Raw genomic sequence first — 40,633 nt, 5'->3', positions numbered from 1 at the left:
CCGAAGCTCCGCGATCCCTCGCGGCCGGGCCGTCGGCTCCCGCGGTCATCCGGCACCCGCCGCGCTCCCGACCCGCCCCTGGCCGTCGGGTCCGCCGGGACGTGCCGTCACCACAGCATTCTTCCCAGAGGAGCACCCATGACCACCGCCACCACCATCGACCCGGGCACCACCGACCCGAGCACCACCGAAGCCCTGGACGGCCTGCTGAAGGCCGACCTCCACCACCTCGCCTCCGCCCTCGGCATCCCGGGCAACTCCCGGCTGCGCAAGGGCGAACTCGTCGAGGCGATCACCGCCAAGCGCGCCGCCGCGGCCGCGCCCGCTGCACCCGCTGCACCCGCCGCGCCCGCCACGCCCGCCACGGTCCGGCCGCCGGCCCAGGTCCCCGCACAGCCGCCCGAGCCCGACCGCGACGGTCTGCTCCCGGCCGCCGGCGTGCTGGACCTCCGCGACGGCAAGGCGTTCCTGCGCACCTCCGGCTACCTGCCCGGTCCCACCGACCTGCACGTCTCTCCCGGCCAGGTCCGGGCCCTCGGCCTGCGCCGCGGCGACGTCCTGACCGGGGCCACCCAGCAGCCCGCCGGCCCGGCCCAGCCTCGCAACGGCTCCAACCGTCACCCGGCCGGCGGCGAGCGCCGTCCGCTGCTGGCGCGGATCGACACGGTCAACGGCCGCCGCACCGAGGACGGACCCCAGCACCGGCCCGCCTTCCACGACTTGACGCCGCTGTACCCGCAGGAGCAGCTGCGCCTGGAGACCGGCCCGCGCGAACTCACCGGCCGGGTCGTCGACTTGGTGGCCCCGATCGGCAAGGGCCAGCGCGGTCTGATCGTCGCGCCGCCGAAGGCCGGCAAGACCATGGTCGTCCAGTCCGTCGCGGACGCCATCGCCCGCAACCACCCCGAGGCGCACCTGATGGTCGTCCTGGTGGACGAACGCCCGGAGGAGGTCACCGAGATGCGGCGTACCGTCCGCGGCGAGGTCATCGCCTCCACCTTCGACCGTCCCGCCCGCGAGCACATCGCCCTCGCCGACCTCGCGATCGAGCGCGCCAAGCGGCTGGTCGAACTCGGCCACGACGTGGTCGTCCTGCTCGACTCCATCACCCGGCTCGCCCGCGCCCACAACACCGCCGCGCCCTCCAACGGCCGCACCCTCAGCGGCGGCCTGGACGCCGGCGCCCTCCAGGAGCCCAAGCGGCTCTTCGGCGCGGCCCGCAACACCGAGAACGGCGGCTCGCTCACCATCCTCGCCACCGCCCTGGTCGACACCGGTTCCCGGCTGGACGACCAGGTCTTCGAGGAGTTCAAGAGCACCGGCAACATGGAGCTCCGCCTCGACCGCCGCCTCGCCGACAAGCGCGTCTTCCCCGCCCTCGACGTCCGCGCCTCCGGCACCCGCCGCGAGGAACTCCTCCTCGGCCCGGCCCGCACCTCCGCCGCCTGGACCCTGCGCCGCGTCCTCAACGCCCAGGACACCCAGCAGGCCACCGAACTCCTCCTCGAGCGCCTCAAGCGCACCCCCACCAACGACGACTTCCTCCGCCAGGTGGCCACCAACTCCCCGGCGGCCGCGACGGCCTGACCGGTGAGCCTGGGCCCCGGGCCGGGGGTGCCCGTATATCCGGCGACAGCGGGGCGGTCCGTGGCGGAGGATGAGCGCCGTTCGTGGACGTGACGAAGGGGCTGTGCGCGTGGGGATGACGGTGGCTGCGGAACTTCGGGGCAGGTTGGACGAGGTGGCCTGGGACGCGCTGGATCAGGGGGACCACTCCATCACCGTCGCGGAGTTCCGGCAGGCCGTGCAGCGCCTGGTGTCGGCGGGTTCGCTGGCCACCAAGGCGGACTGCGTACCGCTCTACCGCCTGGTGACCCTGGACGGCGGCCTGTCGCCCCTGGCCGAAGCGGTCCTGCCGCTACTCGTCCAGCTGGCCGCGCATCAGGAGTTCGGCCCCCGGACGGAGCTGATCCGGGTACTCGCGCACGTGGGAGGGCCCGACCTGCCGACGGAGAAGTGGGACCGGGCCCGGGAGTTGATGGCGGACCCGGTGCCGGCGGTCCGGCGGGAGGCCATCGCGTTGGCGGGTGGGATCACCCGCATGGTGGAGCGGTGGCGTGTCGAGACGGATCCGACGGTGCGGATGGCGCTTCTGCTGGCCATCGGTGACGAGGCTGCTTCCGAAGGCGGCTCGATGGCCGATCGCGCACGTGAGGTGATCGAGGAGGTGCTGGCGGGGAGCGACCCGGTGTTCTGGGTGGCGGGGGTCTACGCAGCGCTGCGGGTGGACGGTGAGCTGCCGGAGCGTCGGATGTCCCGCCTGGTGGACGCGCTCTCCGATCCCGAGGTCCGGCCGCGGTTCGGAACGGTCTGGTGCCGGGTCGACTGCGACGGTTCGCTGGAGCGGGAGGAGGTGATCTCGTGGTTCTTCTGGTCGCTCAAGACCGACCGGGTGGCGCAGTCGGAGTTCGTTCGACGTCTGGCGCAGTCGGCACGTCAGCGGCCGGAAGCGCTGCTGTGGCGGGCAGTTCTCGACCTGGGGTGGCGGATCCTCACCGACCGGCGGTCGTTCGATGCCGAACTGCTGCCCTTGGCGGGTGAGTTGCTCGACTTCCCGGACGCGAGCGTGAGGTTGCGTGCGGCGAACATCCTCGCCGTGCTGGGACGGCGGGCGGCGCCGTACACGGACGGGCTGGCTGAGCTGCTGGAGGATCGGTCGACCGACGAGGAGTTCGACGGGCGGGTGGGCGACTTCGCTCGGTGGGCACTGATGCGCATCGGTGACGCGCGGGCCCTGCCCGGTCTGGTGGAGCAACTCCGGTTCCGGGAGGAGGATTGGGAGAGCCATGTGATCGGGGACCCGCGACGGCCGGATCTGGTGGACGTCCTGGGGCCGTTGCGGGCGCAGGCGAGCCTGTTGCTGCCGGAGGTCCGTGAGGTCCTCCGGCACGCGGAGCCGAGGGATCGCGTGACACGTCCCTTCCTGGACGGGTTGGCACTCTGGGGCGAGGACGCCCTGCCGGCGCTTCCCGAGGTCGTCCCCTTCTTGGCCGACAGCTTCACGTCGGCCCACGCGATGGGAGTCCTGGACGCGATCGGGCCGGCGGCGGCCTCTGCCGTCCCCAGCCTGCTGGCGTGCGAGGTCATGGACTGCGAGGGGAACCACCGCGCGGTCGCCGCACTGGCTGCCCGCCTCAGCGGAGCGGACCCCGGCCCGGTCGGGCGGTCCGGCCACGGTGACGACCGCGCTGCCCTGGAGCAGTGCGTGCTGGCGATCGCGGGCGGCGGTGACGGGTTCTGGCGGTTCCGGGACGCTCTCGGCAACCTGGTCCGGCTCGGAGGGATCAGTCCGGCGGTCCGGGAGGCGCTGGTGACGATCCGTCGGTCGGACCGCAGGCTGTGGGGTGAGCGCTCGGAGGAGGGCGGCTACCAGGTGGTGTTGCGGGATCAGGAGCTGCGGGAACTGATGGATCGTGTCCTTGCCCTCCCTGACGTAGCCGCCTGAGCGTGGGCCTGTCGCCGGTGGTGGTCCGCCCGGGGCGGGGGTGCGTGCCCCGGGCGGTCGCGTGTTGGGGTCGGGTCGTCAGTTCAGGGTCCAGACCTGCAGAGGAGAAGAGGAGTTGGTCTGCTGGGTGACGAGGGCGCCGTCGGCCGCGGAGGCGGTGGTGAGCAGGAGGCCGCTCTTGGCGGAGGTCACGGTGTGGCCGCCGGTCACCGAAGTGACGGTCCAGCGTTGGTTGGTGGTGCCGGAGCAGGTCCACTGGATGATCGCGGCGCCGGGGGAGGTGGAGCCGGCGTTGACGTCGGCGCAGAGGCCGGAGGCCTGGTTGACCAGGGTGTAGGTGCCGTCGGACTGGCGGGTGAACTTCCACTGCTGGTTGGTGCCGCCGTGGGTGGTCCAGGTGACCAGCTGGGTGCCGGTGCTGGTCGAACTGCCGGGCACGTCCAGGGACTTGCCGCCGATGGTGAGGGTGTGGACGCCGTCCAGGGTGCCGGGCGTGGTGGGCCAGGTGAGGTCGGGGGCGGCGTAGTAGCCGATCCCGGCGGCGGTCCAGCGCGGGCCCTGGGTGGTGAGGCGGTCGCGGAAGGACGCCCAGTCGTGGGTGGACTTCGGGGACCAGCCGATCTCGGCGATGGCGGGCAGGCGGGGGAAGGTCATGTACTCGGCGTAGACCGAGGGCGCCGGGAACTGGCTGGTGGAGGTCGGCAGGCTGGTGGAGCCGCGGTAGGCGCGGTCGGCCCAGAGGGCGGCCTCGACGCCGAGCACGTCGGCGGCCGCGACGACGGGGGAGGTGCCGTCGGTCTTGGCGGTGACGGTGGACGGGTCCCAGTCGTAGGCCTTCTGGGCGTTCACGTAGCCGGACCAACTCAGGCCGTACGGAACGGTGCTGTCGTACTTCATGTCGAGGTACGCGTGGTCGCTGGGCGACATCACGAACTTGGCGCCCTGGGCGACGGCGTGGCGCAGCTGCTTGATGCCGGTGGACTCGGCGGCCGTGCCGACGCTCGCCCGGTCGCTCGCGTCGCCCCAGAACTGCAGGACGCTGCCGGCGGGGAGGGCGGACTGCCCGAGCTGGTGCCAGCCCATCACGGTCTTGCCGCGTGAACTGGCCGCCTGGGTGGCGGCGTTGGCGTAGGCGTCGTACTCGGCGGTGGTGGCCTGCGGGGTCTCGTCCCCGCCGAGGTGGACGTAGGGGCCGGGGGTGAGCTGGGCGACGGCGTCGATGACGGTGGTGAGGAAGGCGGAGACGTTGGCGATGTGCTGGGTGTCCTTGAGGCAGTACAGGCTGATGCCGACCTCGAAGCCCGCATAGGGCGCCTTGGCCTGGTTGTTGCAGTTGAGGCCGGGCACGGAGGCGAGCGCGGCGGTGGTGTGGCCGGGCCCGTCGATCTCGGGGACGACCGTCATGAAGCGGGACTTCGCGTACGCCACGATGTCCTGGTACTGGGCGGTGGTGTAGTACCAGGAGGTGCCGCCGGTGAATCCGCTCTGGGTGGAGGCGCCGGTGGTGGTCAGGGCGGGGAGCGCGCCGACGGCGATGCGCCAGCCCTGGTCGTCCGTCAGGTGCAGGTGGAGCGTGTTGATCTTGTACGCGGCGGACTGGTCGATGGAGCGCTTGACGTCCTCGACGGAGAAGAAGCGGCGCGCCACGTCGAGCATCACGCCCCGGTAGGCGTAGCGCGGCGCGTCGGATATCTGCACCGGCGAGACGGTCCACGGGCCGGGGCGGACGGTGGTGGACTCCACGGCGGCGGGCAGGAGTTGACGCAGCGTCTGGACGCCGCGGAACAGGCCCTCGGCGGAGTGCGCCGTCACGGTGGCGCCGGTGGCGGAGGAGGAGAGCGTGTAGCCCTCCTGGCCGAGCGCGGCAGGGCCCGTGGGGTCGAGGACCAGCGCTCCGGAGGCCGGGGCACTGGCGGCGCTGGAGACCGGGAGGGCGTAGCCGGTGGCGGGGGCCAGCAGGGCGGAGAGGTAGCTGCCGACGCCGAGGGCGTCCGGGGCGGTGGAGACGACCGCGATCGGGGTCTGCGCGGTGAGGGTGAAGCCGCCGCCGGCCACGGCCGTCTCGCTGACGGGCTGCGGCACCACCGGGGGGAGGGTGGCCGCGGCGGCGGTCTGCGGAGCGAGGGCGAGGGAGAGGGCGGACGGCAGCAGCGCGAGGCTGAGGAGGACGGAGCCGAACCGCGCGGAGCGTCGGCGTCGCGGGGGAGGGCTCTGAGGGCGGCGGGCGGAGGCGCTCACGGGGGCTCCAAGGTCGGCCGGTTCGACGAGGGCGTGCCGGGTCGTCACCCGGAACGGGGCCGCCGCTGCAGTCCTCGGTGATTAATGTTGCTCGGAACAGGGTTGTTCGTCGCACGTGTGAGCAAAGATGGCGGAGGTGTCGAGCCGCCGTCAAGCGTCGTCCGGGGTGTGGTGCGGGTCACATGCGATTCCTGTCAGCAATCGGGCCGCTGCTCCGCTCAAGTCCGCGAGAGCCAAGCGAACCGACAGGAGCAGGACATGAAGCACCGCATCGTCGTTCTCGGCGCCGGGTATGCCGGGGCCTATGTGGCCGGGAGCCTGGCCCGCCGCCTGTCCCCGGTGGACGCCGAGATCACCGTGGTCAACGCCGAACCGGACTTCGTCCAGCGGCTGCGGCTCCACCAGCTCGCGGCCGGCCAGGAGATCGAGGCCCCGGAGCTGGCCGAGGTCTTCGCGGACACCGGGGTACTACTCCGCCTGGCCCGCGTCACCGCCGTCCACCCCGAGCGCCGGGCCGTCGCGCTGGCGGCCGCCGACTCCGACTCCGACACCGGCACCGACGGCGGCGAGCTCGGCTACGACACGCTCGTCTACGCACTGGGCAGCCACGCCGCCGACCGCGGCGTCCCCGGGGTGGCCGAGCACGCCTTCCACGTCACCAGCCGCCCGGCGGCGCTGCGTCTGCGCGAGCACCTGGACCGCCTGGAGGAGCGGCGCGGAGGAGGGAGCGTGCTGGTGGTCGGCGACGGGTTGACCGGCATCGAGACCGCCACCGAGATCGCCGAGTCCCGGCCCGGCCTGTCGGTGACGCTGCTCGCCCGCGGCGAGTTGGGCGCCCCGCTCTCCGACGGAGCCCGCGTCCACCTGCGCCGGGCCTGCGAGCGGCTGGGCGTCACCGTCCTGGAGCACACCGGCGTCGAAGCCGTCGAAGCGACGCGGGTGCTGTGCGCCGACGGCACCGCACTGGCCTGCGACGCGACGGTGTGGACGGCCGGATTCGCCGTCAGTTCCCTTGCCGCCGCGGCCGGGTTGGAGGTCGACGAGGACGGCCGGATCGTCGTCGACCGCACCATGCGCTCACGCTCGCACCCCGAGGTCTACGCGGTCGGCGACAGCGCCCACGCCACCGGCGACAACGGCCGGCCGCTGCCGATGTCCTGCGCCTCGGCCGGCTACACCGGCATGCAGGCCACGAACGCGATCGTGGGGTGCCTGACCGGCCGCGAGATCGCGAACACCAAGCTGGAGTACCTGGGCAACCACATCAGCCTCGGGCGGCGGGACGGGATCCTGCAGCTGGTCGACGACGAGGCGCGGGCCAAGCCGAAGTTCCTGGGCGGCCGCAAGGCGGCCCGGATCAAGTCGGCCATCCTCGGGCTGTCGCTGTGGACCACCTCGCACCCCACCTTCGGCCTGCCCCGGCGCAGGCACCGCCTGGCCGCCGTGCCGCACCCGTCCACCCGGACGAAGACCGTCCACCCGGCGAAGACCGTCGCGTAGCCGCCTCGCTAGGGTGACCATCGTGGACAGCACCGTCACCGACGCCTTCGACACCAGCCGGTTCGAGGCCAGCCGGAACCGGCTGGCCTCGCTGGCGTACCGGATGCTGGGCTCCGCCGCCGACGCCCAGGACACCGTGCAGGACGCGTACTTGCACTGGCAGGCCGCCGACCGCCGGCGGATCGAGGTGCCGGAGGCCTGGCTGACCAAGGTCGTCACCAACCTGTGCCTGGACCGGCTCCGCTCGGCCCGGGTGCGCCGCGAGCGCGCCGTCGGGGCCTGGCTGCCCGAGCCGCTCCTCGACGGCGACCCGATGCTCGGCCCGGCCGACACCTTCGAGCAGCGCGAATCGGTCTCCCTGGCCGTACTCACCCTCATGGAACGCCTCTCGCCCCTCGAGCGGGCGGTCTACGTCCTGCGCGAGGCGTTCTCCTACGGCCACGCCGAGATGGCCGAGATCCTCGACATCACCGAGTCCGCGAGCCAGCAGCACCTCCACCGGGCCAGGCAGCACCTCACCACCGCCCGCCGCGCCGGTGGCGAGGTCGACCCGGCGACCGCCCGCAGGATCGTCGAGGAGTTCCTCGCCGCGGCCTCCTCCGGCCGCACCGACCGCCTGGTGGCGCTGCTCACCGGCGACGCGACCGCGGTCTCCGACTCCAACGCCGCCGGCCTGGCCACGACACTGCTGCGCTACGACACCCCGGAGCGCGTCGCCGCGATGGTGCGGGCCGCTTGGCGGCCCACCCCCGCGAAGCGGCGGCTGGCAGGCGGCACTCCCGCCGTCCACTACGCACCCGTCAACGGCGCTCCCGCCGTCCTCTTCGTGGTCGACGGCCGGATCATCGGCGCCGTGACCTTCGACGTCACCGACCGAGGAATCGCCACCGTGCGCGGCATCGGCGCCCCCGCCCGCCTCACCCGTCTCACCGAGGCCTGGCAGCAGCACTCCCCGGACGCACCGCTCGTCGCCGAATGGTGACCCGGCCGCGGCGCCGGCCGGCCGCGGCCTGACCAGCCGTCAGGCGGTCGGGGCCGGGCCGGTGGTGGAGCGGATGACCAGCTCGGGGTCGAAGAGGAGTTCGCCGGTCGGGACCTCGCGGCCGCCGACCAGGTCGAGGAGGCTGCGGGAGACGCCGTGGGCCAGGCGCTCGGTCGGCTGGCGGACGGTGGTGAGCGGGGGGTCGGTGAACTCGGTGATCAGGGTGCCGTCGTAGCCGACCACCGAGACGTCGTCGGGGACGGAGCGCCCGAGCCGCCGCAGGCCGCGGATCACGCCGAGCGCCATGAAGTCGCTGGCCGCCACGATCGCGGTGGCCCCCAGGCCCAGCAGCACGCCGGCCGCGGCCTGCCCGCCCTCGACGGTGTAGGACTGACGGACCACCAGCCGTTCGGCGTCCGGCAGGCCGTGACGGGCCATCGCGTCCACGAAGCCGCGCACCCGCTGGTCGGCCGGGCGGTTGCCGTTCGGGCCCGAGACCATGCCGATGGCGCGGTGGCCGAGGCGGTGCAGGTGCTCGACGGCCAGCGCGGCCGCCTGGCGGTCGTCGGTGGAGAAGACCGGCGCCGGCACCGCGTCGGCGAACTCGCCGTTCACCCCGACGTACGGGATGCGCCGGGTGCGGAGGATCTCGTAGACCTCGGTGTCCGCGTCGTCGAGCGTGTTGGAGGCGGAGAGGAAGACCACGGCGGCGATGCCCTTGTCGATGATCGCCGAGATGTAGTCGCGCTCCTGGACCCCACCGGGGAAGACGGGGCAGAGCACGGTCTTCAGCCCGTGCGGGGCGAGCGCCGACTCGATCCGCTCGGCGACGTCGGTGAAGAACGGGTTGGACACGTGCTCGGTGAAAACCGCCACCAACTGCCCCTGGACGGGCCGCTCGTAGCCCAGCTCGGCCATCGCCCGCTCGACGGCGTCGCGGGTCTTCTCCGCCACCCCCTGGCGACGGTTGATCACCCGGCTGACCGTCGCCTCGCTGACGCCCGCGCGCTCGGCGATCTCGGTGATCCCGACCTTCATGGGTGGTGCCCCTTCCGGGCCGGGGCCGCCGTGGACGGGGCGGCCGAGATGACTCACGACCTGCAGTACTACCACGGAAGGCGGGCCGGGCGGAGCGGGCGGGCGGCAGCGGAGCGCGGGGGCGGAGTCAGCCGCGGCCGGCCGGCGCCGGCTCCCACGGCTGGAACCAGGGGGCGGGCCACCGCTCGGCCGCCGCCAGGAGCGGGTACTGGGTGGCGCCGTCGATGCTCTCGCGGATGATGTCGGCGTGGCCGCCGTGCCGGGCGATCTCCTCGATCAGGTGCAGCAGGACCCAGCGCACGGACCACTCCTCGACCTCGGCGGGGATCCACCGGGTGCCGCGCGGCGCCGGGACGGCCTGCCCGAGGTCGGGGACCGCGGCGATCACGGCGTCGGTCCGCGCGGCCGCCCGCGCGTGCTCGGCCAGCACCCCGGCCAGCGTCTCCTCGGGGGCGAGCCGGAACTCCTCCGACTCGTCCGCGGTCCGGTCCGGCTCCGGCTCCCGCAGGACCAGGCGCATCCAGCCCTCCTCGCACCGGGCGGCGTGCTTGATCAGCCCACCGATCGTCAGCTCGCTGGCGGTGGCCGCCGTGCGGGCCTGATCCTCGGTCAGACCGTGGGCAGTGACGCGCAGCAGGCGCCGCTGGTGGGCCAGATAGGTCATCAGTGCCGTGCGCTCGTCGGCTACGGGTGGGGCGATGCCCGACATGGCAGGGTCCTCTCGGTGATGAAAAGTCTTGCAGCAACTTGCAGAAGACCAGCAGACCCTACTGTCCGCACCCCGCCGGGCGGAACGGGGGCCGGGATTTCCGCAGGCCGGGATCTCCGCGGGCCGGGACGCCGCCAGGTGTGGGCGAATCGGCGTAGCGGTCGCGCGGATCCGGGCGGGCCGGCCGTAGCCTGAGGTCTTCTGGCGGATTCGTACCGTTTTGGTCCTGGGTGTCGGAGGTGCCGCATGGCCGTGTTCCCCGCCCGCGTGGTGTTCGGCGAGAGCGACCGCGCGGCCGTCGCGGCGGCGGTGACCGAGAGCCTCACCACCGGGGCGCTCACCCTCGGCCCGCACACCGCGCGCTTCGAGTCCGCCTTCGCCGCCGCCCACGAGGCCTCGCACGCGGTCGCGGTGGCCAGCGGCACCGCCGCGCTGGAGATCGTGCTGCGCTGCGTCGGCGTGGCGGACCGGGAGGTGGTGGTCCCGGCCAACACCTTCTACGCGACCGCCGCCGCCGTGGTCCACGCCGGGGGCACGCCCGTCTTCGCCGACGTCGAGGCCGCCACCTTCGCGCTGGACCCCGAGAGCGTCGAAGCGGCCCTCTCCCCGGACACCGCCGCCGTGGTGCTGGTGCACATCGGCGGTCTGATCACCCCTCGGGTGGACGAGCTGCGGCGGCTCTGCGACGAGCGCGGCATCCCGCTGGTGGAGGACGCGGCGCACGCGCACGGCTGCAGCTACCGGGGCCGGCCCGCCGGGTCCTTCGGGGTGGCCGGCGCGTTCTCCTTCTACCCGACCAAGGTGGTCACCAGCGGCGAGGGCGGAATGATCCTCACCGAGTCGGAGGAGCTGCGCGACGAGGCGCGGATCCACCGCGACCAGGGCAAGGGCACCTTCGGTGCCAACCTGCACGTCCGCAACGGCGCCTCCTGGCGGCTGAGCGAGCCGAACGCCGCCATCGGCGAGGTGCACCTGCGCCGGCTCAAGGAGTTCATCGAGGTCCGCCGCTCCGTGGCGCGGCGCTACACCGACGCGCTCGCCCCGCTCGACGGGCTGGAGCCGCTGGCCGAACCGCCCGGCTGCCGGAGCAACTTCTACAAGTACGTCCTCCTGCTGCCGCCCGGGGTCGACCGGGCCCGATTCAAGACCGCGCTGCGCGAGCGCTTCGACGTCCGGGCGGCCGGCGAGGTCTACGAGCTGCCGCTGCACCGCCAGCCGATCTTCGCCGGCCTGGCGCACGGACCGCTGCCGGTCGCCGAGGACGTCTGCGCGCGGCACGTCTGCCTGCCGGTGCACTCCGACATGACCGACGACGAGGTCGACCAGGTGATCACCGCCGTCACGGCGGTCCACGCCGAGCTGGTGGGGTGAGGGAGCGTCATGCGGGTAGCGGTCACCGGGGGCTGCGGCTTCATCGGCTCGCACGTGGTGGAGCGGCTGCTGGCGGCCGGTCACCAGGTCCTGGTGGTGGACACGGTGACCCGGGGCCTGCACCCCGCCGCCGACCACGCCCGGGTCGACATCCTGGACCCGGACGGCCTGGCGGCGGCCTTCGAGGGCAGCGAGGTGGTCTTCCACCTCGCCGCGATGGCCGACGTCGGGCAGGTCGAGGCCGACCCGGTGCGCTCGGTGCGGCTCAACGTCGAGGGCACCACCTGCGTCCTGGAGGCCGCCCGCCGCAGCGGCCTGGCCCGCACCGTGCTGGCCAGCACGGTCTGGGTCTACGGCGCGGCGGCCGGTGAACGGAGCTCCTCGGCACCGGAGTTGGAGGAGGACACCGCCTTCGACCTCAGTCGCAGCGGGCACCTCTACGTGGCCGGCAAGCTGGCCGCCGAGCTGGTCGCCCACAGCTACCGCGAACTCTACGGCCAGCACTTCACCGTGCTGCGCTACGGCATCCCCTACGGCCCGCGGATGCGCGACGAGCTGGTGATCGCCCGCTTCGTCCAGGAGGCGCTGGCCGGCCGACCGATCACCATCGCCGGGACGGGTGCCCAGACGCGCAACTTCGTCTACGTCGAGGACCTCGCCGACGCCCACGTCCGGGCCCTCGATCCCGCCGCCCAGGACCAGACCATCGCCCTGGAGGGCAGCACCCCGATCTCGATCCGGGAGATCGCCGACACCGTGGACCGCCTGCTCGGCCCGGTCACCGTTGAGCACGTCCCGGCCCGGGCCGCCGACTACGCCTCGCGTCGGATCTCCAACGCCAAGGCCGCGCGCCTGCTGGGCTGGAAGCCCGGCACGCCCTTCGCCGAGGGAGTGCGCCGCTACGTGGACTGGTACCGCGACAACGCTCCTGCCCGGACCGAATGACCTTCTTCCGCAAGGGAGTTCACCGTTGCCGCACGCCCTGCTGATCTCCGGCTCGCTCGGCCAGGGCCACGACGTGATGGCCCAGGCCTGCGCCGACTCGTTGCACCGACGCGGCTGGACCACCCGCACGGTCGATGCGATGGCCCTGCTCGGCCGCCACGGCTCGGCCGTCGGCGAGCGGGTCTTCCGCCGGTTGCTGGACCTGCCCGGCGCCTACGACGCCTTCCACTTCGCGGCCCTGCGCCCGGGCACCCGGATCGCCCTGCTGGCCGAGTCGGCGGCCCGCGCCCGGCTGGTGCCGCGGCTGCGCGAGCTGCTGGCCGAGCAGCCCGCCGAGCTGGTGGTCTCGGTCTTCGCGACCGCCACCGCGGCCGTCAACGAGCTGCGCCCGAGCCTGCCCGGCACCGTCCACCTGGTGCTCTGCACCGACGTGACGCCGCACCGCCTCTGGGTGCAGGAGGGCACCGACCTGTTCCTGGTCACCTCGGAGGTGGCCGCCTGCGCCGTCCGCCGCTACCGGCCGCAGGCCGCCGTCGCGGTGGTGGCCGCGCCGCTGCGCCCGGGCTTCTACGCCCCGCCCGGGCGGGACGAGGCCCGGGCCGAGCTGGGCGTGCCGGCCGGGGCGCGGTGCGTGCTGCTGATGTCCGGGGCCTGGGGGCTCGGCCCGATCGCGCGCACCGCCCGGGCGCTCGCCGAGGCCGGGCCGCACGTGCTCGCGGTGGCCGGCCGCAACCGGGAGCTGGAGGCCCGGCTGCGCTCGCTGGCCCGGCGGCAGCCCCGGCTGCACGCCTTCGGGCACACCGACCGGATCCCGGCGCTGATGGCCGCCGCCGACCTGGTGGTCACCAGCTCCGGCGACACCTGCAGCGAGGCCCGGGCGATCGGCCGCCGCCTGCTGCTGCTCGACGTGGTGCAGGGGCACGGCCGCGACAACCTCCAGCACGAACTGGAGCTGGGCCACGCCGACGTCACCTCGGCCGGCCCCGAGGAGGTGGTCCGCAACGCCCTCGCGGCGCTCGGCCGCCCGCTGCCCCCGCCCTCCGCCGGGGCCGATCCCGGGGTGTGGGAGAAGGGGTTCGCCGAGGCCCTCGCGCGGGTCGGACTCACCGACTCCGCTCAGTCGTACGGGTAGTGACGCCTCGTCAGTTCGTGGTCGCGCAGCGGGCCGATCTCCAGTCCGAGCCGCGAGCAGTGCTCCGCCACCAGCGGGAGGGCGTCCAGGGCCGAGCGCCAGGAGCCCGGCGCGGAGGTGCAGTCGGAGTCGTGCAGCAGCACGGTGGCCCCGCCGTGCAGGCCGGGGTGGAGCGTGCGGTAGACCGAGGCGGGGGTCGCCCCGGCGCTCCAGTCCCGGCCCCAGGCCGTCCAGAGCACCGGGTGGAGCTTCAACTGCCGTGCGGCGAGCAGCAGTCCGGTGGTGAGCACGCCGTAGGGCGGCCGGTACCAGAGCGGGCGGTGGCCGCAGAGCTCGGTCACCGCCTCGACGGTGCGCCGCAGTTCGCGCGCGTCCCGGGCGGGGGAGGGCCCCCACTGCGGGCGGTGGGTCCAGCCGTGCACGGCGACCTCGTGGCCTCGGTCGGTCAACTCCCGTCCCAGGTACGGGTACTGCTCCAGCATGGTGCCGAGGAGGAAGAAGGTGGCGGAGACCCCGAGCGCGTCCAGACGGTCCAGGAAGAGCGGGGTGGAGGCCGGGTCGGGGCCGTCGTCGAAAGTGAGCGCCACGTGCCCGGCGGCCCCGTGCCCGGCCAGGCGGCGGAAGAGCAGCCCGCGCACCGGGGCGAGCCGGACGGCCGCCGGTGCCAGGTGTACGGCCTCGGCGGAGGTGGCGGCCAGCAGGGCGGCCCGGCCGGCGCCCATCAGCCGAACCGCGAGTTCAGCCGCTGGAACAGGTGCGGCGCCGTCCCGTGCACCCGCCCCGGCACCCGGAACCAGCCGGGGACGAACAGCTCGTCGCGCCGTCCGACCACCGCGCGGTAGACGGTTTCCGCCACCCGCTCGGGCGGGCTCGGCTTTGGGTGCTCGCGCTGGTACGGGGTGCCCCGGCGGGCGAAGAACGGCGTGTCCACCGGCCCGGGCACCACCACCCGCACGGCCACCCCGCTGCCGCGCAGCTCGTACCGCAGGCTCTCCGCGAACAGGCCGAGGGCGGCCTTGGTGGCGGAGTAGACCGCCTCGTCGCGGACCCCGACCGCGCCCGCGATCGAACCGACCAGCACGATCCGGCCCCGTCCGCGCTCCAGCATGCCGGGCAGCAGCAGGCGGGAGAGGCGGAGCGGGGCCAGCAGGTTGAGCTCGACCATGTCGGCCAGCACGTCCATCGGCATCCGGGAGAAGGGGCCGCGCCAGCCGATGCCGGCGTTGGCGACCAGGACGTCCACCCGGCCGTCCACCGCGAGGGCACGCGCGGCCAGCTGCTCGGGCCCGCCCGGAGCGGTGAGGTCGGCGGGGATCGCCAGACCGCCGGTGGCGTCGGCGACGGCGCCGAGGCGGGGGCGGTCGCGGCCGGAGAGCAGCAGGCGCCAGCCGGCCGCCGCGAGGCGGGTGGCCGTGGCGGCGCCGAGGCCGCTGGAGGCGCCGGTCACCAGCGCGACGGCCGGAGCGGGGTGCGGGGTGTCAGCCATGGATCACCGTCCACCGTGTCGGCGGTGCGGCGGCGGTGGCCGCCGTGCCGGAACTCCCACCGTCTCACCGGACCGGCGGGCGCGCCCTTCCGCGGGTTCGCCGCGAGCCCGCCTCCGGCGGGGTGGGGTTGGAGGCGGAGGCCGTGTCGGACGTGGTGCCGGGGGAGGCGGAGGTGAGGTTCGGAGCCGGGGCGGACGTCGAGTCGGACGTGGTGCCTGGCGTGGTGGGGACGAAGGGCGGGGTGACGGCAGGGCCCGCAGTGGGGGCTGACGTGGTGCTGGGGCCGGTGGGCGGGGCGTCGGTGCCGACCTCGCCGAAGCGGGCCAGGGCCAGGACTCCGCCGACGGAGACCAGGAATCCCACGGCCGCGAGCCAACCGAGGCCGGGGCGGGCGTGGTCGCCGAGGGCGAGGACGCCCACCACCCCGGGGCCGACGGTCTCCGAGACCCCGGAGGCGGCGGTGGCCGCGGTCACCGAACCGCGTTGCAGTGCGAGGGCGTACGCCAGGTAGCCGCCGAGGCCGCCGAGGGCGAGTGCGTAGGCCGCGGGGTCGGTGAGCACCGAGAGCGGCCCGGAGACCTCCAGGACCCGGACGGCCAGGCTGGTCACGCCGAAGCCGACCCCCGCCAGCAGCCCGAGGCCCACGGCCACCCCGTCGCCCTCCCACCGGGCCAGCAACGCGGTGAGCAGCAGCATCGCGAAGGTGGCCAGCAGCAGGGCCAGGTGGAACGCGGGCCCGGCCCGGTCGCGGCCGGTGGCGCCGGAGGCGGCGGCGAGCAGGACAAGCCCGGCCACCACGGCACCGATGGCCGCCAGGTCGTGCGGCCGGAGCCGGACGCCGAGGTAGCGGACGGCGGCCGCCGCCGTGACGGCGAGGCTGGCGTTGGTCAGTGCCTGGACCAGGAAGAGCGGCAGGGTGCGCAGCGCGACGATGCTGAGCGCGAAGCCTCCGACGTCGAGCGCGGTGCCGAGCACGAACGGGCCGTTGCGCGCCAGCCGGGCCGCCAGCCCGGCCCGTAGGACGGACTCGCGGGGGCACGGCCCGGGCGCCGCGCGCCTGGAGGACGGACGCGAAGCCGAAGCAGACGGTCGCGGCCAGTGCGGTGGAGAGCCCGAGGATCATCCCCACCAGTCTCCGGCCGCGCCCCGCCGCACGCAGGGCGGACGCGGCCGGACGGCCGGACGGCCGGCTCGGGCGGTGGGGAGCAGGGGCCTGATGCCCCGTCGGCCGCGACGCCGGGAGTCCGGCGCGCGCGGCGGTCAGGCGTCGGCGGTGCGGTCCGGCGCGCAGCCGCGGAGGACGAAGGCGACCACGTCGTCCAGGGCGGCGGCCGCCTCCTCGGGCGGGAGGAGGCCGCTGGCGGCGAGGTCGGCGAAGCCGTGGACGGCGGCCAGGGTCGGGAGGCAGAGCTGTTCGGCGGGGCCGGGGCGGACCTCGCCGGTGCGCTGACCGTCCGTCAGCAGCTCGGCGGCCCGGAGCAGGCCCCGGTGGGCGGCGGAGGTCAGGGCCTCGGTGGCCTGCGGGTCGTGCTTCACCGCGTACATCAGGTCGAGCAGCTGGGGGTGGGCGGTGGCGAAGCCGACGTAGGCGCGGACCAGGGCGCCGAGGCGGGCGGCGAAGGAGCCGGGCTCGGAGCCGGGTGCGGGGTCGGCGGTGGCCAGGGCGGTGTCGAGGCGTTCGAAGCCGGCCAGGGCGAGGGCGTCGAGCAGGGCCTGCTTCTCCTTGAAGTGGCGGCTCGGAGCGGCGTGGCTGACCCCGAGGTCGCGGGCCAGCTCGCGCAGCGAGAGGGCGGCCGGGCCCTTCTCCCGCAGGACCTGCTCGGCGCGCTCCAGCAGGGCGGCTCGGAGGTCTCCGTGGTGGTAGCGGCGGGGGTGCATGAGCGCACTCTACCCGCTATGTGATCACTGGCTACATTGTTGTCATTGACAGCATTGTTGTCGATGCCTACATTCGGACCATGGCCAACACAGCGAAGTGGAACACCGCCGACATCCCCGACCAGTCCGGCCGTCGGGTGGTGGTGACCGGCGCCAACAGCGGCCTCGGCATCGCCACCGTCGACGCGCTCGCCCGGGCCGGGGCGCACGTCGTCCTCGCGGTGCGGGACGTCCGGCGCGGCGAGGCCGCCGCCGCGGGCGTCAAGGGCGCGCGCGGCAGCGTGGAGGTCCGGCGGCTGGACCTGGCCGACCTGGCCTCGGTGCGGGAGTTCGCCGAGGGCTGGGAGGGCGGGCTGGACGTCCTGGTCAACAACGCGGGCGTGATGAACGTCCCCGAGGGCGCGACCAAGGACGGCTTCGAGACGCAGTTCGGCACCAACCACCTCGGGCACTTCGCCCTGACCAACCTGCTGCTGCCGCACCTCACGGACCGCGTGGTCACGGTGGCCTCCGGCATGCACAAGTACCCGGGCAACCGGATCCACTTCGAGAACCTGAACCTCAAGGGCGAGTACCACGCGATCCGGGCCTACGCCCAGTCCAAGCTGGCCAACCTGCTCTTCACGCTGGAGCTCCAGCGGCGCCTGACGGCCTCCGGCTCGCAGGTCCGCGCCTTCGCGGCCCACCCCGGGTACGCGGCCACCAACCTGCAGAGCCACGACGGCAGCGCGGTGCGCCGCGCCCTGATGGCGGTCGGGAACCGGATCATCGCCCAGGACAGCCGGGCCGGCGCCCTGCCCTCGCTCTTCGCCGCCACGATGGACCTGCCCGGCGCCGCCTACGTCGGCCCGGACGGCTTCGCCGAGAACCGCGGCCACCCCACCCTGGTCGGCCGCACCGCCGCCGCCAGCGACCCGGTCAGTGCCGCTCGGCTCTGGACGGAGTCCGAGCGGCTGACCGGGACGGGCTTCGCGGGCGAAGCACGTCAGTGACGGTGCGTCAGGACGACACCGTCCAGCGCTGGTTGGCGTTGGCGGTGCAGGTCCAGACGATCAACGCGGTGCCGTCGGCGGTGCCTCCGCCGGAGGCGTCCAGGCAGAGACCGGACTTGAGGTTGCGCAGGGTCCGGTCGGCGGCGCGGTAGGTCCAGGACTGGGCGGGGGTGCCGTTGCAGCCGTACAGCTGGACCACGGTGCCCGGGGTGACGGCGCCGTTGCGGACGTCCATGCACTTGCCCTTGGCGCGCAGGGTGCCGTCGCCGGGGACGGCCCAGGTCTGGGCGGCGGTGCCGTTGCAGGTGTAGAGCTGCAGGGCGGTGCCGTCGGCGGAGTTGCCCCCGGTGACGTCCACGCACTTGCCGCTGCTGCCGGTGACCGGCCCGGCGGGGGTGACCGGGGGCAGGGCGGCGGCGATCGCGGAGGCGACGGTGAAGACGTCTCCGGTGGGCGTGGTCGGGTAGGCGGTGGTGCCGCGCGCCCAGGCGTCGTCCATCGCGAAGAAGTCCACGGCGGCGGGGGCGGTGCCGGTGGCCAGGGCCGTTTCCAGGGACTGGAAGTAGGCGGCCCAGCGCTTGGCGTAGAGGTCCTTGACCAGGCCGGAGTACTCGCGGGCGGCGTAGTCGCGCAGGCCGTTGCCGTCGGCCTGGGAGCGGTTGCCCCAGGTGGTGACGAGCGAGCGGGCGTCGTACCGCAGCCGGTCGGTCTCGGCGGCGGACGCGCCCCAGCCGTCGACCTGGGCGAGCCAACTGCCCACCAGGAAGCGGCTGTCGGTGGCCATCAGCTCGTCGAGGGCGGCCAGGTCGCGGTTCCACTCGGCGGTCAGCGCGCGGAAGGCGGTCAGGTCCTTGGCGGTGTGGGCGGCGGCGATCTGCGGCAGCAGCGCGCGGCCGCGGTTGTCCAGGGCCTGGCGGGCGGTGTGCAGCAGGTCGAAGCGGTAGGCGTCGCTGGTGCGCAGGGCGGGGGCGACCCGGAGCAGGCTGGTCAGCGCGTCCTGCACGGTGGCCGGGTCGTAGCGCAGCGAGCCGGGGGACCAGCTGGCCGAGGTGCTCGCGGTGAGCGACGGCCGGGCGGTGAACAGGCTGTCCTGCGGCTCGGCCCAACTGCCGGAGGGCATCGAGTACGGGCCGGAGCGCAGCTTCTCCCAGGCGGCGGCCGCGTCGGCGTCGGCGGCGCCGTAGCGCGCGGTGGCGTAGCCGCGGAACCAGGCGGGCTGGTCGATCGGGCCGGCCGACCAGGCGAGGTCGGCGAAGAGCGCGAAGGCGGCCGGGTCGGTGCCGGTGCCCTCCGGCATGTAGGCGATGCCCTTCACCGCGCTGCCGGGCTTGGTCAGCCACTGCTGGAAACGGGCCGTCCACACCGCGGAGTTGGCGCCGAAGGTGGTCTTGCCGCCCATGTTGGCGATGGTGCCGAAGGCGTACGGGGTGCCGTGCCAGGAGGCTTCCCGGTCGAGGTTCTGGTAGCGGTCGGAGAGGCCGTCGACGATCAGCATCCTCGACTTGTCGACACTGGCCAGCACCGCGTCCGAAGGGTTGTCCTGCCAGCCGAGGATGGCCCAGGTGGCGTCCGGGTGGGCGGCGAGCATGGCGCGCTGGATCGCGTCGGCCGCGGCCGTGACGTCGATGTCCCCGGCGCTGCCGCCCTCCTGGAGCGGGTCCATCTTGAACATGCTCGAACTGCCGAAGGCGGCGGCCTGGTTGGCGTAGTAGGCGGCGGCGACCTCGGGGAAGCGACGGTCGTTCGGGTCGAGCCAGGACGGGCGGGTGAAGCCGACCCAGGAGCCGGGGGCGACCACGTGGGCACCGGGGTTGCGGGCGGCGAAGTCGGCCGGGACGGTGCCGAAGTAGCCGGGCAGCACCGGGGTCATGCCCAGCGCCCGGAGCCGGTCGCAGATCTGCCGCCCGACGGCGGCCCGGGCGGCGATCAGCTCGGCCGAGACCGCGGTGGAGGCCGAGCCGGACATGTTCTGCATCAGCCACCAGGGCTGGTGCGCGGGGCCCGGCACCCAGGACCGCAACTCCGCCTCGCCGTAGCCGAACTGCTGCAGCGTCCGGTAGTAGGGCTGCTCGGCGCCGGCGGTGACCAGCACCTCGTTGATGCCGTGCAGGGCGAGCACGTCGATCTCGCGCTGGTAGTCGGCGAAGCTCCGGTAGGCGCCGGTGTAGCCGTTGTCGACGTCGTTGAGAGCGTAACGGTGCGGCACCACCGAGGAGTTGGTGTACGGGGCGGCGACCGCCGGGAGGGTCGCGGGCAGCGCGGAGGTGCTGGTGCCGGGCAGGCCGATGTCCACGTGCGCGACGTTGCGCAGGTACCAGCCGACGCCGGTCAGCAGGGTGGCGGGGCTGGTGCCGGAGACCTGGATCGCGCCGGGGCCGCCGGAGACCGAGAAGGAGTCGACGCCGGGGGCGGTCCGGTCGACGGGCCGCAGGACGAACTGCGAGGCCTGGGCCGGGAGCAGGCGCTGCAGGCTCGCGGCGGCGGGGGAGGTGTCGAAGGCGGCCGCCCGGGCGGCGGGTGCGGAGGTGAGCCCGGCGCTCACCGCGGCCAGGGAGATCAGCACGCCGGACAGGCGCCGGCGGAATCTCGGCTTCATGGTCGTCTCCTGGGGAATGCGCTGTGGGGGATGGCATTATTAACGGAGCGTCCGTAAATATCTCGGCGGCGTGCCGGAGTGTCAAGGACCCGGGCGCGGAAACCCGTTCGGACCGCCGGTCCGGGCGCCCAGTACAGTGCGAGACCGGCCCGCACGAGCGCGGCCGGCCAGGAGAGCCAGGAGGGAACCGGGTGCCCACCCAGCGAGCGGCCACCGGGCCGCACGTGCTGCGCGCGATGAACGCGGGCGCGGTGCTCGCCGCGCTGCGGGCCACCGACGCGCCCGCCGCGAGCGTCAGCGCCCTCGCGGCGGCCACCGGGCTCTCCCGGCCCGCCGTCACCCGGGCCCTGGCCGCGCTGGCCGAGGACGGTCTGGTGGAGACCGTCACCGCGGCGCCCGAGGCGGCGGCCCCCGGCCGGCCGGCCCAGCACGTGCGCTTCCGGGCCGAGGCCGGCCACGTCGCGGGCGTCGACATCGGGCCGCACAAGGTGCTGGTGGTGATCGCCGACCTGGCGGGCGGGGCCCGGGCCGAGCGGCGGGTGACGGTGGGTCAGGACGTCGACGGCCCTGGGCTGTTCGAGACCGTCCGCACCGCCCTGACCGCCGCCGTCGCCGAGGCCGGGCTGGCCCCGGCCGACCTGCGGGCGGTCAGCGTCGGCACCCCCGGCATCGTGGACCGCGAGCGCGGCGAGATCCTGGTCGCCCCGAGCATCCCGGGCTGGGCGGGCCTGCCGGTCGTGCCGCGGCTGCGGGAGTGGCTGCACTGCCCCGTCCTGATCGACAACGACGTGGACCTCGCCGTGCTCGGCGAGCGCTGGCGCGGCGGCTCCGGCGACGCGGACAGCCTGGTCTTCGTCCAGTGGGGCGAGCGGATCGGCGCGGGCATGCTGCTCGACGGCCGGCCGTTCCGGGGCGCGGGTGGGGCGGCCGGTGAGCTGGGGTTCATCGACGTGCCGTCCGGTGACGTACCGTCCGACAGGGTCGGTGACGCCGCGTCGGCCGGTCCGCTGACCAGCGCGCTCGGCCCCTTCGAGCGCTTCGCGGGCGCCGGCGCGATCCGGCGGCTGGCCGAGGAGGCGGGGGTCGCCCTGGGGCCGGACGGCGAGATCGGCCCGCTCTTCGCCGCCGCCGCCGCGGGCGACCCGGCCGCCGTCGCGGTGGTGGACCGGGCCGCGGACCGGTTCGCCCGGGGCCTGGCCACCCTGCTGCTGCTGGTCGACCCCGGCCGGGTGGTGATCGGCGGCGGCCTCTCCCGAGCCGGGGAGACCCTGCTCGGCCCGGTCCGCCGCCACCTGCGCGACCGGACCCTGACCGGTGCGGAGGTGACGGCCTCGGCCCTCGGCGAGCGCGCCGTCGCGGTCGGCGCCCTGCGGCGCGCGCTGGACGTGGTCGAGCCCACCCTGATCGCCTCCGCCTGATCGCCTCCGCCTGGCGGGCTCTGCACGGCCGTCCGGTCCGCGGCCGCCCGGTCCTGGCGGGGCCGGACTCAGTGGTCGCGGGTCACGGTCCAGGCCGGGAGGTGGTGGAAGAAGGCGACCGGGTCCGGCCGCCAACGGTCGTACCAGGTACCGGCGATGGCCGAGGCGTCCCCGGCGTGGCGTTCGGCGTCGGCCTGCAGCGCGCGGTCGACGCCGTGCCGCCGTCCGATCGCGCGGACCCGGTCGAGGGTCTCCTCGTCGCCGTCCGGGTCGCCCAGGGCGGCGGTCAGCAGCGCGCGTTCGGCCGGGTCGAGGTCGGCGGTCAGCAGCGCCCGGACGGCGTAGCTGCGCCGGCCGGAGCGCAGGTCGGAGCCGACCGACTTGCCGACCGCGGCCGGATCGCCGAACAGGTCGAGCCAGTCGTCGCGGAGCATGTTGGCGATCCCCAACGCGGTCGCGTAGCGCCGCAGTTCGGCGTCGTGCGGGGCGGGGTCGGCCCCGGCGGCCAGCAGGCCGAGCCGGAGCGGGGCGAGGATGGAGTAGCGGGTGGTCTTGTACTCGGTGACCGCGTGCAGGAAGCCGAGCCCGGGAACGGGGCCGAAGTCCCGTTCCAGGTCCAGGAACTGGCCGAGCACGGTGGTGGCCCCGACCCCGGCCAGCTCGGCCGTCATGGCGGCGGCCCGCTCCGGCGGCAGGTCGGCGCCGGCCAGCACGCGCAGCGAGAGGAAGGCGGCCAGGTCGCCCGCGAGCACGGCCAGGCCGGTGGCGGTGCGGGGCTGCTCGGGGTGCTCGTCGAGGTAGCGCTGCGGCACGGAGGGTGCCCCGCGCCGGACGGCCGAGCCGTCGATGACGTCGTCGTGGACCAGGCCGTGGGTCTGGAGCAGCTCGATGCCGATCGCGGCCTCGGTCAGGCCCGGCGCGGGCTGATCGGTGATCAGGGTCGCCGCCTCGTACAACACCGCCACCCGGAGCCGTTTGCCGCCGCGCAGCGACATGTCCCGGAGCAGTTCGAGGGCGCGTGCGGGGAAGGTGCCGTGCTGCAGGCCGTCGAGGGCGCCGCCGCCCGCCGGGTCGGTCAGCGCGTCGAAGTACGCGGCGAAGCTGGTGTCGAAGCGCTGCCGGTGCTCGGCGGCGCGCCGCAGGGCGGCGATGATCGTCTGGTCCACGGCCCCAGACTTCCATCCGCCCCGCGGCCCGCGCCAACTGCGGCCGGCCGGCGGTCGTCGACCGCCCGCCGGACGTCCCGTCAGGCGGGATCGATTACCACGACCGGGATCTCGCGCTCGGTCTTCGCCTGGTAGTCGTCGTAGGCGGGCCAGTGACCGACCATCAGGGGCCAGTAGGCGGTGCGCTCCTCGGGCGTCGCGGTGCGGGCGGTTCCCTGGAGCACCTCCGGGCCGACCTGGATCCGCACGCGCGGGTCGGCGGCGAGGTTGCGGTACCAGAGGGGCGCCTGGTCGGCGCCGCCCTTGGAGGCCACCAGCAGGTAGCGGCCGTCGGCCTCGCCGTAGATGAGCGGTGTGCGCACGGGCGCGCCCGAGACGCGGCCGACGGTGGTCAGCAGCAGGGTCTGGGTGCCCTGCCAGTACTGGCCCTCGGTGCCGCCGCTGCCCACGTACTGCCGGACGTGGCTGAGCTGCCAGCTGCCCTCGCGGGGGTCCTGGGGGTTGTCCCAGTCGATGTCGTCCACGATCTCTCCCTGCGTTCGTCGGTACGGTACACCGCCTCCAACGTGCCGCAACGCGCTCGGAAACGGTCGGAATTCCGGCCGCCCGGTGTTGCGCGGGTCTTGACGCGCACTGCGTTCACTCTCCAGTCTTTGCTCAAACATGCGCAGTTCGCGCAGCTATTGCTCAACTTTGCTCACTATCTGCCACTGGAGAGCATCCATGGGATGGCACCACCGCGTGCTCGGTCTCTGTACCGCAGCCGTCGTCACGGCCGGCCTCGCCGTGTCCGCCGGTACCCCGGCCGTCGCCGACAGCACGGCGGCCAACACCTCCGCCCCGATCGGCGTGAAGCCGATGATGGGCTTCAACAACTGGGCCAGGTTCACCTGCGCCGCGCAGGCCCGCCTGGACGGCACCCGCGACGGCTACTCGTTCCAGCAGTTCATGCAGGACCAGGCCAAGGCCATGAAGGACACCGGCCTGGTCGCGGCCGGCTACACCAACCTCACGGTGGACGACTGCTGGATGCAGCGCACCAGTGCCGGCTACCTGCACGGCGCCGCGACCTGGGGGAGCAGCAGCCAGCCGGGCTACGACTGGGAGCTGACCGGCTACGCGGACTACGTGCACTCCCAGGGCATGGAGGCCGGGCTCTACAGCACCTCCGGGGTGAACACCTGTCAGGGCGTGCCCGGCGGCGTGCTCGGCCACGAGCAGGTGGACGCCAACTCGCTCGCCTACTGGGGCGTCGACTCGATCAAGCTGGACAACTGCGGCACCAGCATCACCAACCGCCAGCAGGTGTTCACCACCTTCGCCAACGCGCTGAAGACCGCCACCGCGAACACCAGCCGCAAGATCCTCTTCAACGAGTCGGCCCCGGCCGGCTACGGCCCGACCAGCGCGGAGAAGTACAACTCCCAGGAGTGGGTGCGCGGCCTCGGCCAGATGTGGCGGGTCAGCCCCGACATCGCCGTCTGGCACACCAACACCACCTCCGCGTGGGACTGGCAGCACGGCGGCGACTACTACGAGGGCGGTGTCCTGCAGAACTTCGAGGACACCGTCGCGCTGGCCCGCTACAACGGCCCCGGCAACCACAACGACGCCGACATGCTGCTGATCGGCGACAACAACCAGCTCACCCTCGCCGAGCAGCGCAGCCAGTTCGCGCTCTGGTCCGCGATGGGCTCGCCGCTGATGATCTCCAGCGACGTGCGCAAGATGGCGGCCGACCCGGTGGCCTACGCCCCGCAGCTGGCCATCCTGAAGAACGCCGACATCATCGCCGTCGACCAGGACACCACGACCGGCGGCTACCTCGCCGCCCGTGACGGCGCCTCCACCACCGCGGGCACCGAGACCGTGGTCAAGCCGCTCGCCGACGGCTCCCGCGCCGTGGTGGTGGTCAACAAGAACAACGCCGCCACCACCGTCACCATCGACCCGGCCCGGATCGGCTTCGCCAACACCGGCTGCGCCCGCACCGTCAAGGACCTGTGGAACCACACCAGTTCGCAGGTCAGCGGCTCCTTCACCGCCACCGTCGGCGCCCACGACAACGTGATGTACACCATCGCGCCCGGCAGCTGCGGCACCGCCCTGCCGACCGGCCAGATCCAGGCCGCCCAGTCCGGCTTCCAGGCCTACGCCCTCTGCCTGGACGCCTACAACGGCGCCACCAACGGCACCACCGTCGGCCTGTGGGACTGCCACTCCGGCGCCAACCAGCAGTGGCAGCGCCAGACCGACGGCCGGATCACCTCCCTCGCCTCGCCCTCCCTCTGCCTCTCCGGCGAGACCACCGGCCTCAAGCTGCGCGGCTGCAACGGCGCCGACGCCAAGCAGATCTGGAGCTACGGCCTGGCCGGACAGCTCAAGGCGAACGGCCTGTGCGCCGACATCGCCGGCGGCTCGGTGGGTGACAAGACCAAGGCCGTCGCCACCTACAGCTGCGGCACCCACCAGCCCAACCAGACCTGGAGCGCGCCCTTCGCCACCCCGCCCACGTCCTGACCGGGTGAGGGGAGGAGCCGGGCGGTCCGCCGAGGGGGCGGACCGCCCGGCTCCGCTTCGCGCTCCGGCCCACGGGTATGTTTCCGGGCGGGCGCCTCGTCCGGGGCGCCCAGAACTACCTGGTGGGGGTTGGACGTTGATGCACACGAAGAGACGGCCGGGCGGGGCGCGGCGGTTCGCCGCGACCGTGACGGCACTCAGCGCGCTGGCGGTGGCCGGGCCGCTCGGCCCCGGGGCCACCGCCGCGCACGCCGATCCGGCCGGCGGCTCCGGTACCGGCTGCGCCGTCGCGGGGCCGGTGGTGACCTGCGGCTTCGACTGGACCGGCGGCCCCCAGCAGTGGACCGTCCCGAGCGGGGTGACCAGCGCGACGGTCACCGCGTTCGGCGCGGCTGGCGGCCGAGGTGACGGCCTGGACCCGGCTGCGGGCGGCCCGGGCGGGCAGGCGGTCGTGACCCTGGCGGGGTTGACGCCGGGTCAGGTCCTGCAGGTCAACGTCGGCGGGTCGGGCGCCCCGGCCCGACCCGGCGGGCCGGTCGGGACGCCGGCCGCCGGTGGATGGAACGGCGGCGGCCGGGGCTACGCGGGCGGGGGCGGGGCCTCCGACGTGCGGGTGGCCGGGGCCACCGGTGAGTACACCCTGCAGGACCGGCTGGTGGTGGCCGGCGGCGGTGGCGGCGCCGGTGGCGCCTCCGGTGGTGGTGCGGGCGGCGGCACCGTCGGCGGGTCCTCGCTCGATCCCGGGCAGGTGACCTCCGGCGGGACCCAGACGGCCGGCGGCTCCAACGCGCAGGGCGGCGCGAGCGCCGAGGTCTTCGGCAGGAAGGTCGACTGCCACGACGGCGGCTTCGGCTCCGGCGGCGGCTGCCTGCTCCAGTCCGACCTGCTCGGCGGGACCTTCGCCCAGGGCGGTGGCGGTGGCGGCGGCTGGTACGGGGGCGGATTCGGTACCGGTGCCGGACAGGGCGCCGTCGCGGGAGGGGCCGGCAGCAGCCACACCGGCCCGCGGAACGGCGTCGCGGTGACGGACCCGGCAACGGCGACGGGGGGTACCTTCGCCGCGCCGGAGGGGGCCAACGGCAACGGGCGGGTCCGGATCGCCTACGCACTGCCCGGCTACAGCGCCGGTGGTCACCGGGCGGCGGCGGGCACCTGGACCCTGGCGCCCGGACAGAGCGTCAGCAGCGGCCCCGGCGCCGGCAGTCAGAACGGCGCCTACCTGCTCACCATGCAGAACGACGGGAACCTGGTGGTCAGCTCGCCGGACGCCCCCGGGGTCCCGTGGGCCAGCAGCACCTCGGGCAACCCGGGCGCGAGCGCCCGGTTCACCGCCGACGGCGCACTCCAGGTGGTGAGCGCGACGGGCGCCGTCCTGTGGCGCTCCGCCGTCACCGCGGGCACCGGCTCGACCTTCGTCGTCAACGCCGGCGGCGCGCTGCAGATCCTCGACCGGTACGGCGTCTCGCGCTGGTTCGCCTCCCTGACGGGCGAGTTCGCCGGCCTGTCGCTGACCCCGGGCGACGCGGTCTCGGTCGGCGCCGCCAACCACCAGCTCGTGATGCAGACGGACGGCAACCTGGTCTGGTACGACGGTGCCTTCCGTCCGCTCTGGGCCAGCAACACCTGGGGCAACGCGGGGAAGGGCTACCGCTTCGAGTTCGCGCCCCGGGGCACGCTGGCCATCCGGGACGGTGCGGGCACCGGGGTCTGGTCGGCCGGGCCCGCCTCCGGCGGTTGGTGGCTGCGGCTCCAGGGCGACGGCAACATCGTCGTCGCGGACGCCGCCCGCACCCCGATCTGGGCCACCGGGTCGAGCGGCTGAAGCCGCTCCACCGGGCCGGTCGGCTGACGCCGCTCCACCGGGTCGAGCGGCTGATGCCGCCCTGCGGCCGAGCGCAGGACGGTCAGGCCGGCACCCACATGCCGGCCTGACCGTCCGTCAGGGGTGGATCGGGGAGGGCTCAGGAGCGGATCAGGCGATGGTCCACTGCTGGAGCGCGGAGTTGGTGTTCGGCTGCTGGGTGACCAGGGCGCCGTTGGCGGTGGAGGCGGTGCTCAGCAGCAGGCCGCTGTGGACCGAGGCGACGGTGTAGGCGCCGTTGGCCAGGCGGTTGACGTTCCAGCGCTGGTTGGCGGAGCCGGCCGTGCAGGGCCACTGGATGATCTTGCCGCCGGCCGCGGTGGAGGAGTCGCTGACGTCCAGGCACATGCCCGACTCGCCGTTGGTGAGGGTGTAGGAGCCGTCCGCCTGGGCGGTGAAGGTCCACTTCTGGTTGAGGCCGGTGCCGAGCGTCCAGGTGATCATCTGGGTGCCGGCGGTGGTGCTGTGGTTGGGGTCGTCCAGCGCCTTGCCACCGGTGGCGAGGGTGTGCACGCCGGCCAGGGCCGGGTTGACCGTCCAGCTGAAGGTGGTCTGCGAGCTCGCGGTGCCGGAGGACGCGGTGACGGTGACGGTCGAGACCGCGGCGGTGGTCGGGGTGCCGGAGATCAGACCGCTGGAACTGATGGCCAGTCCGGCGGGCAGGCCGGTGGCCGAGAAGGTGAGCGGCTTCTGCAGGCTGTCGGTGGCCGAGAGCTGCAGCGAGACCGCGGTGTTGACGGAAGTGGTCTGGTTCCCGGGGGAGTTGACCACCACGGACTCGGGGGCGGTGCCCGCCGCGGTGAGGGTCAGGGTCTGCTCGGCGGCGGTGCGGCCACTGCCGACGGCGCTGCCGCTGCTGTCGGTCCAGGTGCGGCCGGGGGTGGTCTCGGCCAGGCGGCCGGTGGTGGCGGAGAGGCCGATGACCAGGCCGCTGTAGCGGTTGACGATCCGGAAGGTCCCGGGGGCGGAGGTGTTGGAGAGCACCCACCACTGCTGGCCGACGGCCGCGTTGCCGCCCGCGGCGGCGGTCGCGGTCGGGGCGTTGCCCCAGGCGCGGCCGGCGTTGGCGGTGGCGTCCACGCCGAGCAGCTGGTTGGTGGCGGAGTTGGCGATCCGGTAGGAGCCGTCGCCGACCGCCTGGAAGGTCCAGGACTCCAGCGCGGCGCCGGTGCCGGTGGCCACCGAGGTGGTGGCGGAGCTCCCGGAGACCTGGGCCAGGACGCGGCCGTTGCCGTTGGCGATCTTGTAGGACTTGCTCAGGTCCACCGGCGCGGCGGCCGGGGCCGAGGAGCCGACGCCGAGGTTCACGTACTCGCCGGACTTCCCGCCCGAGCACCCGAAGGAGCAGTAGGTGCGGAAGTTCTTGCCGACGATGGCCGAGCTGGTGCGGTTGGCGCTGTCCAGGAACCAGCGGTACCAGGAGGCGGTGTGGTAGCTGCCGGTGTCACCGAGCTTGAACCACTTCTGGGTCGCCAGGTCGGCGGTGGCGTAGATCTCCTGCGGCGCGTTGCCGCTCTGGTCGACCGCCTGCGGCTGGCCGAGGTAGAGGCCGAGGTAGGCGTTCCAGGTGACGTCCATGACGAACAGCGGCGAGGTGGCGGGCATCTTGCTGGCCGCGATCTGCTGGGCGGAGGTGCCGGTGTTCGCCGGGTCGTACTCGCCCGCGACCGGGGTGTACCCGGTGGTGCTGGAGGCACCGACGGGCACCATGTTGCTCTCCTTGCCGCCCTTGCCGGGCTGCGACCAGGAGCCGTCGTACCACTTCTGCCAGGAGTTCGGCGCCATCTTCGCGGAGATCGGGGCGCGCGCCACGTGCTCGTAGAAGGCCTTCCAGCCACCGGACTTGTCGACGATCCGGGAGCCGTAGAAGACGTAGAAGTAGCCGGAGACGGTGTCCACCAGCAGGCGCTGGTCGCCGTCGCCGTAGGAGTAGGTCTGGTTGGGGAAGCCGGTGGTGTCGCCGCGGGTGGTGCTGAACGGCGAGGTGATGACGTGGTCCTTGATCTTCCAGGTCTTGCCCTGGTCGCTGGAGACCGCGTAGTCGATGGCGTCGTAGTGCAGGCCGTCGCTGAAGGGCTGCGGGGTGAACTCGTTGTGCACCAGGCCGTACCAGTCGCCGGTGTCCGGGTCGACCCAGACCCCCGCCAGGTCGCAGTAGTTGCGGTGCGCGTAACTGGCGCTGCCGGTGGCGGCGGTGGCCTCCAGGCCGGTCGGGCTGTTGTTGCAGCGCCAGGTGGTGTCGTTGTTCTTGTCGTTGGCGTTGGCCGGGTTGACGTAGTTGCTGACCGTCGCGTTCCGGGTGGCGGTGTCCAGGTCCGTCCCGGTGAAGAAGTCCCAGTAGCGCGGGTCGTTGCTGCCGTAGAGCGCCGCCGACTGCTGGTACCAGAAGGAGCCGTCCTTGTCGATGTACGGCGCCGCGGGGGTGTCCGTGGGGTGGGTCCACGAGCCGGTGGCGCCGACGGTGACGCTGTAGGTGGGGGCGAGGTCCTCGGCCGAGGCGGGGGTCGGGCTCGCCAGCACGGGGGCGGCGATGGCCAGGACGGTGGCGAGCAGGGCGCCGCCGGTCCTTCTGGCGGGAGTAGGCATGGGGGTACTCCTCCGGGGGTGGGGTGATGAGGGTGTCGCAGGTGTCGCAGGTGTCGCACGGAGGCCGAAGTGGCCTCCTCGGTAGGGAAGTTCAGTTCTCCGACATGCGGAAGTCGTAGTGCGGCGGCACCGGAAGGTCCGGGTGGACGGCGAGCCAGAGGGCGTCGAGCGAGACCTCGCCCTCGCGCATGTTGTCCACCCGGATGCCTTCGGCCAGCAGCCGCCGGACCAGTTCGTGGTCGCCGAGGGCGTACGCGGCGGTGGCCTCGGCCAGCCGGACCCGGCCGTGTCCGCGGGCGGGGTGGGGGAGGGCGGCGACGAGGGCCAGGGCGTCGGCCGGACGGTCGGCGCGGAGCAGGGCGTCCAGGGTCTCGATGCCCAACTCGACCATGTCCAGCCGGAGTTGGTGGGCCTCGGCCATCAGGTCGGCGGCCCGCTGGGGGGTCCTCGGCGAGGTGGGCCAGGGCGCGCAGCACCCACGGGGTGCGCCGGTCGGCCAGCGAGCGCAGCCAGGCCTTGCGGGCCGCCGCCGGTTCGCCGTCGGCCAGGCGGACCAGACCCAGGTGGTAGAGGGTGTGCCAGTCCCCGGCGCCCGCCTCCGCGCTCTCCTTGGCACTCTCCTCCAGCAGGGCTCGCCAGCGCTCGCCGGTGACCGGCTCGGCCGGCGGGTCGCTCACCGGTAGGGTTCCGGTGGCCAACAGCCGCTGCCAGGGCCGCTGTTCGGGGCCGGGGGGGGCCGAAGGGCAGCAGCGCGGAGGCGGGCAGGCGGCCGGCCTCGATCTCCAGGGCGGCCCAGCCCTGACCCTCGCTCAGCATCTCCTCGGGCTCGCCGAAGGCCGTGGCCGCGGCGTGCGCGCGGTCCAGCTCGGCGGGCGGCAGCAGACGGTCCAGTGCCTCGCCGGCGGCCGTCCGGGACTCCTTCCAACTGCCGTGCACGGCAGCCGGGTCGACCTGGAGCAGACCGTAGGCCTCGGTCCACGACCACGTCCCGCCGGCCGGCATCGGCAGGTGCTCCAACTGGGTGCGGGCCAGGCCCGCCTGGATCTCCAGGTACGGGTGGTCCGGGCCGGAGAGCCACTCCTGCCAGTGGCGGCCACCGGGGGAGGTGCCCCAGCAGAAGACCTTGCGTCCGCGGAGCCGGGCGGTGGACGTCTGGACCAGGCCCGCGCCGTCGGCGTCCAGTGCCGCGATCCACCGGCGCTCCCCGGGCGGGAGGTCGAGGAAGTGGTCGGCGGCGTGGACGGCCCGGCCCGGGTAGCTGTGGTCGGTCCCGGCGCGCTCGGGGAAGGGGAGGCGGCGCAGGTCGCTGCGGTAGTCGTAGTGGAAGGCGTGGTCGGCCGGGGCGAGCACCCGGGTGTCCGAGGTCTGCGGCACGGCGGCGTTGGACCACCAGTAGACGGCCGCCTCCTGCCCGGAGGGGTTGTGCACCTCCACGTGGACGTAGAGCGCGGGGGAGCCCGCGGGCAGCCAGGCGTCGATCCGCAGCACCAGGCGGCGCAGCCGCTCGAAGGCGAACATCCGCAGCACCGGGGTGCCGTCGGGGGCGGTGACCCGGGCGGCGTGCAGCGGCTCGCAGGTCAGCGGCCAGTGGCCGGTGGTGCCGAGGTTCCACTCCACGCCGCCGGCCAGCCAGGCGTCGCGCAGCGCGAGGTTGGCGGGCTGGAGGACGGGGTTGCGGTGCAGCAGCTCGCGGCCGGTGGGGCGGTGGACCAGGGACCACAGGCGACCGCCCTGGCCGGGGAGGAAGGTGGCGGTGAGGAGCTCGTTCTCCAGTACCACGGAGGGCAGTTGGCGCGGGGAGCGGCGGCGGTCGTAGCGGTCCTGCCGGGTGTAGGGCAGCAGGGAGGCCGGCCTGCCGTAGCGCAGGCCCCGCCGCAGCTCCTCGTCCAGCCCCTCGCCGTGCGCGGTGACGGCGGGAATGCCGTGCAGGATCGGCAGGGTGGCGACCGGGTCGGCGGCCCCCTCGATCAGCAGGGGCGCGGTGCGCAGGGAGGTCGCGGCAGGGGCGGTGGCGGGCGGGGAGTCGGTGGGCACGGCGGGGGTCCGTCCTCTCGGGGCACGACGCACGGCGAGGAGATTGCGAGGACCGTAAGACCATTTTGACCGGTAAAACAAGAGCCTCGGCAGAAATTGCCGAAACCGGGCAGAGGGGGCAAGTCCGAGCGGTGTGCGCCGGGCCTTGACCGGGAGTTGCGGTGGTCGTAACGTCGACGCCACACGCTTGACCGGTAAAATTCAGGGGGCATCCGACATGGTGGAGCATCCGACGTGGTGACGATGCAGGACGTGGCCGACCGCGCGGGTGTCACCAAGCAGACGGTCTCGAACGTCATCAGCGGACGCGTCCCCGTACGCCCCGAGACCGCCGCCCGGGTGCGCTCCGCCATCGAGGTGCTCGGCTACACCCCCAACCTGGTGGCCCGCTCCCTCGCCACCGGCAGCACCAGGACCGTCGGACTGCTCGTCCCGACCGTGGCCGGCGCCTTCTACGCCGAGATGGTCGAGGCCGTCGAGGACGTGGTCGAGGAGCACGGCTACCACCTGCTGCTCGCCACCACCCGCCTCGACGGCGAACGGGCCCGCCGCCACCTGGCCAGCCTCACCAGCCGCTCCGTGGACGCCCTGCTGATCGCCGGGGACCGCGATCTGATGGCCCATCTGCCGCTGCTCGCCGCGGCCCGCTTCCCGGTCGCGCTCTGCGCCTGGGAGACGGCGGTGCCCGACGACTTCCCGGTGGTCACCGTCGACTACGAGCACGCCGGCTACCTCGCCGGACGCCACCTGCGCGAACTCGGCCACGAACGGGTCGCCGTCCTGGAGAGCCCCGACCACGGCTCCCGGCTGGCCGGCTTCCGCCGCGCCTTCGCCGCCGACGGGCTGACCGTCCCGGACGGCGCCGTCCACCGGGCGGCCGAACCGACCGTGGCCGGCGGCGTCGAGGCGGCCCGGGCCGCCTTCGCCGCCGACCCCGGCCTGACCGCCGTCTTCGCCACCCACGACGTGCTCGCGCTCGGCGCCCTCGACGCGGCCAAGGCCACGGGGCGGCGCGTCCCCGAGGACCTCTCGGTGATCGGCCACGACGACAACCTGGAGGTCCGGCTCACCCGGCCGCCGCTCACCAGCGTGGCGCTGCCCCTGCGGGAGATGGCCCGTCAGGCGGTCGAGCTCCTGCTGCGGGCCGTCGCCAAGTCCGGGCCGGTGGTCAACTCGCTGCACCTGCTGCGGCCGGAGCTGATCGTGCGGGAGAGTACCTGCCCGCCACCGCCGCGGCCCTGACGGGCGGGGTGTTCCGGGCCGGCGGGCGTTGACGCGACCTCAGCTCGCCGCACCTGGTTCCGGTCACCCGCCAGTACGCCCGACCGGTGCGGCCGACGCCCTGGGTGGAGCCGGGCGGAGCGCGTGCGCGAGACTCTGTCCGTGGCTGTCCGTGGCCGCCGTCACCGCGACCGGCCCACCCGCCAGCGCCCCTGCCCACTCTGCCCACTCTGCACTGGAGCCGAGATGTCCGAAGCCCCCGCGATCACCGTCCGAGACCTCGCCGCGTCCGACGAGAAGGACTGGCGTCGACTGTGGGCCGGGTACCTCGAGTTCTACGAGTCCACCGTGCCCGCAGCGGTCACCGACTCCACCTGGGGGCGGCTCCTCGATCCGGACCAGCCCCTGCTGGGCCGCGTCGCGGAGCACGACGGCAGGGTCATCGGCATCACCAACAGCGTGTTGCACCACAGCACCTGGCTCACCGGCCAGGTCTGCTACCTGGAGGACCTCTTCGTCGACCCCGCCCACCGCGGGCTGGGGGCGGGCCGCCTGCTCGTCCAGGACCTCTTCGACCTGGCCGCAGCCCGCGGCTGGGCCCGCGTCCACTGGCTCACCGCGCACGACAACCCCGCCCGCGGCCTCTACGACACCTTCGTCCCGGCCGACCGCTTCGTCCACTACGAGCGCGACCTGCCCACCGTCGATCCCTCCCCGGCCTCGGCCGACCGGCCGTAACCCGATCCGTGGCCGACGGAGGCGGCGGCCGGTCGGTGCCTGGGCTCCTGCTCAGCTGCCGAGCGCCGCCGCGGCCGCGTCGACCTGGGCGTGCAGGGCGGTCCTGATCTCCGCCATGGCGGCGGCGTTCTCGGCGATCGCCTGCTCCTGGTAGGCGAAGTCGACGGAGTGCCAGACGCCGACCAGGTTGCTCCGGTGCCGGCAGGCCGCGTCGGCGGTCGCCACCTGGAGCTCGCGCGGCGAGGGCGCCGAACCGTCCTGCCAGGCCTTGTCACCCAATGCGGCCACCGGGTCCGGGTAGTCGAAGCCGCTCTCCTTCATGCACCCCGACCACTGGGCGAACACCGCCGCCGTCCGGGCGTCCTTCTGCGAGTCCACCAGGGTACGGAACTTGAGGTCCTCGGCGAGCTGGGCGTCACCCACCCTGCCGTCCACGGAACCCGTCAGCTTCCGCACTGACTCCCCGACGCAGCCGCGCTCCGGCACCGTCCGACCGTTGATCAGCTGCCCGCCGGGGCCGTACTTCTGCTTGGGGTCAGAGGCACCGCGCAGTGCGGTGGTCATCTCCGGGCTGAGCTGCAGCCGGGGCGGCTGGACGCCCGCCCCCGGGTCGCCGCCCTCCGGGTGGTAGCCCCACTTCGCCATGGTGGCGGCGTTCTGCGGACCGTAGCGGCCGTCGACGCGGGTGGTCGGGGCGTCGGCGTCCCGCGCGGGCGGGGCCGGCTGCGGGGGCGCGTAGTCGAAGCCGAAGCGGGCCATGCAGGCGGTGGCGAGCTTCGTCTGCGCCTTCTGGACCGTCAGCAGCTGGGCGGGGCTGAGCAGGTAGCCGTCCAGCGGCAGCGGGCGGTCGTTGGCCGAGTCGAGCACGGGCACGGCCGTCGGCACCGGGGGCGGCGCGGCCACCCGGGTCGGCGCGTCGGCACCGCGCGGCGGGGCGGGGTCGGTGCCCGCGCAGCCGGCCAGCAGCAGCGGGAGGGCGAGCAGGAGCACGGGGGCGGAGCGCCGCGGGCGGCTGAACACGGGCGTGGCCCTTCGGAGTCGGTCGGGTGCGGATCGCGGATCGCGGGGTGGCGGATCGCAGGGTGGCGGTCGCTGGCCGAACTGCCGGGCCGGCGACCGCCGTTGGGCCTGGCCTAGCCGAAGAAGCCGGCCGCGTTGTTGTTCTTCATCTGCGAGTTCAGGTCACGGAAGCTGTAGTCCGGGATGGTCTGGCAGGCGTAGCTGCAGTTCCGCTGGCCGCTGTTGTAGTAGACGGTGAAGGAGCCGGGGTAGTAGCTGTCCACCGAGGCGGCGTGGTTCTTGACCGAGAGGCCGGCGCCGTTGGTGCCGTAGGCACTCTCGCCGAAGCGGTAGTTCGCGTAGTCCGAGATGTTCCCGGTCTGGACGAAGACGGCGCCGTATCCGCTGCTGCTGGAGTTGTAGTACAGGCAGACGTAGTAGCCGCCCTCGCAGTCGGCCAGCTTGGAGGCCGAAGCCGTGCCGGCGGTCGCCAGGCCCGAGGCCACGACGGTGCCGGCCACGGTGGCGGCGGCGAGGAACTTATGGATGCGCATGAGGGTGTCCCTTTCCGGACGCCGGTGACTCCGGCGCCGGGGTGCCATGCTAGATCTTTTCTGAAGAAATGATCAACATCGCTCGGAGCTGGCTGGGAGCCAACGCCGCTGGTGGGGGCGTGATGTGACGCACCGTGAGTCCGATCGGCCTACGGTCGGCGGTCAGCGTTCCGCCAGTCGCCGGGACGTCGCGACGACGTCGTCGAGCTGCGCGGTGGTGAGGCGCCGGGCCTCCCGGATGACCGCGGTCACGTCGGCGGCGCGGAGGTGCAGCGACGGCAGGACGTCCGGCAGGCGTACACCGCCGAGCGCCGCTAGATCGCCAGCGGGAACGCCGAGCACCCCCGCGAAGCCGACCGTCAGCTCGGGGCTCACCTCGGCGGTGCCGCGGCCGACACCGCCAGGTAGACCTGCCCGCGGGTCACCGCGTGCAGTGCCTTGACCGTGCAGGGCCATTTGAGGTTCCGGCTGTGCGTCAGTTCCAGGAGTACCGCGCCGAACCCCGGCTCGCAGCGGTGGTACGGCCGGTCGCCCCCACCCCGGCCTTCCCCCGACGCGACGGGCTGCGCCCGGATCGCATCCAGCAGGACGCTCCGATCCTTGGTCTGCATGGTCATCGTGTTGTAGAGGACGCGGCTGATCGACCAGCGCGGGTTACGGGTGACTGGTGCCAGGTCGTCGGGCACCGGCTGCCCGGCCATGACGAACAGGTCGGCAGCATGCACGCCGAGTACCGGCCCGAGACCCCTCAGCAGCGATTCAGCCGGCGGCCTCCCGTCGAGCGTGGTCCGCAACTCCTCCGGGCTCACGTCCCCTGGCGCCGAGAGCTCGAAGGCATCGAGCGATCGCAGTTCCAACAGGCGTGCCAGTAGCACGCCGAACCCCGCCACTCCTGCCATTCCGTCAGCCTATCGACGTGCGGCCACCTGAACTGAGGGCCAACTGGGAACATTGGGACCGCCCGGCCCCCAGCTACGGAGGAGCGGACAGCACCTCGTAGCTTCTGGTTGTGGGTCGGGCTCGAGCATCGGCTGACCCCCCACGTGCGTGGGGACGAAGCCCAGATCGGGACGATGGTCCTGACCTGGGCCGGCTGAACCTCACGTGCGTGGTCCGGCTTCAGGATGAAACCCCGGGTGCCTCGGCTGACCTCTGCTCGCGCGGGGCGGACCCCTTGACGTAGAAGCCCTGGACCTTGCGGGGCGGCTGACCCCTGCTCGCGCGGGGCGGGCACCTTGGCCTGGCGCTTATCGACGTCGTCGACTAGTGCTCTGACCGGTATGGTTCGCCGGGTTGGGACGGAGGACTGCGGTGTTCATTGAGATCGTCTTCATGGGTCTGGCGATCGACCGGGACGATGTCGAGGAGGCGCTGGAGGCCGCGTTCGGCGCCGATGGTGAGATCACGGGAGCAGGCGGCGGAATGGGACGTTGCCATCTCGACTTGGAGATCGAGCCGAGTCTGGACCGGGGCGCGGCCTTGGAGCGGCTCTGGAGCGTGTTGGCCGGTCTGGGCGTCGAGGAGTGCGCGACGCTGAACGTCGGGGACTGATCAGGCCGCGGCCCGCCCACCGCAGCGCAGGTTCTTCTCGCTGCGGACGCGGGCGCGCTCCTTGCGCTGGGCGGCCAGGAGGTCGGGGTGGCGGGCGTTGGCATTGCGCCAGCGCAGGTAGGAGTGCGGCGCGCGGGTCTGGACCGGGTGGTTCGGATGGCTGGAGTTGGCGAGGGTGAACTGCCGCAGTGGTCCGAGGTGCGCCTCGATCGGGTTAGACCAGGAGGCGTTGGTGGGTGTGAAGCAGAGGTGGACGTTGTTGTTCTTCGCCCAGCGCAGGATCTTCTTGCCGTTGTGGGCGGAGAGGTTGTCCAGGATCACGTAGACCGGGGCGCCGTCGGGGCGGGCGGCGCGGATCGACCTGAGGGCGGCCAGGGTGTTCGTGGTGCCCTTGCGGCGCCTGTTGACGCCCCACAGGGTGTCGTCGCCGACCGAGTAGCAGCCGTGGAGGTTCGCCAGGACGTGCTCGATCCGGTCGAGCTTGGCGTCGTACTCGGGGTCGGTGGACTTCTTTCAGGTCCTGATGCGCTGGAAGGTGACGCCCTGTCGGGCGAGCAGGCATCGCAGGGCCTCGCGGCCGATCCGGATCACTCTTTCGTGGACTTCGCGCAGGTAGACGAGCAGTTTTGCGTATCGACCAGCGGGTGAAGGGCTGCCAGAGCTTGGTGGGGGCGGGTGATGGCCGTCTGGACGACGAAGTCCTCGTCGTCAGGACTGAGCAGGCGGGGACGGCCTCCCGCCCACCGAGGGTCCAGACAGGCCAGCCCGATGTCGGTTTCGGCGTTGGCCGGGTCGGGCTCCAGCTGCCCAGCTGTTCGGGACTCGATGACCCCTTGCGGGAGGTGGGGAGGATGGTGGTGTGGTGGCGGGGTTCGTGTGTTGGTGGTGTGCGCGATGATCGAGGGGAGTCAGGAGCAGGCCCTGGCCCAGTACATCGACAGGTCAAGGTGGAGCGTGCCGGGGCCGTGATGATCTGTGAGGTCTCGCTGCCGCCTGCCCGAAGGAGTGGCGTGCGCTGTAGGGAGGATCTCGTTGTGACGACTTATCCGCGTGGCCCGCAGGGCCAGCGTCCCGATGTGTGGGTCACCGAGGCGTTCCCGCCTGCACTCCAGCGGGCTCTGGCCGCTCGTGGCGGCGTCCCGGTCCCGGTGCACGATCTCGTCCTGCACCAGCTGCACCAGCGCACCCCGGCCGAGCTCAGGGAGAGGATCGAGCGCCGCTGGTATCTGAGGTTCAGCCAGCTGACAGCCGCTCAGATCACCGAGCGGACCGATGAGATCGCGCTCGACCTGATTGCCCCCGGTACCTGCCCGGACCCGTGGTGCGAGGACGGCTGGCTCCTCGACCAACACGACACCGCCAGAGGCTGCCCCCGCTGCCGGCACCGCACCGTCGACACCACCGCACTCCCAGCCGACGGTGCACCCGCCTCAGCAGGAACCGTCACCGCCGCGGTCGCATCCATCCGCCACAGCATCCTCCTCGCCCGCACCACCAGCCACGCCCGCCAGTCCCGCGCAGCAGCCCAGCGGCACAACCACCCCCGATAGCTTGGGACACCGTCGCCAACTACCTTCGCTACCGGGTCCCCTTCTGCCCGAACCGGGCGACCTCAACCGCCCACTGCGAGCGGGCTTCGGTGTCGTCGGTGAACTGGCCACGGCCTGCTGCAGCCGCGAGCTCTGGGTACCCAGGGTGCATGTGGCGATCGGGCCCAGTGACCAGTGCGGATAGGAGAGGTGCCCCAGGGGCGAGGCTGCGATCAACGCGGGTCAGGATGCCTAGCTGCTGCCTTAGCTTCCTCGGATGCGCCACACCGGGGGGAAGCCGAGCCATGATCTGTCCCCACGTCAAAGTCGTTCCCGTCGCACCAGCCGCTTTGAGGATGCCCTTCACAGCCGTAGCCAGCGGGTCGAGTCCTGGTTCTTGAGGTCGGACTTGCCGGACATACGCGGAAACGGTCCGCGCTGCTGGACGTTGACCGCGTTCCGCCCGCCGCATATACGCGACCTTGGTCACCCACGCATCGACAGCCTTGTAGTCCTTGTCACTGAGGGCACGCTCAGCCGCATCTGATGCGCTCAGGAGCGCGGCCACCAACCGAGACAGCTCGTCAGGGGCGAGTAGGTCACCTTCCCGGCGCAGACGTCGGAGCATCCTACGGGCTTGGGTACCAGCTTCATTCTGCTTCTGGGAGGTCGACCGAGGACGAGCGGCCACATGGACCGGGCGGCTGTTGGAGCGAGGGACTGCTCCGCCTTTGTCAGTGTGGTCGCGTTCACGCAGGTAACTGCGCGCTGCGGACAAGACCCTCTGCTCGGCAGGGCTGGATCCGCGTCGGGTCAGGGATGCCGCCAGGGGAAGTCCTGAGCGGATGTCCCAGCTTCGTCGTTCCCGGATGGCGTTGGCCAAGTCCTGGAAGACCTGCCTTTGGTATTCCTCGTGGGTGGCGAGCCACTGCCGGGCTTCATCGAGTGCAGCTGCCGCGACCGTGTGGTCGGTGGCTTGCAACGTCTGTACGAAGTCGGCGCCGGCCGCACAGAGGCGGCGGACGTGCTCCACCGTCCCGGAGCGTCGAGCGGCCTCCAGGCCGCGGACGAAAGTGGCCACGCGCGCGGAGTACTGGCCGTAAACCGCGGTGGCCGGCTTCTCGGAGAGCCCAGTTGGACGGCCAACTGGGCTCTTGCGATTCTCAAGGATCCGGGAAGCGGCGGGGGTGACCAGCCCGTCGTCGTCCCACGTGCACTCCTCGATTGGCACCCACTCGGTGGGGCGTGCCATGGTCTGGGTGCCGATCCAGACTCGGCGAGAGGCTCCGTCGTTCTCGCATCGCACCCGGTACACGTACGGGCACCGGGAGAGGTACGCCTGATCCAAGGCCACTCCCGGGCCGGTTGCGTCCGGGGAAGTGGTGTACGGGTTCCACCCGTTCCGGGGGTTTCGTCCCGGTGACGGGTGTCGCCTGAGAACGTAGAACGGCCACCGGTTGATCCTTCGAGATGTCTGACGTCACGAAGAGGAGACCAACACGATGACCGCACCCGACAGTCTGCCGCTTGCCGCACTCCTGGAGGAGAACCTCGCCTCGGCGAGTCCCGACTTGTTGCGGGCGATGGTGAAGACGTTCGCGGAGGCGATGATGTCCGCGGATGTGGACCGGGCCTGCGGCGGCGAGTACGGCCGCCCCGGCGAGGACCGGGTCAACTCCCGTAACGGCTACCGGAACCGGGACTGGGACACGCGTGTCGGCACGATCGACCTGGCCATCCCGCGCGTCCGCTCCGGGACCTACTTCCCGAGCTGGCTGCTGGAGCGCCGGCGCCGGGCCGAGCAGGCCCTGGTCTCCGTGGTCGCCACCTGCTACCTGCTCGGCGTCTCGACCCGGCGGGTGGAGAAGCTCGCCGAGAGTATGGGTGTCACCCAGCTCTCCAAGTCCCAAGTCTCCGAGATGGCAAAGCACTTGGACGAGCGGGTCGCCGAGTTCCGAAACCGCCCACTTGACCAGGGCCCCTACACCTTCGTCTGGGTCGACGCCCTCACCCAGAAGGTCCGTGAGGGCGGCCGCGTCGTCAACGTCCACTGCCTGGTCGCGGTCGGGGTCAACAACGAGGG

Annotated in this window: 33 protein-coding genes and 1 pseudogene; 16 read left to right on the top strand and 18 right to left on the bottom strand. The window is 73.3% G+C overall.

Annotated features, from left to right (window positions below):
- The first annotated feature begins 138 nt into the window (after positions 1-138).
- Positions 139-1,587 carry a transcription termination factor Rho gene (gene rho / locus ABD946_RS12270; protein WP_345282902.1) on the top strand — a complete coding sequence of 483 codons (1,449 nt, stop codon included), beginning with the start codon at positions 139-141 and terminating at the stop codon, positions 1,585-1,587.
- A gap of 451 nt (positions 1,588-2,038) precedes the next feature.
- The gene (locus tag ABD946_RS12265; RefSeq protein ID WP_345282900.1) at positions 2,039-3,505 is read left to right on the top strand and encodes a hypothetical protein; all 1,467 of its coding nucleotides are present in this window, start codon (positions 2,039-2,041) and stop codon (positions 3,503-3,505) included.
- A 78-nt stretch (positions 3,506-3,583) separates the two neighbouring features.
- On the opposite strand, the gene ABD946_RS12260 is transcribed toward ABD946_RS12265, so the two are convergent.
- On the bottom strand, positions 3,584-5,743 hold the full coding sequence (locus ABD946_RS12260; protein ID WP_345282897.1) for a family 20 glycosylhydrolase: 2,160 nt from the start codon (positions 5,741-5,743) through the stop codon (positions 3,584-3,586).
- Between the two features lie 258 nt (positions 5,744-6,001).
- Between ABD946_RS12260 and ABD946_RS12255 the strand changes: the two genes are divergently transcribed.
- Together ABD946_RS12255 and ABD946_RS12250 are read left to right on the top strand one after the other, a co-directional pair.
- The gene (locus ABD946_RS12255; protein ID WP_345282894.1) at positions 6,002-7,243 is read left to right on the top strand and encodes an NAD(P)/FAD-dependent oxidoreductase; all 1,242 of its coding nucleotides are present in this window, start codon (positions 6,002-6,004) and stop codon (positions 7,241-7,243) included.
- Positions 7,244-7,265: 22 nt separating this feature from the next.
- Positions 7,266-8,225: a sigma-70 family RNA polymerase sigma factor gene (locus ABD946_RS12250; RefSeq protein ID WP_345282891.1), complete on the top strand. Its 960-nt coding sequence runs from the start codon at positions 7,266-7,268 to the stop codon at positions 8,223-8,225.
- 39 nt (positions 8,226-8,264) lie between these two features.
- Here ABD946_RS12250 and ABD946_RS12245 read toward each other — a convergent pair whose 3' ends face one another.
- Together ABD946_RS12245 and ABD946_RS12240 are read right to left on the bottom strand one after the other, a co-directional pair.
- Positions 8,265-9,263: a LacI family DNA-binding transcriptional regulator gene (locus ABD946_RS12245; protein ID WP_345282889.1), complete on the bottom strand. Its 999-nt coding sequence runs from the start codon at positions 9,261-9,263 to the stop codon at positions 8,265-8,267.
- A gap of 127 nt (positions 9,264-9,390) precedes the next feature.
- Positions 9,391-9,972, bottom strand: a complete 582-nt coding sequence (locus ABD946_RS12240; protein WP_345282887.1) for a DinB family protein — start codon at positions 9,970-9,972, stop codon at positions 9,391-9,393.
- Between the two features lie 246 nt (positions 9,973-10,218).
- On the opposite strand from ABD946_RS12240, the gene ABD946_RS12235 reads away from it, so the two are divergent.
- From ABD946_RS12235 to ABD946_RS12225, 3 genes are read left to right on the top strand one after another with little or no spacing between them, the layout of a single operon-like run.
- Positions 10,219-11,343 (top strand): DegT/DnrJ/EryC1/StrS family aminotransferase, encoded by a 1,125-nt coding sequence (locus ABD946_RS12235; RefSeq protein ID WP_345282884.1) that lies wholly within the window; start codon positions 10,219-10,221, stop codon positions 11,341-11,343.
- A gap of 9 nt (positions 11,344-11,352) precedes the next feature.
- Positions 11,353-12,288 carry an NAD-dependent epimerase/dehydratase family protein gene (locus ABD946_RS12230; RefSeq protein ID WP_345282882.1) on the top strand — a complete coding sequence of 312 codons (936 nt, stop codon included), beginning with the start codon at positions 11,353-11,355 and terminating at the stop codon, positions 12,286-12,288.
- Positions 12,289-12,313: 25 nt separating this feature from the next.
- Positions 12,314-13,420: a glycosyltransferase family protein gene (locus ABD946_RS12225; protein WP_345282880.1), complete on the top strand. Its 1,107-nt coding sequence runs from the start codon at positions 12,314-12,316 to the stop codon at positions 13,418-13,420.
- Here ABD946_RS12225 and ABD946_RS12220 read toward each other — a convergent pair.
- From ABD946_RS12220 to ABD946_RS12205, 4 genes are all read right to left on the bottom strand, one after another.
- Positions 13,405-14,142: a polysaccharide deacetylase family protein gene (locus ABD946_RS12220; RefSeq protein WP_345282877.1), complete on the bottom strand. Its 738-nt coding sequence runs from the start codon at positions 14,140-14,142 to the stop codon at positions 13,405-13,407. The two genes, ABD946_RS12225 and ABD946_RS12220, sit on opposite strands and share 16 nt — an antisense overlap.
- A complete protein-coding gene (locus ABD946_RS12215) occupies positions 14,142-14,906 on the bottom strand; it encodes an SDR family NAD(P)-dependent oxidoreductase (RefSeq protein ID WP_345282876.1) in 765 nt (254 codons plus the stop codon). Before ABD946_RS12215 ends, ABD946_RS12220 begins: the two co-directional genes overlap by 1 nt.
- A 64-nt stretch (positions 14,907-14,970) precedes the next feature.
- A complete protein-coding gene (locus ABD946_RS12210; RefSeq protein ID WP_345282874.1) occupies positions 14,971-15,882 on the bottom strand; it encodes a hypothetical protein in 912 nt (303 codons plus the stop codon).
- Between the two features lie 285 nt (positions 15,883-16,167).
- Positions 16,168-16,785 (bottom strand): TetR/AcrR family transcriptional regulator, encoded by a 618-nt coding sequence (locus ABD946_RS12205; RefSeq protein WP_345282872.1) that lies wholly within the window; start codon positions 16,783-16,785, stop codon positions 16,168-16,170.
- A gap of 80 nt (positions 16,786-16,865) precedes the next feature.
- Here ABD946_RS12205 and ABD946_RS12200 point away from each other — a divergent pair, with 80 nt between their 5' ends.
- Positions 16,866-17,777 carry an oxidoreductase gene (locus ABD946_RS12200; protein WP_345282870.1) on the top strand — a complete coding sequence of 304 codons (912 nt, stop codon included), beginning with the start codon at positions 16,866-16,868 and terminating at the stop codon, positions 17,775-17,777.
- Positions 17,778-17,784: 7 nt separating this feature from the next.
- Here the strand turns inward: ABD946_RS12200 and ABD946_RS12195 are convergent, their stop codons facing one another.
- Positions 17,785-20,373, bottom strand: a complete 2,589-nt coding sequence (locus ABD946_RS12195; RefSeq protein ID WP_345282868.1) for an alpha-N-acetylglucosaminidase — start codon at positions 20,371-20,373, stop codon at positions 17,785-17,787.
- A gap of 191 nt (positions 20,374-20,564) precedes the next feature.
- Between ABD946_RS12195 and ABD946_RS12190 the strand changes: the two genes are divergently transcribed.
- Positions 20,565-21,791 (top strand): ROK family protein, encoded by a 1,227-nt coding sequence (locus ABD946_RS12190; protein WP_345282866.1) that lies wholly within the window; start codon positions 20,565-20,567, stop codon positions 21,789-21,791.
- Between the two features lie 68 nt (positions 21,792-21,859).
- On the opposite strand, the gene ABD946_RS12185 is transcribed toward ABD946_RS12190, so the two are convergent.
- Both ABD946_RS12185 and ABD946_RS12180 read right to left on the bottom strand, forming a co-directional pair.
- Entirely contained in the window at positions 21,860-22,957 is a 1,098-nt protein-coding gene (locus tag ABD946_RS12185) for a polyprenyl synthetase family protein (protein ID WP_345282864.1), read from the bottom strand.
- An 80-nt stretch (positions 22,958-23,037) separates the two neighbouring features.
- Entirely contained in the window at positions 23,038-23,481 is a 444-nt protein-coding gene (locus tag ABD946_RS12180; protein ID WP_345282863.1) for a nitroreductase family deazaflavin-dependent oxidoreductase, read from the bottom strand.
- A 217-nt stretch (positions 23,482-23,698) separates the two neighbouring features.
- Here ABD946_RS12180 and ABD946_RS12175 point away from each other — a divergent pair, with 217 nt between their 5' ends.
- Together ABD946_RS12175 and ABD946_RS12170 are read left to right on the top strand one after the other, a co-directional pair.
- Positions 23,699-25,477 carry a ricin-type beta-trefoil lectin domain protein gene (locus ABD946_RS12175; RefSeq protein WP_345282861.1) on the top strand — a complete coding sequence of 593 codons (1,779 nt, stop codon included), beginning with the start codon at positions 23,699-23,701 and terminating at the stop codon, positions 25,475-25,477.
- A gap of 139 nt (positions 25,478-25,616) precedes the next feature.
- Positions 25,617-27,299, top strand: coding sequence for a glycine-rich protein (locus ABD946_RS12170; protein WP_345282860.1), 1,683 nt, complete (start codon positions 25,617-25,619; stop codon positions 27,297-27,299).
- A 150-nt stretch (positions 27,300-27,449) separates the two neighbouring features.
- On the opposite strand, the gene ABD946_RS12165 is transcribed toward ABD946_RS12170, so the two are convergent.
- The 3 genes from ABD946_RS12165 to ABD946_RS12155 all read right to left on the bottom strand — a co-directional run bounded on the left by ABD946_RS12165 (position 27,450) and on the right by ABD946_RS12155 (position 31,958).
- On the bottom strand, positions 27,450-29,924 hold the full coding sequence (locus ABD946_RS12165) for an RICIN domain-containing protein (RefSeq protein ID WP_345282858.1): 2,475 nt from the start codon (positions 29,922-29,924) through the stop codon (positions 27,450-27,452).
- A 91-nt stretch (positions 29,925-30,015) separates the two neighbouring features.
- The gene (locus ABD946_RS12160) at positions 30,016-30,345 is read right to left on the bottom strand and encodes a hypothetical protein (RefSeq protein WP_345282856.1); all 330 of its coding nucleotides are present in this window, start codon (positions 30,343-30,345) and stop codon (positions 30,016-30,018) included.
- Entirely contained in the window at positions 30,345-31,958 is a 1,614-nt protein-coding gene (locus tag ABD946_RS12155) for a DUF5107 domain-containing protein (protein WP_345282854.1), read from the bottom strand. Before ABD946_RS12155 ends, ABD946_RS12160 begins: the two co-directional genes overlap by 1 nt.
- Positions 31,959-32,201: 243 nt before the next feature.
- Here ABD946_RS12155 and ABD946_RS12150 point away from each other — a divergent pair, with 243 nt between their 5' ends.
- Both ABD946_RS12150 and ABD946_RS12145 read left to right on the top strand, forming a co-directional pair.
- Positions 32,202-33,200 carry a LacI family DNA-binding transcriptional regulator gene (locus tag ABD946_RS12150; RefSeq protein ID WP_345282906.1) on the top strand — a complete coding sequence of 333 codons (999 nt, stop codon included), beginning with the start codon at positions 32,202-32,204 and terminating at the stop codon, positions 33,198-33,200.
- A gap of 225 nt (positions 33,201-33,425) precedes the next feature.
- Complete coding sequence (locus ABD946_RS12145; RefSeq protein WP_345282852.1) at positions 33,426-33,917, top strand: GNAT family N-acetyltransferase; 492 nt, start codon at positions 33,426-33,428, stop codon at positions 33,915-33,917.
- 51 nt (positions 33,918-33,968) lie between these two features.
- Here ABD946_RS12145 and ABD946_RS12140 read toward each other — a convergent pair whose 3' ends face one another.
- From ABD946_RS12140 to ABD946_RS12125, 4 genes are all read right to left on the bottom strand, one after another.
- Positions 33,969-34,937 (bottom strand): hypothetical protein, encoded by a 969-nt coding sequence (locus ABD946_RS12140; protein ID WP_345282850.1) that lies wholly within the window; start codon positions 34,935-34,937, stop codon positions 33,969-33,971.
- Between the two features lie 113 nt (positions 34,938-35,050).
- A complete protein-coding gene (locus ABD946_RS12135) occupies positions 35,051-35,470 on the bottom strand; it encodes a hypothetical protein (RefSeq protein ID WP_345282846.1) in 420 nt (139 codons plus the stop codon).
- A gap of 162 nt (positions 35,471-35,632) precedes the next feature.
- A complete protein-coding gene (locus ABD946_RS12130; protein ID WP_345282844.1) occupies positions 35,633-35,845 on the bottom strand; it encodes a hypothetical protein in 213 nt (70 codons plus the stop codon).
- A complete protein-coding gene (locus ABD946_RS12125) occupies positions 35,842-36,369 on the bottom strand; it encodes a hypothetical protein (protein WP_345282842.1) in 528 nt (175 codons plus the stop codon). The genes ABD946_RS12130 and ABD946_RS12125 overlap by 4 nt, the downstream gene beginning before the upstream one ends.
- Positions 36,370-36,781: 412 nt before the next feature.
- Here ABD946_RS12125 and ABD946_RS12120 point away from each other — a divergent pair, with 412 nt between their 5' ends.
- Positions 36,782-37,021 (top strand): hypothetical protein, encoded by a 240-nt coding sequence (locus ABD946_RS12120; protein WP_345282839.1) that lies wholly within the window; start codon positions 36,782-36,784, stop codon positions 37,019-37,021.
- On the opposite strand, the pseudogene ABD946_RS12115 reads toward ABD946_RS12120, so the two are convergent.
- Positions 37,022-37,794: pseudogene (locus ABD946_RS12115) on the bottom strand (transposase); the annotation flags it as partial.
- 192 nt (positions 37,795-37,986) lie between these two features.
- On the opposite strand from ABD946_RS12115, the gene ABD946_RS12110 reads away from it, so the two are divergent.
- Positions 37,987-38,571: a hypothetical protein gene (locus tag ABD946_RS12110; protein ID WP_345282837.1), complete on the top strand. Its 585-nt coding sequence runs from the start codon at positions 37,987-37,989 to the stop codon at positions 38,569-38,571.
- 1,481 nt (positions 38,572-40,052) lie between these two features.
- The coding region (locus ABD946_RS12105) for a transposase (protein WP_345282835.1) at positions 40,053-40,633 on the top strand (581 nt) is incomplete at its 3' end.

The organism is Kitasatospora albolonga (assembly GCF_039535905.1).
GTDB classification, from domain to species: Bacteria; Actinomycetota; Actinomycetes; order Streptomycetales; family Streptomycetaceae; genus Kitasatospora; species Kitasatospora albolonga.
The sequence above is the reverse complement of the archived record's forward strand: the minus strand, read 5'-3'. Positions and strand labels throughout refer to the sequence as shown.

Excerpts from the sequence above, each read along its gene's own strand:
- ABD946_RS12220 (WP_345282877.1), bottom strand. The coding sequence starts at position 14,142 with ATGGGCGCCGGCCGGGCCGCCCTGCTGGCCGCCACCTCCGCCGAGGCC.
- ABD946_RS12200 (WP_345282870.1), top strand. The coding sequence starts at position 16,866 with ATGGCCAACACAGCGAAGTGGAACACCGCCGACATCCCCGACCAGTCC.
- ABD946_RS12165 (WP_345282858.1), bottom strand. The coding sequence starts at position 29,924 with ATGCCTACTCCCGCCAGAAGGACCGGCGGCGCCCTGCTCGCCACCGTC.
- ABD946_RS12150 (WP_345282906.1), top strand. The coding sequence starts at position 32,202 with ATGCAGGACGTGGCCGACCGCGCGGGTGTCACCAAGCAGACGGTCTCG.
- ABD946_RS12230 (WP_345282882.1), top strand. The coding sequence starts at position 11,353 with ATGCGGGTAGCGGTCACCGGGGGCTGCGGCTTCATCGGCTCGCACGTG.
- rho (WP_345282902.1), top strand. The coding sequence starts at position 139 with ATGACCACCGCCACCACCATCGACCCGGGCACCACCGACCCGAGCACC.
- ABD946_RS12205 (WP_345282872.1), bottom strand. The coding sequence starts at position 16,785 with ATGCACCCCCGCCGCTACCACCACGGAGACCTCCGAGCCGCCCTGCTG.
- ABD946_RS12255 (WP_345282894.1), top strand. The coding sequence starts at position 6,002 with ATGAAGCACCGCATCGTCGTTCTCGGCGCCGGGTATGCCGGGGCCTAT.
- ABD946_RS12235 (WP_345282884.1), top strand. The coding sequence starts at position 10,219 with ATGGCCGTGTTCCCCGCCCGCGTGGTGTTCGGCGAGAGCGACCGCGCG.
- ABD946_RS12245 (WP_345282889.1), bottom strand. The coding sequence starts at position 9,263 with ATGAAGGTCGGGATCACCGAGATCGCCGAGCGCGCGGGCGTCAGCGAG.
- ABD946_RS12125 (WP_345282842.1), bottom strand. The coding sequence starts at position 36,369 with ATGGCAGGAGTGGCGGGGTTCGGCGTGCTACTGGCACGCCTGTTGGAA.
- ABD946_RS12160 (WP_345282856.1), bottom strand. The coding sequence starts at position 30,345 with ATGGCCGAGGCCCACCAACTCCGGCTGGACATGGTCGAGTTGGGCATC.
- ABD946_RS12145 (WP_345282852.1), top strand. The coding sequence starts at position 33,426 with ATGTCCGAAGCCCCCGCGATCACCGTCCGAGACCTCGCCGCGTCCGAC.
- ABD946_RS12195 (WP_345282868.1), bottom strand. The coding sequence starts at position 20,373 with ATGAAGCCGAGATTCCGCCGGCGCCTGTCCGGCGTGCTGATCTCCCTG.
- ABD946_RS12240 (WP_345282887.1), bottom strand. The coding sequence starts at position 9,972 with ATGTCGGGCATCGCCCCACCCGTAGCCGACGAGCGCACGGCACTGATG.
- ABD946_RS12170 (WP_345282860.1), top strand. The coding sequence starts at position 25,617 with ATGCACACGAAGAGACGGCCGGGCGGGGCGCGGCGGTTCGCCGCGACC.
- ABD946_RS12135 (WP_345282846.1), bottom strand. The coding sequence starts at position 35,470 with ATGCGCATCCATAAGTTCCTCGCCGCCGCCACCGTGGCCGGCACCGTC.
- ABD946_RS12215 (WP_345282876.1), bottom strand. The coding sequence starts at position 14,906 with ATGGCTGACACCCCGCACCCCGCTCCGGCCGTCGCGCTGGTGACCGGC.
- ABD946_RS12265 (WP_345282900.1), top strand. The coding sequence starts at position 2,039 with ATGGCGGACCCGGTGCCGGCGGTCCGGCGGGAGGCCATCGCGTTGGCG.